This is a genomic window from Streptomyces sp. NPDC005302, assembly GCF_040607345.1.
Taxonomy (GTDB): Bacteria; Actinomycetota; Actinomycetes; order Streptomycetales; family Streptomycetaceae; genus Streptomyces.
The window spans coordinates 56,717-114,387 of sequence record NZ_JBEXGN010000013.1; the positions used below are offsets into that span (position 1 = coordinate 56,717).

The window sequence follows — 57,671 nt, forward strand, 5'->3', positions numbered from 1 at the left end:
CCTCTTCCAGCTCCAGCGCCACTCCGACCACCACGCGAACCCACTGCGCCGCTATCAGACACTCCGCCACTTCGACGAAGCTCCCCAACTGCCCGCCGGCTACGCCACGATGATCGTGCTCGCCTGGCTGACGCCCCTGTGGCGACGCGTCATGGACCCCCGGCTCGTCGCCCACTACGGAGGCGACATCGAACTGGCCCACCTGCACCCGCCGTCTCCCGGACGGGCCGACCGCAGCCGCGCGTGAATCCGGCCGCGGAGCCGGCCGGCTCCGCGGCCGAACCGCGCTCTCGCTCGGCATGTGTCGTGACGGGCGGCCCGCGCCTCTCGCCGGTCGGCCGCCGACAGTCGTCGGGGGCGCCGCCGCAGCAGCCGTGAATGGAGCGTTCGGGGCAGTCCGGGCCGTAGGCGGGACGGGAGCGCGAGGACGGGTACGCGTTCTTCATGGACACACACGCAGCTCCCCTGCCCGACGCCGGAAGCGCCTTCACCCAGGGCGGTCCGTCGGCCGCCTGGCTGTCGACCGTGGCGCGTATCGAACGGTCCTCCGTAGCCGATCCGGCGATTCGCGCCCTTCAGCGAGCAGTCCGCTCCCTTCCCCTGGGCGAGGCGCGCGACCTGCTGCGCGGCAGGCCCCTGGGGCATCCCGTGCATCCCGTTCTGGTGCAGGTGCCGATCGGCTGCTGGTTGTCGGCCGCCGTGCTGGACGTCGTACCGGTCGGCCGGAGCGCGCCCACCGTCCTTACCGCTGCGGGTCTGGTCGGAATCGCCCCGGCGGCCCTTGCCGGCTGGGTCGACTGGGCGGACCTCCCGCCCGAGCAGGCACGGGTGGGGCTGGCCCACGCGGTCGCGAACGTGGCCGCGGTCGCCTTCTACGCCGCGTCCCTCTCCGCGCGGCTGCGCGGCCGTTCCGCGAAGGGCAAGCTGTGGGCGCTGGGCGGTCTCGGGGCGGTCGCCGTCAGTGGCGCCCTGGGCGGGCACGTGGCGTACCGGCGTGCCGTCGGCGGGTACCCGGCCGCATAGCGAAGCGGCTCTCTCGGATGAGACCGCATGGGACCTGGGCGGTGCCGGCCGCCCGGCGTCGTCGGGCGACTCTTCGCCTGGCGGCCGTCGGTCATCGCCGTTCACTACGTGTTACGGCGCCGGGCGCCACCCGTATGGCGGCGGGCGGGACGAACTGTCACGACGGTGCCGCCCTGCTCGTCGGGTTTCCGCTCCACCTGTCCGATCGAGCGTGCCGCGTCTGAGGCGAGGCCGGGAGACGCCCGGCTTCCGGTGGCACGGCTGTTCCTCGTGCCCCTGGCCTGCGAGGCCGGAGGCCGGGTGAGCGCTGGCGGAGCACGGCCGCCCGGGAGAGGCTGCGAGGTGGCACTTTCGACCCGTTCATGAGCGTTTTACGACGTCGATCGCGGGTTACTCGTGCCTCGCTGTCAAAGATGGGGCGGCAGATGCGCGGCCGTGCGGTCGCGCACATGCGGCCCCAGGCGGTGATGTCCCGAGTTCTGAGCCATACAGGTCCACGGCCCGGGCCTACGGTCCGTACCCGCACGCGCCACGAAGGGGAATCGAGAATGACCGACACCACACCCAAGCCGACGACCACAGACGCGGGCATCCCGGTGGAGAGCGACGAGCACTCGCTCACCGTCGGTCCGGGCGGACCCATCCTGCTGCAGGACTCGTACCTGATCGAGCAGATGGCCCAGTTCAACCGGGAGCGCATCCCCGAGCGTCAGCCGCACGCGAAGGGCAGCGGCGCGTTCGGCCGCTTCGAGGTGACCTCGGACGTCAGTGCCTACACCAAGGCCGCCGTCTTCCAGCCCGGCACCACCACCGAGCTGGTCACCCGGTTCTCCACCGTGGCCGGCGAGCGGGGCAGCCCGGACACCTGGCGCGACCCGCGCGGTTTCGCGGTGAAGTTCTACACCAGCGAGGGCAACTACGACATGGTGGGCAACAACACCCCCGTGTTCTTCGTGAAGGACCCGATGAAGTTCCAGCACTTCATCCGGTCCCAGAAGCGCCGCGCGGACAACAACCTGCGCGACCACGACATGCAGTGGGACTTCTGGACCCTCTCCCCCGAGTCCGCCCACCAGGTCACCTGGCTGATGGGCGACCGAGGCATCCCGCGCAGCTGGCGGCACATGAACGGCTACACCTCGCACACCTACATGTGGATCAACGCGCAGGGCGAGCGTTTCTGGGTGAAGTACCACTTCAAGACCGACCAGGGCATCGAGACGTTCACCCAGCACGAGGGCGACCAGATGGCCGCGGCCGACACCGATTACCACACCCGGGACCTCTTCGAGCACATCCGTGACGGCGAGTACCCGAGCTGGACGCTGCACGTCCAGGTCATGCCGTACGAGGATGCCGTCGACTACCGTTTCAACCCGTTCGACCTGACCAAGGTGTGGCCGCACGGCGACTACCCGCTGATCGAGGTGGGTCGGATGACGCTGGACCGCAACCCCACCGACAACCACGCCGAGATCGAGCAGGCGGCCTTCCAGCCGAACAACCTCGTCCCGGGCATCGGCCCGAGCCCCGACCGCATGCTGCTGGCGCGGCTCTTCTCCTACGCGGACGCCCACCGCTACCGCATCGGGGCCAACTACCAGCAGCTGCCGGTCAACGCCCCCGTCAACCCGGTGCACACGTACTCCAAGGACGGGGCGATGGCGTACCGGAAGACCAGCGACCCCGTCTACGCGCCGAACTCGAAGGGCGGCCCGGCGGCCGACACGGCCCGGTTCGGCAATCCGCCGAGCTGGCACGCCGACGGCGACATCACCCGTGCCGCCTACGTATCGCATGCCGAGGACGACGACTGGGGCCAGGCCGGCACCATGGTGCGCGAGGTCCTGGACGACGCGGCGCGGGCCCGGCTCGTGGACAACGTCGTGGGCCACCTGCTCAACGGTGTCACCGAGCCGGTGCTGCGACGGGCGTTCGAGTACTGGTCCAACATCGACAAGTCGATCGGTGAGCGCATCGAGCAGGGCGTGCGCGACAAGGCCGGCGAGATGGACCCCAAGGCCTCCGAGCAGGGCAACCCCGCGCGTCGGAGCATGCAGGGCAAGGCCTGACCCTGAACCCGAGCAGGACCGGGACTCGGATTCCTGCGTACGCACGTCGCCAACGCCTTCGTCACCGGTCGCCCGACCGGTGGCGAAGGCGTTTGCCTTCGGGGGTCGCGTCAAGGGCCACGAAGGTGCGCACCCGACATGCCACGTAGTGGAGCAATGGCCACTCCACCGTGACGGGCAGGCAAGGATGACCTCGTGTCCAATCTGCCCCAGGAGCTCAGCGTCGAGGTGCGGGCCTGCGAGCTGCCCGGCAGGTCACCCGCGGTCTTGATCCTCACGCAAGAGGTCTGTCGCTTCGACGGCTCGTGCGCGGGTGAGGGCCTCGGGTGAACGTCCCCGGTCACTCCTCCGACGAACAGTACGAGCCCCTCCCCGGGTTGAACGGTAGTCAGGTACTTCCGGAACTACCCGCCTGGGTGCGCTGGATGCCGTTGGCGTACGTGGCCGCCATCCTGGCGATCGAACCCATGACTCCCGCGGAGTGGCCCGTCAGCTTCGCCCTCATCGCTCTTCCGCTCGTGGCTGCCTTCGGGCACGGGTTCGTCGCGGTCGCGGTCATCACCGTGCTGGCGATCGCGTTCGAGGGAGTTCTCGCCGGCACCCCGTGCTGCGCGGGCCGTGACGTCGGCTACCTGTGGGACCGTCACTACGTCGCCGCCTACCTGTGTACCGCTCTGGTCGGCACCCTGGGGACCGTCCTGGCCCTGCACCGCACTCGACGCGAACGCACCCTCGCCGACGTGCGTTTTGTGGCCGAGATCGCGCAACGCGTCCTGCTCGGGCCGGTGCCCCGTCAGATCGGACGTGTCCACGTAGAGAGCTTCTACCTTTCCGCCGCCGCCGAGGCACGCATCGGCGGTGACCTCTACGGCGCGGTCGCCACGGAGTACGGCGTGCGCCTGGTGATCGGCGACGTACGAGGCAAGGGGCTGACCGCGGTGGAGACCGCTGCCGCGCTCCTCGGTGCGTTCCGCGAAGCCGCCCATGACGAACCCGATCTGGCGGCCCTGACAGGACGAGTGGAGACCAGCATCGCGCGACGCGCGGCTCAGCTCGCGGGAAGCGACATGGATGAACGGTTCGTCACCGCCGTCTTTGCCGAGATCGAGCCGGACGGCCGCGTTCTGCGCCTCGTCAACTGCGGGCATCCGCCGCCTCTGATCATCCGCGGCGGCGAAGTCAGAGAGCTGGAAGCCCGCAGGACCGCACCTCCCCTCAACCTCGGCGTACTGGTCGACGAGCCGTACCACGTCGAGGAACACAGTTTCCTCCCCGGTGACCAGTTGCTGCTCTACACCGACGGAGTGACCGAGACCCGCGATGCGGCCGGCGACTTCTACCCGCTCGTCGAGCGGGTCCGCTCCTGGGGCACCCTGCCGCCCCAACAGCTCCTCGCACGTCTGCACCGCGATCTCGTCGCCTATAGCGGCAACCAACTGCACGACGACACCGCTGCCCTCGCGGCCGGCCTTGCTGCGGAAGACGCCTGACCGGCCTCAGTCGGCACCTTGGGTGGCTACGCCTTGACCGGGCCGCTACCCGCCTCCTTCACGATGCGATCGCCGACCGTGATCGACTTCCACAGCCTCCGGTCGATGCGCACCTTGGCGACCTGGCCGTCGGGGCGCCTCACCTTGACGAAGTGGTACATGTTCGCGCCGTCGAGCATCCCCCGCGACTTGTCCTCCACGATGCCTTCCCAGGCATCGTCCGGTCCTGGTTTGTGAGATCGGAACATGCCGCAAGCCTACGGACGGGGATCAGTCATCGCGCAGAGTCAAGAGTCACCAACACCGCAGTACGGATGTCACACGGAGAAGGAGGGCGATCCACCGGAGCCCGTCACTTCCACCCGTCGGTCCCTGCTCCGATCGCCGGAAGTTCCACGGTGATGTGGAGCCCTCCGGCGGTACGGGGGGTCAGGGTGAGGGTTCCGTCGTGTGCGTGGGTGATGGTGTCGACGATGGCCAGGCCGAGGCCGACGCCCGCGTGATCGACGTGGGTCCGCTCGGTGCCGCGCTGGAACGGTTCCGTGAGTGTCGAGACCAGTCGCGGAGTGAGCTTCTCACCGGTGTTCTCCACGGTGAGCGTGACGGTCTTGGGGCGGACACGCGTGTTGACCCACACGGTGCCCTGTCCGGGCAGGTTGTGGACGATCGCGTTGTGCACGAGGTTCATGGTCAGTTGCAGCAGGAGCGCCTGCGATCCGGTCGTGGGAGTGATCTCTCCGGTGGTCTCGATCGTGACGCCGTGCTTCTCCGCGAGAGGGAGGAGTGTTTCGGTGGCTTCCTCCGCCATGAGCGACAGGTCGACGTCTTCTCGGGTGAAGGACCGCTGGTTGGCCCGGCTGAGCAGGAGCAGAGCCTCGGTGAGATCGATCGCCCGGGTGTTGACGGCGGAGAGGCGGTCGATGAGCTCGCCGGTGTCGCGGTCCGGATCGGTGCGGGCCACTTCGAGCAGCGCCTTCGAGGTCGCGAGCGGAGTCCGCAACTCGTGCGACGCGTTGGCCGCGAACCTTCTCTGTTCGCCGACGTGCGCTTCGAGTCGCTCCAGCATGCCGTCGAAGACGTCGGCGAGTTCGCGGAACTCGTCCTTGCGGCCCGGTAGTCGGAGCCGGTGGGAGAGCGTTCCGTTCGCGGCGGTGCGTGTGGCATTGGTGATACGGGTCAGCGGGGCGAGCATCCGGCCGGCGAGAAGCCACCCTCCCACCAGGCCGAGCACCAGGAGAAACGCCAGTACCGCGGCTGCCCTCGGCGCGAAGACATGGAGGAGGCTGGACCGGATGGGAAAGACACCGTGGGTGGGGGTGCCGCGGGGGACGATGAGCGCACGCTCGGGCACGTAGCGCAGCAGGAACACCCACACCGCCGCGAGCAGCAGGACACCGGCGACCATGAGGAATCCGGCATAGCTGAGGGTCAGTTTGAGGCGAACGCTCAGCCCGGGCGGCCTATCCACGGGCCCCTCCTGCGCGCCCTGTGTGGGGCGCCGGGTCGATGCGGTAGCCGACGCCGGCCACGGTGGCGATGATCCAGGGTTCGCCCAGGCGTTTGCGTAGTGCGGACACGGTGATCCGCACGGCGTTGGTGAAGGGGTCCGCGTTCTCGTCCCACGCGCGCTGCAGGAGCTCTTCGGCACTGACGACGCCGCCCTCGGCCGCGGCGAGGACTTCCAGCACGGCGAACTGCTTCCTGGTCAGCGCGACGTAGCGGCCGTCGCGGTGGACCTCACGGCGGAACGGGTCCAGCCGCAGCCCGGCGATCTCCCGCACGGGAGGCCTGTTGTGTGCGCGTCTTCGGTCGAGCGCTCTGAGCCTGAGCACCAGCTCCTGGAGCTCGAAGGGTTTCGTGAGGTAGTCGTCGGCGCCGAGGCCGAACCCGGTGGCCTTGTCGTCGAGCCGGTCGGCCGCGGTGAGCATGAGGATCGGCATGCCGCTTCCGGAGGCGACGATGTGCTGGGCGATCTCGTCACCGGATGGGCCGGGGATGTCGCGGTCGAGGACGGCGATGTCGTAGGCGGTGATGTTCAGCAGTTGCAGTGCGGTGTCGCCGTCACCCGCAGTGTCGGCCGCGATCGCTTCCAGGCGGAGGGCGTCGCGGATGGCTTCCGCCATGTAGGGCTCGTCCTCGACGATCAGCACACGCATGCCGTCGATGCTACGAGTCGTCGCATATCGGCGACGTATCGAAAAGCACGTACGTTCCGGCAACATCACCCCGCGTTGACTGGCCGTAGGCGTCGGACCGGTGACGGACCCGGCGAGGCGTATGCATGCCGACCCCACACGAGACCCGAGGACGCGGCAGTGACCGGCAGTGAGCAGGAACAGACGGTGACCCAGGTGGATCCAGCGGAGGCCGGGCAGGGCGGCACCGGGCGTCGCAGGAAGGGGTCCGGTGGCAGTCCTCTGAACATCCGCCGGGGTACCGGCATCGGCGTCTGGCGAGCGTGCGTCCGCCGGACGGCGCACGCCGTCTCCAGGCCGGACCCTTGGAAACGCGGCCTGGTCCTCACTGTGCTGACGTTGCTGCTGGGCCTTTTCATGCTGCTGCACGCGAGGATCCCGAACCGGATCGGGAACCTCGGCAGCCTGGTGGACACCCTCCTGCCGTGGTTCGGCGTGTTCATCCCCGTTCTGCTGGCCGCGGCGCTGTGGCGCCGGTCCGCCTCGGCGGTCGCCGCGCTGCTGCTGCCCGTCCTGGTGTGGCTGAACCTCTTCGGCGGGCTGCTCGGCGACAAGTCCCACCCGGGAGGCGACCTCACGGTGGCCGAGCACAACGTCGGCGCCGGCAATCCGGACCCGGCCGGCACCGCCCGCGCACTGGCGGCCTCCGGGGCGGACGTGCTCGCCCTGGTCGAGCTGACCGAGATGGCCCGGGGCACGTACGAGAAGGAGCTGGGGAAGACCTACAGGTACCACGCGGTGCGGGGCACGGTCGGACTGTGGAGCAAGTGGCCCCTGTCGGACACCCGGCAGGTCGACATCAAGACGGACTACGGGCCGCTCGCGGCGACCAAGCCGGCCGACGTCAGATCGGCCTACGCCCGGGCTCTGCGCAGCACGGTTGCGACGGACCGGGGTCCGCTGGCGGTGTATGTGGCCCACCTGGGATCCGCACGCGTGAATCCCCGGGTGGGTTTTTGGACGGACACGCGGGACCGAAACGCGCAGGCGCTCGGGCAGGCCGTCTCCACCGAGCGAAACGAACGGGTCGTTCTGCTCGGAGACCTGAACGGCACGACGGAGGACCGCGCGTTCGACGGCATCACGTCGCGGATGCGCTCGGCCCAGGACGTGGCCGGGGACGGCTTCGGCTTCAGCTGGCCGGCGACGTTCCCGATGGTGCGGATCGACCAGATCATGGTCCGCGGGGTGACGCCGGAGAGCTCGTGGGTGCTGCCGGCCACCCGAAGCGACCACCTGCCGGTGGCGGCCCGCATCAGTTGGTGAACACGCGCAGGGGCCGGCGTTCACCGGCTGCGGTGGACGCCTGTCCTCGTCGACACGGTGCGGGTCGGGGGCCGCCTCGCCCATGCCGGACCGTCCCAGAGGCGATCTGCCCCTTTGCTGTTCAGGGCCCACGGGGACGGTCCGAAGGGGTCACGGACCCGAACGGCACTCCAAGTCCTTGGGGTTCACCGCGTCGGCCATGGCCTGCATGCCCTTGTCGTTCGGGTGCAGATGGTCGCCGTTGTCGAAGAACGGCAGGACGCGCTCGGGGTCGTACGGACTGCGCAGCGCCTTGTCGAAGTCGGTCACCGCGTCGAACTCGCCACTGTCGCGGACGAACGCGTTCACGGTCTGCCGGACGGTCTCGGCGGCGGGGTCCCACTCCGACCAGCCCTTGAACGGCCCGATGGTCGCTCCGACGACACATGTGCCTGCCGCGTGCGCGCGTTCGATGATCTGCCGGTATCCGGTGATCATGTCCTGTGCCGTCACACCGGTGTGCGCCTTGATGTCGTTGACGCCCTCGAAGAGGAACACGGTGCGTACGCCGGGGTGGGACAGCACGTCCTGGTCCAGGCGGTTCAGGGCGCTCCGGCCGGCGCCGTCGGCCAGGACCTTGTTCCCGGATATCCCCTCGTTCGCCACTCCGCGCACGGTGGTGGCGGTGGAGGTCCGCAGGCGTCGGGCGAGATCGTCGGGCCAGCGGCGGTTGAGGTCGGTGCTGGACTGCCAGCCGTCCGTGATGGAGTCCCCGAGGGCGACCACGGTTCCCGTGGTGGAGGGCGCGCGCACGGTCACGGCATCGAGGTAGAACCACGAGCCGGTGGTTCCGGCCCAGTTCGCGGCGCTCTCCTCGCCCGTGTGGTCGCCTTCCGTGGTGTACGAGGTCTGCATGGCCATGCCGTGACCGGTGGCCGGACCTGCCGCGTCGGGGCTGTGCAGGCTGACGACCAGGTTGCTCTCCGCCGCGACCTTGCCGGGGAGCGGGTCGCTGTACACCGTCGCTCCGGCCGGGACGGTGACCGCCCGCGTCCCGGCGAACGTCAGTCTCCGGTTGCTGGCGCGGACGAGCCCGGCGCCGGAGGACTGCAGTCCCGCGTAGACGCTGTCGAAGGTGACGGGGCGGTCCCCCAAGGCGTTCGAGACGCGCACCCGGAGGTTGTCGCCGCCGACACTCGTGTGGACGACGAGCCGGTAGCCGCGGTCTGCAACGCCGTCGCCGACCCGGTCGGCCGCTGCTGCCCAGGTGACGACATCGTGCGTGCCGTTCGCCGCCTCGGCCGTCGCGGACAGCGGCTGCACCACCGTTGCGGTTCCCAGGACGGCGGCCAGGACGGCCAGCCGCGCCCGCGCTGCGGCCCTCATCGGCTGAAGTCCTTGAGCGTGACGGTCTCGCCCTGTTCGAGCGTCACCGTCCTGGACGTCCCGTCGAAGACCACCGCGGTGGTACGGCCGCCTGTGCTGGTCACGCGCAGGCGGGTGGGGCGGCCCTGTCGCCAGGCCAGGTCCACGACGAATCCGCCGCGTACCGGGACGCCCTCGACGGACCCGGAGGCGGCCCATGCCGACGGCAGCGCCGGAAGGAGTTCCAGGTGTCCGGGGCGGGAGTACAGCAGCATCTCGATCATGGCCGCGGGGGTACCGAAGTTCGCGTCGATCTGGAAGATCCCGCGTCCCGGCCCTGCCTCGTAGATGTCGAACAGGTTGAACGCGGTGCCGTTCGCGCCGCCGACGGAGGGGCGCAGGTTGGTGGCGATGAGACGGTACGCCTTGTCGGCGTTCTTCAGCCGGGCCCAGCACAGTGCGCGCCAGGCGTTGGCCCAGCCGAAGCTGTCCATGCCGCGCGCGGTGAGGAGTGCGGTCGCGCCGGCCACGATGTCCTTGGGGGTGGAGCCGTCGGGGCGGATCCGGTCGCCGGGGAAGAGGCCGACGAGCGGGGAGAGATGGCGGTGGGTGGTCTCGCCGAGGTTCTCGGGGGACATCCACTCCTCGAGCCAGCCGGTCGTGGGGCTGACCTGGGGCAGGTGGAGGCGGTCGCGCAGTGCGCCGATCCTGCGCGCGTGGGCGGAGTCGCGGCCCAACACCGCTGCTGCTTGCGCGTAGTTGCCGAACAGGGCCCACACCAGTTCCTGCGCGTAGGTGATGCCCCGGGCGTCCAGGGGGCCGTGCTCGGGCGACCAGTCGCTGTCGGCGATCAGGACCTCGCGGCCGGTGCCGGGCTCGGTCGTGGTGATCAGCCGGGCCTCCCAGAACTCGCAGGCGCCCTTGAGCAGCGGGTGGATTTTGGCGAGGTACTCCCGCGACCGCGTGTACTCGTAGTGCTCGAACAGGCTGTTGGCGAGCCAGGCGTTGCCGGCGGGGTGCCACCACCAGCCGTTGCCGCCATGGGGGTTGGTGGAGACCGCGATCGTCCAGCCCGCGGTCTTCCCGGTGGAGTTGCGGTACCGGTTGCGCGGGTCGCCGAAGAGGCGCTGTGTCAGTTCGGTCCAGGACGGCAACTGGGCGAGGCAGTAGTCGGCGAAGGCGTCGAAGCACTGCGACAGACCGGCCCGGTCGGCCATCCAGTAGTTCATCTGGAGGTTGATGTCGGTGTGGTAGTCGCCCATCCAGTCGGGGTCGTTGCCGTCGAGCCACAGGCCCTGCAGTCCCATGGGTAGGCTGCCGCGCGAGCCGGAGATCATCAGGTAGCGGCTGTACTGGAGGTAGGCGGCCTCCAGTTCGGGGTCCGGCAGGTCGCTCTCGTACCGGGAACGCAGCCGCGACCAGGTGTCGAGGGAGCGCTGTCCGGTGCTCGACTCCCCCAGGGAGAGCTTCAGTTGCCGGAACAGGGGCTGGTAGTCGGCGACATGGGTGTGCAGGAGCGTGGGAGCCGAGTGTCGTGCGGCGGAGGCGGCCTTGGCGCGGGCGAGCCGCTGCGGGTCCAGTGACGGATCGCGGTAGTGGTGGGCGGCGTCGGGTGCGTAGTTGGTGCCGCCGCTGAGGACGACCGTGAGGTCGGTGCAGCCGGCGAACTCGATGTTCGGGCCGCTGACCCGGACCCGGCCACCGTTGCCGTACGCCTTGATGGCCGCGCCGTAGCGCAGGCCGTTGGGGAACGAGGCGCCGAACGACTCGGCGTCCGTGAGTTTCTCGCCGTGGCTGCCTGCGAGGGTGATGGTCCCGGTGTAGCGGCCCGCACCGCTGCGGGTGAAGTGGAGGACGATCGCGTCGTCCGGGCGGCTGGCGAAGAGCTGACGCCGGTAGGTGACGCCGGCGTGCACGTAGGAGGTGGTGACGACGCCCTGGTCGAGGTCGAGGGTGCGGCGGTAGCCGGTGACGCCCGAGAGGTCGTGGTCGGGGATGTCCACGGTGAGCCGGGCGAGGAGGGTCATGGAGCCGAAGTCGGCGCGTCCGTAGGGGAACTGGCCGTCGGCGTCGAGGGTGTCGTTGAGGCCGCCGGTCCACAGGGTGGCGTCGGTCACGAGGAGCAGCTCGCGGCCCGGGTCGTTGCTCGCGAGGGCACCGAGGCGGCCGTTGCCGACCGGCAGGCCCTGTTCGATCATGGAGTGTTCATCGCCGGGGGCCTGCCACCACAGCTGGTCGGCGACGTTACCGTCGGCCCGTGGGGTGTCGGCGGTGGGACGGATCGGCGCGGCGGAGGCGGTGAAGGCGGGCAGGCCTCCGAGTGCCGCGGTGAGACCGGCGGTCGCGGCCAGGGACAGCGCCGTTCTCCTGCTGGGGTGGTCCGGACGTGCGTTCATGGCGGCTCCAGAAGTCGGTCCGGTGGCCCGGCCCGGCGGGCCGGGCCACCGGGTGGTGTCAGGAGGACTTCGGTACGTCGATCCGGTCGATGTCGGGGGCGTAGCCCGTGCCGCTGTCGAAGGTGACGGTGTTGACCCCGGCCTTGAGCGTCACCGGGACGTAGACGCTGTTCACCGTGGACCAGTCACCGGTGGCAGGGAACTTGTGGCCGGTGGCGCCGCCGCCGTTCGCGGAGACGAGGGCGGAGCGGGCGTCGCCGCTGATGTAGGAGACCTTGAGCTGGTACTGGCCCGCCTTGGGTACGACCACGTCGGCGAAGGTCAACTTGCCTCCCTGGTAGAGGTTTCCGACCTTCTTGGCGCCGGAGCACGCGCCGCAGTCGGCGATGGAGGCGTTGCCGGCGAGGGTGTTGCCGCTTGCTTCGGCCTCGACGCCCGTCCAGGCGAGGGAGCGGCCGTTCGGGGTGACGGTGAAGAGCCGGGAGCCGTGGGCGGGCAGCGCCTCGGTGACGCGGTCGGTGCGCGTGCCGAGGTTCTCGCGGTTCCAGAGGTCGCGGACCTTCGCCTTGCCGGTGAAACCGAGGGTGGAGAAGTCGGCGCTCACGGAGGCGGGACGGTCGGCGAGGTTGAACAGGGCCACGGTGTAGGTGCCGTCGTGGTTCTTGGCGGCCCACACCTGCTGCGGGTCGGAGGGAGTCACCGGCGCGGCGGGCGGGTTGGGTCCCTGGTCGACGGCGAGGACCTCGGGGTTGGTCAGCAGGGAGACGCCGTAGGAGTCGAGCTTGGTCAGGTCGTCGCCGGTGTACAGCGGGGACTTGGCGATGGACCACAGGGTGGCGTAGGTCTGCCGCTCGGCCTTGGACAGACCGTCCATCTCGCCGTTGCCGACATCGAGGGAGTCGAGGTCGTTCCAGCCGCCCGGGCCGGCGTGCCGGGTCCAGGCCGGGGTGTCGTCGAAGCGGTCGTCGACGGAGTTCTCCCAGCTCACCAACGTGTTGCAGTAGCACTCGACGTCGGTGTCGACGCGCCAGCCGTTGGAGTACTTCTTCCAGTCGGCGGCGTGGCCGATGTCCAGCGACCAGGATATTTCCAGGTGGATCGGGCGGCCGGCGGTGGCAATGGCCTGGTGCCAGGCGGCGACATCGGCAACGTTGTCGTAGTTGTCGCCGCTCTTGAAGGAGCCGGGACCGACGCCGTCGAGCTTGAGGAAGTCGTAGCCCCAGTCGGCGAACATCTGCGCCTGGGAGTCGATGTACTTCTGGGCGCACGGATCGGCGAAGTCCAGCTTGTACGCGCTGTCCCAGCCGTTGGTGGTCCGCAGGTCGCTGTAGACGATGTCGGCGGTGGTGCAGCCAGGGGCGTTCCAGACCGGCGCCTTGCCGTCGTCGTACGCCTCCTTCTCCAGCCCGACCGGAAGGTAGATGCCCGCCTTCAGTCCCTTGGCGTGGATGTGGTCGGCGACGGCCTTCATGCCCCGCGGGAAGCGGCCGGGGTCGGCCTTCTGCCGCGCGTACTGGTCGAACTCGGGCTTCCAGGCGTTGTCCCGCCACCAGCCGGCGTCGATGTTGACGTGGTCGTATCCGTACTTCTTCAGCTTGACGGCGAGGGCGTCCGTCTGTTTGAGGACGTTGGCCTCGGTCAGCCAGCTGTAGTCGCCGTCGGTGTTGAGGCCGGGGTACTTGGAGGACTGCATACTCCAGCTCGACCAGCCCATGTAGGGCTTGGCCGCGAGCGGGTCGGTGCTGGTGCCGGGGGTGGTCGTGCCGGGGGCGGTGGGTGCCGCCTCGGCGGTGGTGGCGACGCCGATGGTGCCCGCGCAGAGGGCGAGGGCGGCCAGGGTTCTCAGGACGCGTCGGGGCGTGGCGGAGTACGAGGGTGACCGCATGGGTCGGGCCTCCTGGGTTCTTGGTGGGGGGTGGTGCGGGGCGGCTCAGCTCTTGCCCGAGCCGACGGTGAGTCCGCTGGGGAGCTGGTGGTTCGCGTTGATGAAGGACTGGATGGCGGTCGCGGCGGCGCCGCGTGCCCACTGTTCGAAGGGCAGCGGGCGGGTGTGCACCTCGCACCGGGCGGCGGATCCGAAGGCCGCCGCGGCGAAGGCGTCGCGGATCTGGTCGGCGAACAGGTCGTAGGCGGCGAGGCCCTCGCCGGAGATGATCACGCGGGCGGGTCCGAGCAGGTTGGCGACGGTGGCGATGCCCTTGCCGATCGCGTCGCCCGCCGCGGCGTAGACGGCTCGGACTCGCTCGTCGCCGCTGTGGGCGAGGTCGATGGCCTGCGCGATGTCGGCGACGTCGACGCCGGTGACCTCTCGTACGCGGGTGAGGATCGCGCCGTCCGCCGCGATCGCCTCCACGCAGCCGTGGTTGCCGCAGTGGCAGAGCGGGCCGGCCGGGTCGACGGTGACATGGCCGATCTCGCCGGCGACGCCGTGCGCGCCGGCGACGACCCTGCCGTGCACCACGAGACCGCAGCCGATACCGGCGCCGACCGTGACGACGGCGAAGTCCGAGAGTCCGGCGCCGCCGCCGAACCACTGCTCGGCGACGGTGAGGGCACGCACGTCGTTGTCCAGGGTGACCGGCAACCCACAGGCCACGAAGGCGAGTTCGGAGAGCGGCACGTCGTGCCAGTCCAGGAAGGGCGAGTAGCGCACGGTGCCCTCGGCGCGGTCCACGTCGCCTGAGACGGCGATCCCGAGTCCGAGTACCGGGACCCCGAACTCCGCTGCCTCGGCGAGTAGTTCGCGCACCAGTTCCGCCGCCGAGGCGAGGACCTGCTCCGGGGCGCGGCCGTCGAGCGGAAGGCGCCGGTGGGCCCGTACCCGGCAGCGCAGGTCGGCCAGTACGCCGATGATCTCGTCGCCGGTGACCTTGAGACCGGCGAAGAACGCCCGTCCGCCGTCCACGCTCAGGAGGTTGGCGGGTCGGCCGAGGGCCGGAGGTGCCTCCTCGTTGGCGTCCTCCTGGAGATAGCCGGCCTCCAGCAGGGGCCGGACCGCTTTGGTGACGGCGGCCGGCGACAGGCCGGAACGTCCGGCGGCCTCGAGGCGGGTGAGGGGGCCGTGCACGAGAACCGTGGTGAAGACCTGGGCGGCGGCCGGCGTGTTGGCCGGGAACGTCTCCACAGCGGGGGGCGACTGCATGGCCGGGAACCTATGACTGTTAATTTCCGGTGTCAATGAAAGAAGTCAGATCCGTTGGACACGCCCGGTGAAACACCGTCTCGGCTTCAAATCTCCTTCGAGCGGCAGGGGTTGACAGACAATCCAAGGAGGGGCTTGGCTTCGGTGCGCGTTAGCCACCTTCCGGATCGTGAGGCCCATGTCGTCGCCCATCTCCCAGTCCCCGGCCACCGGCGTCTGGCTGCTGACCACTCCGCGCACGGCGTACGCTCTGCGGATCGATGAGACCGGCGCTCCCTGCCATGTGGCCTGGGGGCCCCGTCTGACGCTCGACGAGGCGGACGCGCTGGTCGAGCCGGCCAAGGAACCGCCCAGCAGTTTCGAGGGCAGGCCCACGGTGGGCGAGGAGCTGCCCGTCGACGGAGGCACCCGGTACGGTCCGCCGTCCCTGCAACTCCGCTACGCCGACGGCTCCCGCGGCTTCGAATGGCTGCCGACGGAACACCGGGTCACACACGACGGCCCCACCGCCGAACTGATCCTGGGCTTCCGTGACCGCCTCCACCCGGTCCACGTCGCCCTGCACTACCGGGTGCACGCCGACACGGACGTGATCGAGCGATGGACCGTGGTGCGCAACGCCGGAGACAGTCCGGTGGAGCTGCTGCGCGCCGACTCCGGGGCGTGGACGCTGCCGCCGCTGGCCGACTACCGCCTCAGCCACGTCACCGGGCAGTGGTCCGCGGAGACCCAGCTGCGCCGGGAACCGGCGCCGTACGGCGAAACGGTACTGACCAGTCGGCGCGGGATCACCAGCCATCACGCCAACCCCTGGGCCATGCTCGACGACGGGAAGGCCGACGAGGACCACGGACGGGTGTGGAGCACGGTCCTCGCCTGGAGCGGGAACTGGCGGCTGACCGTGCAGCGCACCCCGGACGGGCGCGCGGGCCTGACCGGCGGCGCGGGACACGACGGCACGCGCGTGCCGCTGGAGCCGGGCGAGGAGTACACGACGCCCGTCCTCGCCGGGCTGTGCAGCGACGGCGGATTCGGTGCCACGAGCCGCGCCTGGCACGCGTATGTACGCACCCGCGTCCTCCGGCACGCGGACGAGACCGCTCCCGTGCTCTACAACTCGTGGGAGGCCACCGGCTTCGACGTGACCGAGGCCGGCCAGCTCGATCTGGCCGAGCGCGCGGCCCGGCTCGGGGTCGAGCTGTACGTCGTGGACGACGGCTGGTTCGGCGCCCGGCGCAGCGACCGGGCCGGCCTCGGTGACTGGACACCGGCGCCGGACCGCTTCCCCGCCGGGCTCGGCCCGCTGTCGCGCGCCGTGCACGACCTCGGCATGCGCTTCGGCGTCTGGGTCGAACCGGAGATGGTCAACCCCGACAGCGACCTGTACCGCACCCACCCCGACTGGGTCCTGCACATGCCCGGCCGCGCCCGTACGGAGATGCGCAACCAGCTCGTCCTCAACTTCGCCCGGCAGGACGTGGCCGACTGGGCCTACGGCTGGCTGACCCGCCTGGTCGCCGACAACGCCATCGACTTCCTCAAGTGGGACATGAACCGTGCCGTCGGCGAGGCCGGCTGGCCGGGCGAACCGGGTGGCGACGACCGGGTGTGGACCCGGTACGTCACGGGCCTCTACGACGTCCTCGACCGACTCCGCGCCGACCACCCCGGACTGCGCATCGAGGCGTGCAGCGGAGGCGGGGGCCGCGTCGATCCGGGCATCCTCGCGCGCACCGACCAGGCCTGGGTCTCGGACAACACCGACGCCGTGGACCGACTGGCGATCCAGCACGGATTCGGGCAGGTCTACCCGGCCCGGGTGATGTCCGCCTGGGTGACCGACGTCCCGAACCAGCTCACCGGGCACACCGTCCCCCTCAGGTTCCGCTTCCACGTCGCCTGGGCCGGTCTGCTGGGCATCGGTGGCGACCTGGCCCACTGGCCTGACGCGGACCTCGCCGAGGCGGCCGCACTCGTCGCGGAGTACAAGGAGGTACGTCATCTGGTCCAGTGGGGACGCCAGTTCAGGCTCGGCGAACCACTCGGGGACGGCGTCTCGGCCGTGCAGTATCTCGCCGACGACGCGGGCGAACTCCTGCTGCTCGCCTACCGGCGCAGCCCGCGCCACGGCGCCCCCCGGCTGCCCGTCCGGCTGCGGGGCCTGCCACCGGGCACCCGCTACCGGGACGTCGCGACCGGCACGGTGCACCACGCGACCGTCCTCACCGAGTACGGACTGGACATCGACCTGCCCACCGGCGACTGGGCGAGCGCCGCACTGCGCCTGATCCGGGTGCCGGACGGGCAGTGAGAAGGCGTGACCGACCCACCTGGTGTTCCCGGGGACGCCGGAGTGGGTCCGTGACACCGGGCCGTTGTGGCCCGACAGGTGGTTACCGGGCGTCGGAGTGGTCACACGACGGTGAACCGCGGTCTGCGGCCACTGCCCGACGACGCGGTCGCACCGCGCGAGGGCCACACCGGTCCGGTCCCGTCACGCCCGCACACTCGAAGCGCCGGCTCCGTAGAGCCCTTGGAGGGAGCCTGTCGGTCGCCCCTCACCCGAGCCTCCCGTGCTGCCCGACGTCCCCGCGAACCCTCTGGCCACCGACAAACTGACTCACCAGCATGGTGATGATGCCGGACAGGAGAATGCCGGAACCGATCAGCGTCCCGACCGCGCGGACGTCGGAATCGCCGATCACCAGGCCGAAGGCCGCCTGCCAGAACAGCGCGAAGGCCGCCACGAGCTGACCCCAGCCGTAGACGCGTGGGGTGCGAACGCGGCGGCGATTCCAGGGAAACACCCAGCCCCGAGTGACCGCCGCCACCCCGGAGACGACGAGGAGCAGCGCCAGCAGAACCGACGGTATGACGAGATACAGCCTCACGGAGTCCCCCTGACGTGCGAGGGCCTGTGCCCCGAGGCGTGATCATGGCACCCGCCGTCTCGTCCGTCCATCAGCAAGGCTCGATCAGACAACGGCAGCGATGCCACCTGAACCCGTACGCCCCTTCCCTCCCTCGATCCGGACCTGTGCTGCGGGATCAATCGGCGGCCAGCAGGTGGGCCGGGGCGATCTGGGAGAGTTTGCGGATGGGGACCGTCAGGGCGGCGCTGACCAGTGCCGTGGCGGCCAGTGAGGCCAGTAGCGCGGCGCCGGCGATCGCGAGGAGATGTCCCTGCAGCACACCCTGCCCGAGCGCCAGCACGGCCCCCAGGCCCAGGACCGCCCCCGACAGGCCGCCGAGCAGGGCCAGCCCGATCCCCTCGTAGAGGGTCAGCAGCGCGAGTTCGCGGTTGGTCCAGCCGGTTGCCCGCAGTACGGCGAGATCGGCCGCGCGTTCACGCTGGGAGAGGACGAGGACGTCGACGGCTCCCGCGGCGCCGAGCACCAGGGACAGGGCGACGCTGAGGTAGTCGGCGCCGCGTGCGTGTGCCACCACCGCGTTACCGAGGAGCGATCCCGCCACTTCCCCCTGGAAGGCCAGGGTCAGGGAGAGGAGCACCGTGAAGGCGGCCACTCCGAGGGCCAGCCCCGCCGCGCCGAGCAGGGTGCGGCCGCGGACCCGCAGAAGGTTGAGCATGGCCATCCCGGCCACCGAGCGCACGGGGCGGCTTCGCCGGGTCGCCTTCACCGGCGGCAGGACGGCCTGCATGGGGCCCATCCGGGTGGCGAGCCAGGCCGGGATCAGGCCCGCGACTGTCGCCAGGAGCAGCGACACGGGAAGGACGAGGAGTGACTTGGCTCCGGCGTCCGGCTGTCCCAGCAGTGTGCCGAGCCCGTACGTGAGGAGCGATCCCGCTGCACCTGCCGCGAGGCCGATCACGGCCAGCTCGCCCAGGATGAGCCGGAGCACCTCCGTACCGCTCCAGCCCACACAGCGCAGTGTGCCGATCTCGGTGCGCCGGGAGCGCACGGAGGCCAGCGCGGCCTGGCCGAGGAAGAGGGCGCAGACCACCAGGACCAGGGTGAAGAGGATGGCGCTCTTGGTGTCGACCGCCTTGAGGATCCGCAGCGCCACACCCTTGTCCACCCAGCGTTCCGTCACGTGTGCCGTGGCGCTGAGCGCGACGGTCTGCGGCGTGGGCGAGCTGCCCACGGTCACGTCGACCTGAAGCCTGGGGTAGGCGGTACGGATGGCGCCGGCCACGGCGTTGACCCGCGCGCGGGAGGCGGCGTCGACCCCGGTCACGCCGGCCACGCGGAGCCTGATCGCGCTGACCGGCGCCTTGTCCTGGAGGCTCGGGACACGGCGGTTCTTGATGAGCGCGGTGGCGGAGTCCATCGTCGTGAGCATGGTGGGGGGCGGGGTGAGGTAACCGCCCAGGTTGCGGTCGGGCCGCATCGGCTTGTCGTTCAGCGTTGTGCGGGTGGCTTCGTCCTCGCCGGTCACCTGGGGAGGATCGTAGGTCTCCAGGGGGGCCTCGGTCAGCGGGGAGAAGCCGGGCAGCCTGGCCGTGTCGAAGCGGCCGACGACGTGGATGATCGGGTCCGGCACGCGACCGAAGTCGAGCTCCTCGCACTGCCCCAGGGGACCGCAGAAGGTGGACGCGTGGCTGGTCACCTTCCGGTACTGCGGGCCGGTGTTCTCCTCGGGGACGTCCGGGACCGGCTGTTGGTTGAGGTTGGTCACCCACAGGTCGGGCTTCTGGCGCGGCTGGGGCTGTACGGTCAGTTCGCCGCCGGAGGTCCGCCGGTAGGTGACGGGGCCGACCGTCCAGTAGTTGGTGCTGTCGACCCCGAACGTGGGCACCGCTTTACGGAAACCCGTGCTGAGGTCGGCGCCGACCCGCCCGACGGGTGCGCCGCGCAGGTTCTTGACGAAGGTGTTGGCTGTCGGATTGCCCAGCCTGGAAGGCAGCTTGGCCGGGTCTCCGGTGTCGAGTCGCTCGACGGTGGCGCTGATCCTCCCCGAGGTCAGCGGGCGGCTGCTGAGCACCACCGGCACGAACGTCTCCCGCTGCCCGTTGGGGTTCTTCGAGGGCGGCACCACCTTCGGCCTGTCCTGCGAGGTGAGCATCCGACCGGAGGTGACGGTGCGGCGCAGGCCCACGAGTTGGTCCTCGGCCCGCGGATCGACGGCGGACAGCAGGACCGGGTACGCGACGGGGATGTCGACGACGGCTTTCCCCCGCCCGGACCGACAGGTGAGGCGCGAGTGCAGGTCGGGGTCGAAGGCGGACCTGTCGCTGAGGTCCTCCGCGATCATGTTCTCCTTCAAAGGGAGTTCCATGTTGAAGTTGGTCTGCGCCGACTTGTCTCCGTTGAAGTAGAAGCACACGTTGTACTTGCCGTTCATCACGTACCGCCGCGTGCTCTTGTCGATCGCGGCCTTCTCCAGGGTGTCGGACTCGAACAGGTCGTCCTTCCCGGAGGTGATGGGGCTGCGGGTGAGGTAGACGTACTGATCGGCGGCACGATAGGTGTTCAGGCCCGCGGAGAGCGTCGGGACGAGACGCAGCATCTGCCGCGAAGCCTTGCTGTCGAGGAAGCGCGACACATCGACGGAGACCGTGTTGTGGACCATCAGATAGCCGATGTTGGCGACAGGCGCCGCCACTTCGACTCCGGCCATCCCCTGCACGTGCCGGTACTGCTCCATGGTGATGCCGCCGAACGTTCCGGACAGGAAGTTCGACGCGACCAGGCCGCTCTCCCGCTCCACGTCCGTCTGCGAGTTCGGCGGCCTCACCAGGACGTCGTACGCGGACCTCGCGTTCGCGCGCACCGTGCCCACGGTGGCCGCCTGGCTGGTGTGCACGGTCGAGGTGAGCAGGGTGAAGCTGGTCGCCGCGACGAGGATTCCGGCGGCCAGCGCCATCGCACGTCCGCGTCGGCGCCGGAGCTGACCGATGATCATGGCTATCACGGGCGCAGGCCTCCCAGCCGGTCGAGCACGTCGCCGGATGCCGTGATCCGCTGGTCCGAGGTGATCCTGCCGTCCTGGAGGCGCACCACCCGGTCGCCGTTCGCGGCGACCTCGGGGTCGTGGGTGGCGATGAGCATCGTCATCCCGTAGCGCTCCCGCAGGGACATGAGCAGGTCGATGATCTCCCGGCCGATGACGCTGTCGAGATTGCCCGTCGGCTCGTCGGCCAGCAGCAGCCCCGGCCGGTTGATCAACGCGCGTGCCACCGCGACGCGTTGCTGCTGGCCGCCCGACAACTCCGCCGGAAGCGCGTGCGCCCGTCCGCCGAGACCGACCGCCTCCAGCAGTTCCATGCCGCGCTCGCGACGGTCGAAGTCGACTCTGCGCGGGAGCACGGGCGCCAGTACGTTGTCCAGCACGGTGAGTGCGGGCAGTAGATGGAAGCGCTGGAAGACGAAACCGATGCGCCGCCGATGGGCGTCCAGGTCCCGAGGCAGCAGCTTCTTTCCGTCGATCTCCACGCTGCCCTCGTCGGGCAGGTCCATCCCGCCGGTCACGTGCAGCACCGTGGACTTGCCGGCGCCGGACGCGCCGGTCAGCACCACGGCCTCACCGGGCGCGACCTCCAGATCGACGCCGTCCAGGGCGATCAGCCCCGGGTACCGCCGGCTCACCCCTCGCAACGCAACGCTCACCGCCATGAAAACAGCCCCCGCTCCCCTACATTGCCGCAATTCAACGGTACATTGTCACAATGCAGGAGGGATGTATATGCCGCTTCACCACGCCGTGCTCGCGCTCCTGACGCAGCGTCCGAGTCACGGCTACGAACTCAAGGCCCAGTTCGAGGAGACCATCGGCCCCCAGTGGGGAGGCCTCAACATCGGCCACCTGTACCAGATCCTCGACCGGCTCGTCCGGGACGGATACGTCACGCGCTCGCAGGTCTCACAGAGCGACCGGCCCGACAAGAACCTGTACACGCTGACTCCCGCCGGCAGTGCCGAGGTGGGCAGTTGGGCGACCACCGCCTGTGTACGCACCGGCGGCTTTCGCGACGAGGTCTTCCTGAAGCTCCTCGGAGCCGTCTCCCTGGGGACTCGGGCGCTGACCACCCTGGTCGAGAGCCAGCGGCAGACGTACCTCTCCGAACTGGCCGGCCTCGCACAGCAGCGCAGGGCGCACAACGACGACCCGCTGGTCGCCCTTCTGATCGACGCGGCCATCGCGCACACCAAGGCCGACCTGGGGTTGCTGGACAGCGCCGAGCGACACCTGGGCCCGCTGGCCGCGGTACGGAACGAGCAGAACCGGCAGCAGGCGGTGGACCCGGACCGCGGGCGGAACACCGGTACCGGCACGGCCGGGAGCGAGGGTCAGGAGAGCGAGGCGTGGTCGGACTCCGCATGAGGAGTCCGTGGTGACGGACACCTTCGACGGGGGGTGGCCACCGGCGAGGGCGTCAACACGGCAACCACGGGCGGCCGTTCACCCAGCGCCGCGCCGCAGACGGACGATGACGGGAGCGCTGAAGGGGGCGCCGCTCTGGTTCACCTCGACCTGGCCCGCGCCCACCCACGCGTCGGTGCCCGGCACCCGGTGAATCTCCTTGAGCCAGAGCGACTGGTTCGAAGTCTTTCGGGCCCCGGTCGACGTGGGCAGGCGGTGCCGCCCGATCTTCACGCAGCGGCCGTCGTCGGTCAGGTACCAGTTTCCGTCCAGAAACAGTCCGTTGTCGTCACGCCCGAGGGGAGTCCGCCAGTCACAGCCGCCCGGGGCGGGGGGCTGCTCGGCCCACTTCGAGCCGTCCCAGCGGAGTTGGATGAACTCGTCCGCGGGTTCGTTGTCGACCTCGCCGTGGTTGAAGCTGTTGCTGCCGTAGGCACGTACGCCGTCGCCCGCGAAGGCGAAGACATGGAGAAGACTGGCGCCGGGCTCCGGAGGCACCGGATCGTCGAAGCGGGCCTGCGGCGTGTCCACCGACTTCCAGGCCGTGCCGTCCCAGTGGGCGGAGGCGGGTTGGCTGTAGCGCTCGTCGGAGCCCAGCTCGGTCCCCGGGCCCGTGTCACGACTGCCGACCGCCCAGACGTCGTTCGGCCCCGCCACGGCCAGGTCGCCCGCGGCGATCGGCAGTCGCGTCACCGACCACCGGTCGCCGTCCCAGTGCTGGGCGGACTGTCCTCCCACGAGGGTCCAGACGTCGTCCGGTCCTGTCGCCTCGAAGTCCACCACCTTGCCCGGCGGAGGGTTCGGCACGGCGGACCACCGGGTGCCGTCCCACCGTGCCCAGTTCTCGTCTGTACCGTTTCCGTCGTTCTGCGGCCGCAGCCAGATCTCCCCCTCCCCCAATTCCTCGAGCCTGGGCGCATAGAGACTCTCGCCCAGAGCCTCGGGGAACTGCTCCTGCTTCCAGCTCTTGCCGTCGTAGTGCAGCAGGTGGGCCTTGCCCCGACCGTCGAACTCGGTCGCCACCGTCCAGATGTCGTCCGCGGCGAGCACGGCTACATCCTCGAACTTTCCGCTGAAGTCGGCCACGTGCTCGAACTCCCACGTCAGGTTCCCTGTCGAGGTCTTGGAGCCGTTGCTCGCGGAGCCGGAGACGGACGCATGGCCGGAGCTCGGCGCCCCGCGCCCTGGCGATCCGTGGCCGACGGCGCAACCGGAGCCCGTGAGCAGAACAGCCAGAACGACAGCGGACGCCACTCCCCCGCGCTTCCCGAATCCGGTTGATACGAGCATGATCGCGCCCTCTCGCCGCCCTGCTTGTCGGCTCTCATCCTCGCCGACCGCACCGGACGGAGCGCGACCGGTGCGCCCACTGTCGTCGCGAGCGTCGACCGGGGACACCGTGTGCCCGTGCGTCCCGGCCGAACGGGCGGGACGCACGGGCACGCGACGGGCAGAGCCGGTCCGCCCGAAGGGCGCGCTAGCGGTGCCGGCGGTTCACGTCGGCAGTTTCCAGTTCTGGGCACCTGAGCCGTTGCAGGTGTAGATCTGGAGCTGGGTGCCGTTGGTGGTCGAGGAGTTGGGATCGTCCAGACACAGCTTGGACTGGGGGTTGACGAGGGATCCGTTGGCTCCGGTGGTCCATTGCTGGGCGCCGCTGCCGTTGCACGTCCAGAGTTGGATCAGCGTGCCATTGGTGGTCCCGCTGTGGTCGACGTCCAGGCACTTGCCGAGGGTCCGGATCGTCCCGTCGCCGGCGACGATCCAGTCCTGGGCGTAGGTGCTGTTGCAGCCCCAGATCTGCACATGGGTGCCGTCCGTGGTGGTGGAACTCGCGTCGTCCACGCACAGGTTCGCCGCCACCGCCGAAGTGATGGCGCCGATGCGGGGTGAGGCGGGTGCCGTGGTGTCACCGGCGTAGGAGGGCGGCGCCGCGGACGCGGCCGTTGCCCAGGAGGTGTTGGCGCTGGTGCCGAGGGTGTAGTTCAGCGTGCCGCCGGCCGTGATGGCCGTGGTGGGGGCGAAGGCGTTGTTCCACGCGGAGCCGTTCCACGTCGCGGACTGCACATAGGGCGCGTTGTCGGCGGCGCCGTTGCCGTTGATCGTCAGTGTCTTGCCCGACGGAAGCGTGACCACGGCCTGGGTGAACAGGGGTGAGCCGAGGGCGAGGTCGGCGGTGCCGGGGGTCTCCGGGAACATGCCGAGGGCGGACCACACGTACCAGGCGCTCATCGCGCCGAGGTCGTCGTTGCCGTCGGCCAGTCCGGCGGGGGTGTCGGCCCAGATCTGGTCCTGGATCGCCCGTACGGTGCCCTGCGTCTTGTAGGGCTGCCCGGTGTAGTCGTATTCCCAGGGCAGTTCGATGCTGGGCTCGTTGCCGACCCACGCGTAGCCCTTGTCGCCGGTGTAGCTGCGCAGCACGGTGTCCAGGTAGTGGTTCATCGCCGTGTTGCCGCCCTTGGCCCGCGCCAGACCGCCGACGTTGAACGGGACCATCCCGGTGTAGATCCACGAGTCGGCTTCGACCATGTCGGTGCCGCTGGTGGGATCGAAGCCGCCTGTCCAGGAGCCGCCGCCGTTACGCGGCTCGACGAAGCCGGAGGCGGGGTTGAGTACGTTGCGCCAGCCTTGCGCGCGGTTGGCGTAGGTCTTCTGGTGGCCGGTGTCGCCGAGGGCTCCGGCCAGTGCGGAGATGGCGAAGTCGGCGGTGTTGTACTCCAGTGTCGTGGCCACCGGGCCGTAGAAGTTGCAGCAGCCGTAGGTGCCGTCGTGCGGCATGTATCCGGGTGAGTCGAGGTAGTTGAGACCCGGTCTGTCGTTGTTGGCCGTGCTCGCCTGTTTGATCATGTCGGCGAGTGCGGTCGTGGTGTCGAAGTCCTTGGCACCGAAGGCGTAGTAGTCGGCGATGATGGCGTCCGCGGGGTCGCCGACCATGACGTAGGACTCGCCGTTGTTCTCGGACCACTTGGGGAAGACCCCGGTCTGGGCGTAGTCGTCGACCATCGACTGCGCGGTGTCCGAGGCGGCCTGGGGTGCCACGAGGGCTTCGAGTTGGGCCTGCGAGCGGTAGATGTCCCAGCCCGAGTAGTTGGCGTACGCGGCTTTGTGCCCGGCGTCCACGGTGTGGGTCCTGCCGTCGAAACCGTAGTACTGGCCGTTGGTATCGCTGATGACGTTCGGGTACAGCAGCGAGTGGTAGAGCGCGGTGTAGAAGATCTGCTGCTGCGCCGTCGTCCCGCCGGCGATCTGAATCTTGCCGAGGGCGCTGTTCCAGGCGTTCTGCGCGGCGATGCGGGTCGCGTTGAAGTCCCACCCGGAGTTCTCCGCGGCCCGGTTGGCCGCCGCGTTGGCGACGGAGACGTAGGAGACGCCGACTTTGGCCTGCACGACCGGGTTGCTGGTGGTGTTGAAGGTGACGTAGCCGTTCGAGGCGGCGGCGGTCGGGGCCGCGCTGCCCTTGGCCGCCTTCGGAGCCGCCGCCGTGGGGATCTTGCCGTGGAGCACCGGCTTGTTGGGCTTCTCGGCGGCGTTCTTCGATGCCGTGGCGGGCCTCGACGGTGTGGCCGCCGACGTCTTCGCGATCGAGGCGCCCTGTGAGGTGAACGGCTGGTCGAAGACCATGTCGAAGTAGACGCTGTAGGTGTTGCCCGCACCACAGAAGTGGCCGCTGGTGACCTGTCCGCTGACCTCGGTGTTCGAGACCTTGGTGAACTGCGTCGAGGTGGCGCCGTTCTGGCTTCCGGCGAGTTTGAAGATCAGGTTGGCCTGGCTGCTCGCGGGGAAGCTGAAGCGCGCCATACCGCTGCGCGTCGTGGTGGTCAGCTCCGTGGTCACCTGATTGTTGAGGGCGACCTTGTACGAGCCCGCCGACGCCGACTCGTTGGCGTGCGAGAAGGCGTCGGTCGCACCGGTGTTGACCGTGCCGACCGTGGGCAGCACGGGAATGTCACCGGCCGCTCCGCAGCCGGGTCCGGCGATGTGGGTGAGGCTGAAGCCGGTGATGGACGAGTCGTTGTACTCGTACCCACCGCCGGGGGGACGTGAGGGTGTGTCCGGGCTCCACTGGACCATGCCGAACGGGACGTCGGCTCCGGGGAAGTCGTTGGCCTGGTTCGACGTCCCGATGAACGGGTTGACCACCGTGGCCGGCGAGGTGACGAGCGCGGCCTTCCCGGCCGCCGCCGCGGGGGCGCACAGCCCGACCCCGACCAGTGCCGCCGTCGCGAGTAAGCCGATCATGCTGGTGCCGCTGGATCTCAACCGCCGTGTCTTCACGGGGTTTCTCCTCTGGTCGAGAGCGGGAGGCTTGACAACGTTGTCGCGCACGCTGGAGCTAACGCTTGGACATGATCTGAATCTGACAACGTTGTCGCACACGCACATGAGGCGCCGGGCTGCCCGAACGCCCCGAGGGGCCCCCGAAGTCGTGGACCTGGGAGCGCAGATGAGAACTCCCGGTGAAGCTAGCCACAGGGCAGGAACATGTCAACGCATCGCACAGGGCTTGGCAATCCTTGAACATTGGCCGTGAGACCGTCCCCCCTCCGAGCCCGGCCTCGACGGTCCGAGCAGCGCACCGCGCTGCCGACCTCGACACAGCGGCGGCGGGAGCGGGAGTGGCGGGCATACAACAAGCCCCGCCTCCAGTGTTCTGGAGGCGGGGCCGTGAGAGCGCCGGGCAGGCCTTGCACCTGCATCTCCCCGCAGGAAGCGGGACGTCTTTCCTTGGACCACCAACGCACGTCGCTCCTACCCGAGTTCGGGTGGACCGCTCAAGATCGATCGTAGCGCACCGAGGGGACCCGTCCAAACTCGCGTGCGAGGTCGCGTCCATGGACCAGCGACCCGCCGACACCCGCCCGTACCAAGGCGGTGAGCTCCGACTTCCGCCGGTCGGTAGGCGCTCCGAAGGCGCCCCCCGCCCCGGCGCAGAGAACTCTCCGGAGAGGGGGGAGCAAACGGGCATGGCGAGACGAACGCCGCTCAGTGTGTGCCGTAACGGCTGTTCCGGTGGGCAGTGGCCGGTGCCTTCGAGCCCACCGGTGCGGTGCCGCCGGCCGCTACCAGCCGACGGCGACCAGCAGCCACTGCGGGCTGCCGTGGGAGATGAAGGAGGACTGGCCCGCAACGTCGTCGTAGGGGAAACCGTAGGCGAGTCCGTTGATGGCGTTGTCGTGCCAGAACTTGGCGTAGTAGTTCGCGGGCGCCGCCTTGTAGTACTGGGCCGGATCGCCTTGCTGCGAGGCCGGCAGGGTGGCCACGTGACGGTTCAGTGCGGCGCACATGTCGGGGTTGCCGGCCAGGGCGGCGGCGCAGCCGAAGATGTCGGAGGTGGCGGCGTTGACGCCGACGGACTGGGCGTACGCGGTGAAGTAGTTGGCGTTGGTCCCGCCCGCCCGGAAGGTCGGGTCGCTGCCGGGAGCGATGATCCGGTACGGGGCCTGCGTCTGGGCCAGCACCTTGAAGGGGGTGGGAACGGCGTCGGTGAACCGCTGGAACGTCGCGGTGCGGTCTTCGGCGAAGGTCTGACGGTTCTCGCCGACCTCGGCGTCGTACCCGTCCTTACTGTGCAGCCGCATGGCCAGCTTGAGGCCGAAGGCGTCGACCCGGGTGGTGTTGCCGTTGAACACGTTGTTGCCGACGGTGAATTCGATGAAGTCGTAGTAGGCGCTGTTCGGTGAGCCCAGATAGAAGTACATGCGCCCTGCGGAGTTGGCCGGCATGTCGAGGTAGGGCTGCTCGGCGATGGAGTGGACCTGGCCGTTGAAGCTCCAGTACACCTGGCTGTCCGGGTACTTGCCGTTGGTGCGGTTGAGGATCTTCACCTCCACCGCGTTGTTGGCGGCGGGGATGTCGCTCGTGCTGCCCCAGAAGCTGTCGGGCGGCGTCGTGCCGCCGGGGCCGTAGACCTGGAATTCCCAGAGGGAGTAGCCGTAGGGCGTGGCCCGGGTCGTTCCGTTGAGGCGCACGTATCTGCCGCTGCCGGTGATGGTGAGGTTCTGGGTGCCACCGGTGGCGGTCGTCGTGGAGTACACGGTGGACCAGTTGTTGGCGTCGGTGGAGGTCTGGATCTGGAAGGACTTGGCGTAGGCGGCCTCCCAGTTCAGGGTGACGCGCGTGAGCTGCTGGACGGATCCGAGATCGACCTGGAGCCACTGCGGGTCGGCGAAGGCCGAGGACCAGCGGGTTCCGGTGTTGCCGTCGACGGCGGCACCTGCCGGGAAGCTTCCGTTCTCCGTCGACGAGGCGGTGGCGGGCCGCCCCTGGGACAGCAGTTGGTCCACGGCGTGCGCCGGCGAGGGATTCAGGGCGGCGAAGCAGGCGACGATCAGGACGAGGACCAGACCAAGAGCCGCACGTGTGCGGGCAGTTGTTCTCGATGGTCTGAAAATGGGCACGCTGGCGCTGGACTGCATGCGGGTTCTCCTCAGGCCGAGGCGGCGTGGTGGGGGTGGAGCAACAGCAGACTGAGAGCGCTCTCCCGGGTTGTATCTCCGCTCGTTGCGGGCGTCAACAACTGAAGCCGAATTGGGGGAGATTCAGGCTCCGGATTCGGTACGCGTCTGCCGTCGACGCCTGTGGCACGGCTCAAGGGTTGGCTTGTTCGGACCTTGATCGGTCGGGAACCCTCGCGCCACGGCTCGCATTCAACACTTGACGAGCCGGAGTCGACCCGTGAGCTTGGCACACCCAGGTCGACGGCGCTCAGCGGAACGGCCCTGGCAGCTCGGGCAGTTGATCAGGCCGAGCCGGGCTGTTCGGCGTCCTGCCCGCCGGGGCGGGCGGATTCCGGTCCGGAGAGGTCCGCGGCGCCCGAGCCGAGGTCGGCGCGTCGAGGCCCCCTGCCGACGTGAAGGTCTCCTCGCGAGTCCGTCCGGCCCGGTCCCGCCTCCACCTCGGCGGCCGGATCACACCTGCCGTACGGTCACGCCTGCCGCGGCCAGGGCCTCCGTCTGTTCCCGGGGAGCGCGCTCGTCCGTGACGACCGCGTCGAGCGCGGAGACGGGTGCGACGACGGCCAGGGCCGTGCGGGACAACTTGGATCCCTCGGTGACGGCGATGACCCGACGTGAGGCGGCGATGGCCGCGCGTTTGACGGCGGCGTCGTCCAGGTCGTAGGCGGTCAGGCCGTTCACCGCGTCGAGTCCGCAGCAGCCGATGAGGGCGGTGTCGAAGCGGAGTGAGGCCAGCGACGCCTCGGTGAGGGGACCGGTCAGCGCCAGTTCACCCTGCCTCGGCAGGCCGCCCGGCACCAGGAGTGTCAGCTGGGGAGCGTCGGTCAGGGCGTTGACCGCGTGCAGCGACAACGGCATCACCGTGATCCGCCGGCCCTTCAGCGCGCGGGCCACCTCGAGACAGGTCGTACCGCTGTCGAGGACGACCGACTCGCCGTCCGTGACGAGCTTCGCCGCCTCGGCGGCGATGCGCCGCTTGACCTCCAGGCCGTCATGAACGCGCATGGCGAACGGCGGCTCGTCGCCGCGCAGCAGCAGACTGCGTGCGCCGCCGCGGTAGCGCTCCAGCACCCCTTGGGCGGCCAGAGCCTCCAGGTCGCGGCGGATGGTCATCTCCGACGCACCCGTCAGCTCGGCCAGCTCGGCAACGCCCACGCTGCCTGCGGCCTGTACGGCGTCGGTGATCTGCCTCAGTCGGTCGATGCCAGCCATGCCCTCATTAAACACAATAACTGTTCGCACTGCCACCTTTCGAAAGCCGAAATTGTTCGTTACGTTTGAAACGTGGAAAGACATCTGTGGGCCGCTCGGCTGGCCACCTTCGCCTACTTCGTCCTGAACGGCTTCCTCATGGGGATGTGGATCGTTCACATCCCCACCATCGAGCAACGCGTGGGGATCGGTCACGCCACCCTCGGCTGGCTTCTGCTGCTGCTCGGGGCGGGAGCGTTCGCGGGCATGCAGGCAGTCGGGCCGCTGACGGATCGCTTCGGCGCCCGCACGGTCGTTCCGCTCAGCGCGGCGCTGTGCAGCGCGACCGTCGCCCTGCCCGGACTGGCCGGGAACGTGTGGACGCTCGGTGCGGCGCTCCTGGCCCTCGGCGTCGGCAACGGCTGTCTGGACGTGAGCATGAACGCCCACGCCGTGCAGGTGGAACACGCCTACCGGCGTCCCGTGATGTCCGCGTTCCACGCCACCTTCTCCATAGGCGGCGTCTTCGCCGCCCTGGTCGGCGCGGGCACGCTCAGCTGGGGATGGAGTCCCGCGACCACCTTGTCGGCCGTCGCGGCCCTCGGCCTCGCCGCCTCCGCCCTGGCCGCGCCCAGGCTCCTGGCCCCGGAACGGCGGCAGGCCCCGGAGGCCACCGCTCACGTCGCCAAGACCAGGCGCAGGACGCCCCGGCACATCTGGATGCTCGCCGTACTGGCGCTGATGATCATGCTGTGCGAAGGCGTCGCCAACGACTGGAGCACGCTCCACCTGCGCCGGGTCCTGGACGCGCCCCCGGCGACCGCGGCCCTCGCCTACGGAGCCTTCGCCACCGCCATGACCGTCGGCCGCCTGCTCGCCGACCGGTTCGCGGCGCGCTACGGCCCCACGGCCATCCTCCGGTACGGGGCGTCCGTCGCGGCGCTCGGGCTCGCCACGGCCGCGCTGTCCGACTGGATCCCGCTGGCACTGGCCGGCTGGGCCGTATTCGGTGCGGGACTGTCCGGCTGTGTACCGCAGCTCTTCAGCGCCGCCGGGCACGCCGACCAGGACGCCGCGGGTGCCAACGTCTCGCGTGTCGCGGGCCTCGGCTACCTCGGCATGCTCGCCGGCCCGGCCGTGATCGGGCCGTTGACCCGGTTCGTGCCCCTCGACGTCACCTTCTTCCTCCCCGTGGCGTTCTGCGTCGTCGCCGCCTGCTCGGCCGGCATCGTACGGCCGCGGCCGCGCGTGTCCGAGCGGGTCGAACTGGAGACAGCGGGGTGACGCCCCCCCCAAGAAGCGGACCCGCAGGGCAAGTTGAAGGTCGGGTCCCGAGTTCACCGTCCGCGCACCGGCTCCGCGGCGCCGGATGTGGGCAGGGCGTGCACCGCTCCGTGGGAGGCGGTGGCGTAGATAGTCCGGCCGACGGGTGCGTACGTGGTCGCGAGGATCTGGCCACCGAGGTCGAGGCTCTGCAACGAGGAGCCGTCCCGGGTGTCGAGGAGTCGCAGCCGTCCGTTCCAGCCACCGGCGTAGACGGCCGATCCGTCCGTGCACAGCGCGAAGAACTCCTCGCCCTCGGCGTGTTCGACACGCCAGAGCGTCTCTCCGGTGGCGGCGCTCCGGCAGTGCACGACGCCCGCGGTGTCTCCGATGATCAGCGTGTCGCCGATACGGAGCGGCGGGGTCACGACCGGCGCGCCCAGTTCCGTCTCCCACAGCGTGGAGCCGTCGCCCGCCGCCAGGGACCGCAGGCCGCCGTCCGCGTCGGCGACGATTAGCGCGTCCTCCAGGGCGAGGGGCCTGGTGAGGAGGGTGGCGGGGAGTCGTACGGCCCGCTTCCAGCGGACGCTGCCGTTCTCGTCGTCGACCGCGAGGAGTTCGCGGCCCTCCGCGGCGGAGAGGTAGACCTGACGGGCATCGGCGGCGACCGGTTCGGCCGGGCCACCTCCGTCGTCGGTGAGCGGCTCGGTCCGCCACCAGACGCGCCGGGTGACGGCGTCGAAGTGGTGGAGGCAGCCGCTGCTGTCCCCGAGGAACACGCTCTGGCCGCGCAGGAGTACCCGGGCGTCGGTGAGGCTGCCCGCGGGGACGGACCACCAGCGGGTACGGGAGCGGGTGTCCCACGACTCCACCCGGCCGCCGGCGTCGCTGATGAGCAACAGGGCTCCTTCGGCGTGCAGTTGAACAGGCGCGGTGAAGTCGGGCAGGTGGTCCTCCTGCTCCCCCGTCGCCCCGTCCAGCCAGCGCACGCCGCTGTTGTCCGCGACGACCACGCCGCCCTGTTCCGTGGCGACCGCCGAGTGCGGCCACCCCCCCACGTCGGTGCGCCAGCTGCGCCGACCGGGTCGGAACGGGACGGTCAGGTCTGCCGCGTTGCCGACGCCTGCGAGAAACTGGCCCAGTTCGGTGCGGTAGCCGGCCAGAGTGCGGCCGATGCCGTCCGGGAGTCGCAGCGTGCCGGGTTCGCCGAAGCATTCGGCGACCTGGTCGAGGGTGGGACGGTCCGCCGGGTCCTCCGCCAGGCAGGCCCGGATCATCCCGCCCATCGTGTCGTCCGGTAGTCCCGTCAGGTCGGGTGCTGTGCCGGACACGCGGCGCATGAGCATCGCGCGGGCGTTGTTCTCCCCGGTGTAGGGCGGGTGCCCGGTGAGCGCGTAGAGGACGATCCCGCCGATGCCGAAGACGTCGGTCGCGCTGGTCGTCTTCGACAGTCCGAGGATCTGCTCGGGGGCGCAGAAGTGGGGGTGGCCGATCACCGTGTCCAGGGAGACCGTGACCCGCTGGCCGCGGATGCGCGTCAGACCGAAGTCGATGATCCAGGGGCCGTCCGGAGTCAGCAGGACGTTGCCCGGATGCAGGTCGCGGTGCAACAGGCCTTTCCCGTGTGCCGTGTTGAGTGTGTCGACCAGTTCGGCGGCGATGGCGTGCACGGTGTGGCGGGGCAGCGCTCCGTCGTGCGACTCGATGATCTGGTGCAGTGACAGCCCGGGAATGAACCGGGTCGCCAGGGTGGGTCGGCGTCCGCTGCCGAAGTCGAAGACGAGCAGTTCGGGGATGCGGGCGCCCTTGCAGCGGTCGAGGGCCTTGCTTTCCTGGTGGAAGCGCTGCAGGTGCTGGGTGTCGTCGGCGAACTCTGGTTTGAGGAGTTTGACGGCTCCCAGCGTGTCGAGTCCGCGGTGTTCTCCGACGGGCCGGCCGAGGTAGACGGTGCCGAACCCGCCCGCGCCCAACCTGCCCAGGAGGCGGAATCCGCCGGCCTCCGCCGGGTCCACGGCCGGGTCCAACGGCTTCACCATGAAGGGTCCTTTCCTGGGCGGGTGGGGACGTGGTCGCGACTTGGTGCCGTGCCGGCTGTCGGCGACACGGCAGCACAGCGGCCTGCGTCCCGAGGTTCGGGCGGGGCGGATCTCAGTGCAGGGCGACAGCCGGTTGGCTGTGCGTCTCGTGGGAGAAGCCGATCCCGCACAGCACCGTCGACTTGCCGATTTCGCACGTGCCGCTGTCGCGCAGCCGGTCGTCGCCGGGCCTCGGTGCCTCGCGGACGCATTGCAGGGCGAGGACGAGGCGGCCTCCTTCGTGCCGGCCGCGCACGGAGATCCGGGCCCGCACGTTTCCGGCGTCGGTGTCCTTGCTGACCTCCCTGCCGCCGAGCAGGATCGTCTGTCGCTCGCCGGACCGCAGGTCCGTCACGACCAGCGCCCCGGACAGCTTCGGGTTGCGTCGCTTGTACGAGCGCCAGGCGGCGGCCGAGCCGAGCAGGACGACGAGCAGGATCAGCGGGTACAGCCAGCCGGGGGTGCGGGCGGGGACAGTGCCCACCAGGTCGACGTCGGTGACGGTGGGCCGTCCGGTGGTGAACTTCGCGTACCCGATCGAGCTGCGCACGGTCCGTGTCCACGGCGAGGTGACCTCCGCGCGGATCCTCACTCCGGCGCGAAAGTCCCGGGTGCCCGGCAGCAGGCCGAACTCGGCGTCCTGGGGCCAGGTCAGCGTCGCCTCGACGGTCCGGCTCCGTCCGGGTTCGACCGTCACCGGCGCGGCCGGAGCGGCGAGGTGTACCGTCGCGTCCCCGGGAGCGGCGTCGGCCTTGAGGTCGACGCGCAGCGGGACGTGCCGGGCGTGCGAGGTCAGCGTGACCCGCACGGTCGCGGACCGCTTTCCGGTGTCGCCGCCGGCGGCCAGGGTGGCCTTCCCCGCACCGTGCCGTTCGATTCCGTGGCCCTGGACGGAGACCGCGATCTGTTCGCCCTGGTCGGCACGGAGCACGCTCTCGGCCTTCTCGGCGCGCACCCGTTCCTTGGCGTCGTTGAGTTGCGAGCCCAGGGCCGCGGGGTCGACGGGGAGGATGCGCGGAGCACCGAAGGCGCTGCCGAGGACTTGCGACACCTGTGTGCCGTCGGCGAGAGGCAGACCGTAGCCGATGACGTCGCGGTCGGCGCCCAGGGCGTCGTACCGCTGTCTGAGCTGTTTCCAGGCCGGAGTGCCGAGGCGGGCGTAGGGGCTGTCGGGTGCGTTGACGGCGCCGTCGGTGAGCATGAGGACCGCTCCGACGGGCGCCGTGCTGCGGTCGAGCTGATCGGCGGCGACGTTCAGGGCGGCTCCGTGGTCGCTTGCCGTCTCCTCGGCGGAGCGCGGGAGCTCGCTGCTCAGCAGCTTGTCGGTCCGGTTCGCCGGGGACATGGGATGGACGACGCTGGTGGCCCGCCCGAAGGTGACGACGGCGACCTCGTCGGCCGGAGTGAGGGTCTTGAGGAAGGAACCGAGGCGCTTCTTGACCGTTGCGTAGAGCGGCTTTCCGTCGGGTCCCTTGTCCTGCATCGAGCTGGAGGTGTCGACGAGGACGACGTATGCCGCGGGGACGTCGTCGACCTTGAGCGACCGGTAGATGCCGTCGCGGGGCAGGGGCTTGTCGGAGGCGCCGGCCGACGGGGCGCCGGAGGCGGCGAGGGCGCCGGCCGTTGCCAGCAGCAGAGCGAGGCGCGCGGAGGCACGGATGGTGTGCATGATGTGTCCCCCCAAGGACGTGCGAGTACGGGTTCGGAGTCGAGGTCCTGGCGATCTCCGGCGCTCCGGAGCGGCGTTCGAGGAGTGCCGTCGGAGCGGGGTCAGCACCTACGGACGGGCGTGGGAGGCGCCGGCGTCGAGTCTTCGCAGCCGGTCGATCTCCAGGTCCATGTGCTTCTGTTCGCGGGCCAGCTCCTGAATCCGCCGGGCGTTCTCGGCCCGTCGCTTGTTCAGGCAGTCGACGGCGTGGCCGATGTAGGCCTGCCACAGCGCGGGGTCCGGGCCTCGGCCGAGGGCCAGTTCGAGTCGGTGGGTCTCCTGGTCTGCCAGGTGCGGCCCGGCCTGCGACGTCCACGCGTTGCGGTAGGCCGTGAGGATGCCCAGAATCCGTTCGCCGACGGGGCCCTTGGCCGCCCAGGACCGCAGGGGTACGCAGAGTTGCTCGGAGTCTGCGCCCGCACGATGCGCGTCGAGGAGTTGGACGGCGAGTGTGCCGCGGTCCTCGACGGAGTTTCCGGCCACGCGAGCGGTGCGGTACAGCGTGCGCAGAGAGAGGGCAGGCGCCAGTTCCGGCCGATGGCGGGCGATCCGGTCGAGCCAGCGGGTGTCCGGGTCCGTCTCGTTCCACAGGGGATTCCGTGTCAGGCGTGCCACGGCGTCGACCGCGAGGTGGGTGTGCGAGCCGGGCCCCTCCAGCAGCCTCAGGGTGAGTTCGCGGCCGGTGTCCTCGGGGCCCTCGCCGGTTTCCTGGTCGACGGAGAGAATCTCCTCCAGCAGCCCTTCGACGATCTTGGGCACGTGTTCGCGGACGAGGGGCAGCCCGAGTTCGGCCTGCAGGGTCGAGGCGTAGCCCGCGAGCCGGGTGGTGACGCCCGCGGAGCCGGACAGCTCCGGGGTGCGGGTCAGGGCGAAGAAGGCCTCGGGCAGCCGGCCGGTGAGCGCGCACAGCATGTCCCAGCGTGCGGCTGTCTCGGCTCGCACTTGGTACGGCGGACGGTCCAGCGCGCGGTGGAGGAGTGTCGGTGGGGTCTCCTCGGACGGATCGGACAGGTCGGACGGGGTGTTCCGGCACGCGCAGGCTACGAGTCCCTCGAAGAAGCCGCCCCGCAGGAGCTGGTCGGCGCGACCGCATGCCGCGGCTGCCGCCAACAGCCGGGTGGCTGCTTCGGGTTGAGCTTCGGTCCACTTCTTCGAGGGTTCCACCATCGCGTTCTCCGCTGCCAACAGGGAGTACAGCGGGGTGAGTTCCGGGCTGCCGGCCACATCGGGCACCTCGTCGTCGCAGAGCCAGCGCAGCCAGGCGAGGACATGCGGGGCGGGCTCGTGCTGCTGTGCGCACACGGCCTGGACGAGCCGTCCTGCCAGGCCCGGGATGCCGAGCAGTTGGGACTGGGTGAAGGCCATCGTGCCCGGGCTGAACGCGGAGATGGTGGGCAGTAGCCGGTCGACGACGGGGTCCTGCGCGTCCACCGCGGAGCGCTGTCTCACCTCGTCGATCACACAGGCCAGTGCGCGGTCGAGCGGATCGCGGCCGTCGGGCGTGTCGGGAGTCGCTTCGCGCAGGGACTCGAACCGCCCGCGGGCGCTGTCGAGGCGTCCGTCGAGCAGGTCGTCCACGAGCTGATTCCAGAACACCTGGGACACCTCGGGCTGCGGGAGATGACGGGCCATGGCACTCAGGTCGGTGGACCGTCCGGCGAGTTTGGCCGCGGAGAGCACGGCGACGGACTGGGCGTCGAAGACGTCGTGGCGCAGGGCGTCGTCGATCAGCCGGTCGTCCACCGTATGTCCCTGGCGCACCTCCTGTGCGAGCGCCAGCCCCGGGTTGAGCCCGGACAGAATGTGCAGGGCGTCGGCGTGCACGTGGGCCGAGTCGAGGTCGAGGGGCTCGCGGGAGCGCGCGAGGTGCGCGACGACGGTCTCGGCGCCGTGGGCGTGCCATGCCTCGATGAGGAGGTCGAAGTAGGCACGGGCCCCCGGGGACAGCCGGTCGAGGTCGGGGAGGCCGCCGTCCCAGACGAGGCCCGTGACGCCCGGCGACTCGTCGGCGTCTCCCCAGTACAGGCGCATGGGCACCTGGGATCCCGAGGAACTGCCGGTCGCGGCGGACAGTGAGGCGCGGACCCCGAAGGGGAGCATCGCGGCGACGCAGTCCAGGACCTGGAGCAGTTCGAGGGGCTTGTAGTCGCGGGCGCCCGTCACCACGACGGGGCCGTCGAGGAGACAGGCCGCGGCTGCCGCGAGCCAGTGGCTGCCCGCGGTCACCCGGGCGGAGATGCCGCTGCCCACGTGGGCGAGCAGGCTGCCGTCCTCCCCGACGGGCAGGTGGACGGGCCCGACGCCGGATGCCGCGACGAACGGTGCGGCATCGAGTGCGGCCCTGGCCAGACCGCACCAGCCGAGGGAGAGTTCGCCGATCGGGCCGGTGGCGACGGCGAAGTGGTGGATCCGGTGGATCGGCCGGTTCGTCCGGTCCACGCTGTCGGTGCTGTCCAGCACGAAGATGCCCACGGTGTCGGTCCCGTCCGGCATCCGCCCGGGGCCGATGGTGATCCAGGGGAGTTGGTCCCCGCGCGCCGGCGTGCCCGGCGACCAGTGGAGGATCGAGGCGTTGTAGTCGGCGCTCCGCTCGGGCGGATGGGCCGCCAATACCTTGTAGCCGCTGTTGGTCCGGGGCGCTTTGCCCCACAGGGCCCAGTGGGCGGTCAGTCCCGGTGGCATGGCGTGTGGTCTCCTCTGGTGCGGTCGTGCGGTGCCGGGGTCAGGATTGCTGGGGGCCGACGCCCCGCAGGAAGAGGAAGGGCTCGAGGATGTTCACGGGCCGGGGCGGCGCGACGAGCCGTACGTCGTCCTCCACGGGATTGACCAGCGACGGGTTCTCGAAGTCGAAGCCGCGCTCGGGGTCGATCCAGAACCCGACGGCCGAGCACACGAAGTACCCGACCCGCTCGGGGGCGAAGAACAGCTCGATCTGCTGCTGGATCTCGCGCAGACTGCCGTGCGGGAAGGCCTGGCACAGTCCGTCGAACAAGCGCTTGGCGTCCATCACTTCGGGCTGCCCGGTGCGGGGGTTGAGACGGACGTTGCCCTGCTCGCAGGCGAACCGGAACACCCGGTCGTCGTCGAACTTGCCAAGGCAGACGGCGATGCTGTGGGGCAGCTTGTTGCCGTGCCGTTCGCCTCGCATGTTGACCTCGGTGGCCACCCCGCCGAGGACATCGGAGAAGAAGTCCGCGCTCTGGCGGGCGTCCTCGCCGAGCGGTCCCTCCTCGCCGTTGACCTGCCACTCACGTACGGGGTCCACCACGTACACCATGGCCCGGGCCGCCCCCAGGTCCTTGATGAGTTTGCCGCCCAGCGCCGCACCGGTCTGCGACCGCAGGTCGAACGCCTCGCCGGGCACGTCCCGGAGCGTCACCTTGAACTCCGTCAGCTCGCGGCGATCGCCTCCGCGCCACCACCGTCTGCCGCTCCCGCGGGAGAACCGTGTGCCCGTGAGGTCGCCGGCCAGTGTGAAGCGGACCGGCCGCTGCTCGGTCAGCGTGGCGGGCGGGAACGTCCGGTCGCGGTAGAGGGTGTGCGCCAGGTCGCTGAGGAACTTCTGCGAGGCGTGGTCCTCCGGCCACATGCTCCACTTTCCGTACATGGGGTCCTGTACGGCTCGGGACAGGGCCGCGAGCAGCGTCGATTTGCCGCTTCCCATGCCGCCCCAGAGGGTGATCGTCGATTCGGGTACGGATCCGGCGTTCTCCGCCCCCTGCTGGGCCACCTCTTTCCGGGAGGTCTTTTCCGTGGGCGTCCTGGCCCCGGCCTTGGCCCGTTTCTCGTTCGGCTCATCGAGTTTCTCCACGAAGACGGGCGGCGGGGCCTCGGCCCGGTGCCCGGGGTCGGTGGGGGGTGCGCCGGGTGCCCTGGCCTTGTCGTCGTGCGGCGGGGTGGGCGCGGGTACGGGCGGGGCGGGAGTCGCCCCGTTGAGCGGCGCGCTACCGGGGGCGGTACGGGGGGATCCGACCGGGGCCTGGACGGGGGCCGGTGGGAGTGCCGCCCGGCCACCGACCAGGGTGGAGGGGTCGAAGACCGCGAACGGCCCCTCACCCGCCCTGTCACGTCTCTTCCGTTCCGGCCGCTCGTCGCCGTTGCGCTCGGCTCGTTCCTCGTCCATGACCATGGTGGTCTCCCCCAGGTGTCGGCGGCGGTACGGTCCCGCCGCGCGGTTGCGGTGCCGCGCACCCCCCGGTGCGCGCTTACGTCGCGGAGTCGTCAGCCCGCGGCCGCGGGCAGCCAGTCGCCCCCTGCTCCGTCGGACACGACCAGCCTGATCGGTGTGCCGTCCTCGGGCAGGCCGAGGGCCGGCGCGGCTACGGCGGAGGCGATGGAACGGGGGTCGTGCCCCGCCGCGAAACGGCCGTCGGCGCCGAACAGGTCCCAGGCGTGGTCCGCCCACTGCGCGAGATGCGGCTCGCCCGCGAGCCGGTCCATCCAGGTCGGCTCGTCGACGACCGCGACGCAGGCCACGCCGTCGTAGTGGCGCACCGACCGCAGCGCGGCCTCCCATTCGACCCGGTCCGGACAGATGCGTACCGCCGCACCGCGCCGGAGGACCTGCGGTGGCCGGCTCCGCGGATGCGGTGGCCTGGAACCGACGACCAGGAGGACCCGGTGGCTGTCCGGGCGCCAGGCGTCGCGCCAGGAGGACAGTTCGTGCGGCACGTGTTCGAGGCCCGTGGCGAAGTCGTGCCGCAGCGCGCTGCGCTGCCAGCCTCCGAGTACCTGTTCGGCGACCTGCGGATTCGACAGGGCCACCCGGTGCACGACGGGATCGCTGTGGTGGGGCCGGTCGAGGGGAGCGTGGTCGCGGTACCCGATCAGTCCGACCCGGAGTGTGGCCTCGTCCCCCACGGCGTCCCGTACGGCCGCGACGACGGCCACGGCCTCCTGAAGCCGCTCCTCCACGGCCACACCTCCGTCGGCCTGGGGCCCCGCGATCTCGACGGCGAGCACCAGGTCGACCGGGCGGGGCCGGGATAGCCGGCGCGGAGTGTGGAACGCGAGGGCGGCCCACGGCGACGTCTCGGCCTCGTGGCGACCGTCGTACCGCAGGTCGACCCGGTCCGGTCCGACGAGCCGGTAGCGCAGTACGGCCCGTGCGCCCGGCGGCAGTTCGAGGCGGTCGGCCCGCAGGGGCCGCCAGTGCGACGGCGATTCGTCCCGCCCGGCCGAGACGACCGCCGCGACGCTCTGTCCGACGGCGGCGCCGCCGGGCGGAGCCGCCACGGACACCCGGACCACGGGACCGCTACCGGTGTCCGTCGGATCGCTCAGCCGGCTGCCCGCCGGGAACAGCACCCGTCGCACCAGCCCGACCGTGCCGGACCCGCCGTCGACGTGGGCGCCCGCCAGCCAGACGGAGAGTCGCAGGGGCAGCCCCGCGAACAGGTCGACCGGTGTCTCGGGCCAGTGCACGGGCAGCCGCAGACGGAGTACCGGCTCGTCGTCGGAGCGCAACGACTCGGCCGCCTGCTCGACCAGCGGCCAGCCGGCACCCCGTACGACGAGCACGAGCGGCCCGGGGAGGGCCGGAGCCTGGCGGGCGACGGCGCGGAGGCGCCGTCCCAGTGAAGCGACGAGGTCAACTGATTCACCGCCCGGACCGGAGTTCGCCCCGTCCGGTGCAGAGGCTGTTCCCTCGTCCGCAGTGTGAAGTCCTGTGCCGGTTACGGATGTTCCTCCCGCGAGAAGAAACAGTCGGAGGCGCCGCGCCGGAGGAAATCCCTCCGCGGCGGATACGCCATTGAGCCAGTCCGTTTCGGCGAGTCGCCGGAAATCCAGCCCTGGGCGATCCGCGTTGCAGGACACGCGAGAGAGGCGAAGTCGTTCGCAGCCGACCTCCAGAACGCGCAGCGCCGGATAACGTCCGGATGCCAAGGACGTGAGAATCCAGCCGAGCCCCGACCGCGTGACGCGAGCCCGCTCCGAGACCTGGAGGTCGTGCCAGGCGCGCCGCCAGTTCTGAGGATCCGGCGGCGATCCTGCCAACAGGTCTGCCACACATCCCTGTTCAGGCGCCTGCGGCTCCGATCCGGTCTCCACACGCGCCGCGTCCAGTACGTCCGCGACGCGCAGCGCGGCACGCAGATTCCCGTCCGCGCTGCCTCTCCCGGTCTCCGCCCGCACGAATTCCCCCGTCCCGCCGCAATCGCCGGTGCGTCAACGGCACTGTCGACAACCGTTGTTCACCGAGCTCCAGACATGGCTGTGCCCTGGTGAAGAGCACGCAGGTCTGATCACATGGTCCCCCGGAGTCCCCACTCCGCTTACGCGTCACACTAATAGTCACGCGAGGGCCATCGCAGCATTTTCGGCAGCATCTCGACGACATTCGGCCAGGACGATTCAACGCTCTTAATGCGGAGCGAACATATTACCTAACCATTCGAACGCGCCCTATTTCTTGCGCCTTTTCGGCAGGGGACCTGCATCGGCTGCTACTTGATGGCGGCGGTCCCGACACGGAGGGGACGATGCCGGGTAGGACCATGCGAAGAGCGCGCAGCTGCCGGCACGGTCGGCCGAAGGCCGGGACATGGGGACACGACCTTCGCCTGCCGGACGCGGCGGGAGACACCGGCTTCCCTCAGGGCTGTGGCAGCCACGAGCGTTGGTTCCCTTTCCGTCCACTGAAGTTGAATGCGTGATGTCGGTGCCCAACGCTGGCGCTGTCGGCGTGCACGGTGGTGGCCGATGAGGCCGGCGTCGTCAGTAGATGATGGACACGATCTGGCATGCGGCTTCGGCGAGCCGACGATCTCCTTGCATGTGGGCGCGGGACAGGGCATCCGCAGGATCGAGGTTCCGCGTAGACAATCGCCAGACGGTCTCTGTATCCAGCGACACGGCTGCGGTTGGTCGGCCGCTCGGCGCTTCTGCCAACGACCATCGGTCCGCAGTGGCAGTTGCCGTCCAAGTGCCGCCGGCGGGGCCCTTGGCGATCATCTGGACCTGCGCCCCGATTGGTGCTGACGTGCGCCGGAGCGTGTGGGGCAGGGCCCGCATGAAGGTATCGAGGACCACGGTCAGGGCACGCGGCTCCGGGTCGGTGTTGCGGCCGATGGCGTGGCGGATCTGCTGGCGGTGAGTCCAGTGCTCGGTGAACTCCCTGGCTATGTCCAGCCAGGCCGGCGCGGGGTCGACGCCTGCCCACGACACGCCCAGGGCTGCCGCGTATGGGTTGGCCGTGGCGAATCGCTGAGCGAGGAGAGTGCCTGCCGCCGCCAGGGCGTCGATGAGTGAAGCAGGGCTGTCGTCCGAGTGCAGGTCGACCCATTCCTGGTTCGTGCGGTGGATGAATGCCTCGACGGTCTCGCCGTCGGCGAAGCCGTCCCGGTAGTCGTGGCCGAGACGGCCGTAGTAGTCGCCCAGGAGGTGGGCGGCAACGGCGTGCACCGTCCAGTGCCCGGTTGCCGTCCGGCTCCAGTCGGAGGGAGTCAGACCACGCAGGGTATCGAGCAGCGACCTGAGTTCCGGACCGAACAGTGCACGCGCGTCGATCGGGCTACCCAGCCAAGAAGTGCCGGACAGGCCGTTGGACTCAGGACTCATGGCCACAGCCTGCCAGCCAGGAGCCGTGGCCTGCCGGGGATTGCTCCCGCATGAGGTCGCGGGGCAACCCACTGCGTCAGTGCCCTATCCGGTTGCGGTGCCTTTTCCTGTCCAAGATCACGCAATGCGGGCGCAGCCTGGACCGGCTGCGGCTTCTACAGCCTGCGGTCAGACCCCCACCCTGCGGATACCTCCTACCTCCGGCATACCGCGAAGACCACCAACCATCAGCCTCTACGCCAAAACGACTTCAAGGTCAGTATCCGAGTTGACCGCCGGGTCGGAGGGCGTCCCTTATCTCGCTGAGCTTCATGGTCGTCGCCGGGGTCGGTTCCTGCGCCTGTTCGGCCTGCCGGAGAGCATCGTCAATCTCGTTGAGCTTCACGGAGGACAAGATGCCTGCCCGCTCGATCAGATCGTCCCGGGACACAGTGGTCAGCCACGTGCAGGGGGTAAAGCCTGGACGCGGGAACGCGAACCGCAGCACGCCTTCGAAGGGCATTCCTTCCCCGACGCCCACCATCACTTCGGTGCCCAGACCGCTGATGTCGACGCCCGCCGGAGCGACGACCTGCATCACCCGGATCCCGGAGGCGTCGTCTGCCGACAGCAGTACGACCAACCTCCGCTCGTCGAACTCGGCCCACCAGACTTCGCCACGTCGCACAAGTCCTCCAGACATAGGACGGCAGGCAGACCCCGCGATCCTGACGCGCTGTGGAGACGGGTGCGGCCACCGTTGATGATCAGTGTGTGAAGACTGAAGATCGTACGGTGGCCGGTAGGTCACATCGTAGACCCCTGGCCGCCGGCAGGAGCCGTTCGAGGCCCTGATGAGCGGGATAGCGGGCCGGTCCAAGGCCAGCCACTACCGGCGACGGGCCGCACAGCCATAGAGACCACGATCCACGGCTGGAGTACTAGACCGCGGCCGGGACGGCCGCAGCCAAGACCGGAACGGTCGATTCCATGGTCGTGGCTCCGCACGTCGGAGTCAGCCATGCCGAGACGGCCTCGTCGATGTGCTCCACTTCGCCGACCGTCTCCGCCGACCAGGCGACGTAGCCGTCCGGGCGCAGAAGCACGGCGACAGACGGGAGGCCCGCAACCGGCGTCGCCCGGACCACCCGCAGCGCACCGCGCAGCCACGGCGGCGGAGCCCAGTCCGATGCCGTGGACCCGAAGCGCAACAAGGTCATACGGCCGTTCGTCAAAAGCCTGATCGCATCGACGGACCCCTCGTCCGTCGCCAGTTCGAGGTTGTGGAGGAACCGTCCCTCCCAGGGGGACGGCGGCCCCGATCGCGTCGGCAGCACCGCGTCCTGCCCGCTGATCATCAGGGCCAGTCGTTCCACTTCGGCACCGACGTCCGCCGCCGCTCCCGTGGATGCGGCCAACTCCGCCAGTGAGACAGGGGTGTTGCCCGGTCTCATCAGGTCCACCTGCCTCCGCACCTGCTCCAGCAGACGCGCGGCAGCCGGCCTGCGCTCCTCGTCGTAGGAGTCCAACAGCCCTGCGGCGGCCACCCCTCGTACGGTGAAGGCAAGCTTCCACCCGAGGTTCAGGGCGTCGAGCAGGCCTGTGCTCAACCCCTGCGCGCCGATGGGGAAATGAACGTGGGCGGCGTCCCCGACCAGCAGGATCCGGCCCGACCGGTAGGAGCGGGCCAGCCGGGAGAAGTCACTGAAGCGGCTCAGCGAGCGGGGCTCGTCCATCTCGATGTCCCGGCCCATGACCCTGGACGTCTCGCGCCGGAACTCCTCCAGCCCCAAGGGAAGCCGGTGATCCGCAGGGGGGCGAAGGCAGTCGACCACCCGCAGGTGCCACCGGCCCTCCGTCGTCTCCTTGGCGACCGCCCAGCCACGCGGCGTGCGATGCCATCCCGACTCGGGGACCTCCTCCCCCGTGCACCGCACGACCCCCACCATCGCCGCCACGGTGGGCGCGGTCGCATCGGAGGAGATCCCGCCGAGAGTGCGCACAGCACTACGGGCGCCGTCGGCCCCCACGACGTAGGCGGCCTCGAACTCGTCTCGCCCTGCGGGGTGTTCGGCCGTCACCACGATCGATTGCTCGCCGCGTTCAAGGCCGACCATGCGATGCCGGCGCAGCACCTGAGCGCCTGCGGCCCGAGCCCGCTCCCCGAAGTACCGTTCGAGAGAGGCCTGCGGCCGCTTCAACAGCGGCTCCGGTTCACCGGCCGGCACGGTCAGCTCAAGACCCCACATCCCCGCGAAATGGAACGGAGTGGAAAGGGACCCCTCGCTCAACGGAAGCGCGGGAGCGGGCAGATACCCCCGGCGAGCCAGTACCTGGGCCGTACGAGCGTGCAGGGTGGTTGCCCTTGGGCGCTCGGACACCTGGGCCCGCTCCTCCAGCACCACCGTCCGCACCCCGTAGCCGGCAAGTTCGGCCGCGAGCAGCAGGCCCACCGGGCCGCCACCCACGATCACCACATCCGTGCGGACACACGTCATCCCCGTCGCCCCCCAGCGGTCACACAACACCGACGTCTTCATCACCGGACTCACAAAAATATACCGGTCGCCTGGTTGTTTTTTCGTGGGCCCACAGGGGCCTGTTTCGGCCAACTCCGGAACGGCAGCCGCCCCGCAGCGCTTCACGACGAGCCATGGGACCCGTGCCGGCCGTACCGCTCAGGCGGCACCGGCGAGGCCCGGCGCGGCGGCGCTGCTGCGCCAGTGCCCCGGCGGTGCGGTCTCCACGGGTTCGAGGACCTTCGTTCCGTTCAGGTCCGGTTGATACCGAGACCGAGGGCGGCGGAGCCCAGAGCGATGCCCTCGTCGGCTCCCGTCGGCTCCCGTCGGCCGGCCGAGCACACGGGCGATGGCCGCGTCCCTCATCATGTGCGAGACGGTGGGGTCGTGGAAGAGCGCCGGCGTCGGACCTTACGCCCCACACCCGCGCTCGGCCGTCGTCGACTCCGATTCCCCCTCGCGACAGGTGGCCGGTACCGGCCGGGGTGGTGGTCCGTTCAGCTCTCCAGTACCCAGTGCGGCACCCATGTGCCGGCGGCGCCGTGCCCGGCGTCCGAGGCGTCGAGGTGGGCGCGAAGGGTGGCCAACGCGGGGTGAGGGTTGTCGCGGTGCCACAGCAGCGAGTGCGGGTAGACCGGCATCGGGTCGGTCACCGGGATCATGCGCAGCCCGTACCCCGCGGGCCAGACATGGCGGGTGTGCTCGCCCATGAAAGTGGCCAGGGCCGGAGTGTCGGCGATGGTGTCCAGAAGCGCGTCCGAGCCGAAGTTGGGGCCGGTCGCCTCGATGGTGAGACCGAACTCGGCGACAAGGTCGTCGTAGAAGACGGCCCACTCGGTACCAGGGACGATGCCCGGCATCCAGATCCGGTGTCCGACGAGCTGTGCGACGGTGACGGACCGGGCGCCCGCCAGCGCGTGAGCGGGTCCGGTCATGAGCTGGAGCGGCTCGTCCAGGACCCGGACGGATTCGATGTCCGGGGGGAGGGGCCGGTCCGGCACGGCGACGGCGCGAAAGGACGCGTCGATGGTGCCGGAGCGGATGGCGGCGACCGCGGTCTCGATGTCGAACAGCATCACGACGTCGAGGTCGATCTCGGGATGCGCGCGATGGAAGCCGCGCAGCAGCCCCGCCGCCGCTCCACGCGAGGCGATCACGTCGACGCGCAGCGCACGGCGACCAGTGTGGACCGACGCGAGCGCGCGTTCGGCGACGCGCAGGAGTTCGCGCGCGTGGGGCAGGAACGCCTGGCCGTCGATGGTGAGCTCGGCACCGCGCGGGGTGCGGGTGAACAGCCGTACCCCGAGGTTCCGCTCCAGTACCGCGATGCGCTTCGAGACGGCCTGCTGCGTGATCGACAGCTCCGCGGCGGCCTCCTGGAACTGCCCCGCGTCCGCGGCGGCGACGAAGGTCCGAACGGTGTCGAGGTCCATGCCACCACCCTACTTTCACAACCATTGGTTGTGCCTGAGCGGCCCTGCGGTTGTTTGATCCCGGGGAAGCCGCCCGCTTTGATGCTTGCGATCGCGCAATGGTTGTACGGGTGGGAAGCGAGGGGCTCGGGGCATGAAGAGTGGGCGGCAGCCCCGAAGGCCGTTCGGACGTCTGCTCGGGCATGGGCCGGGGCGGCAGTTCGGCTGGCTCTGGGCAGCGTACGGAACCAGCGCACTCGGCACGTGGCTCGCCTTCGGCGCGTTCCCTTTGATCGCCATCCAGGTGCTGCACGCCGGCCCTGCCCGGGTGGCCGCGCTGTCCTCCGTGGGAGCGGCGGTGGGCGCGGCCGTGGCGGTGCCGCTCGGGCCGTGGGTGGAGTTCCGCCGCAAGCGGCCCGTACTGATCACCATGGATCTGCTGCGGTTCGCGGCGCTGCTGACGATCCCGGCGGCCTTCGCGTTCGGCGTGCTCAGTTTCGTTCAGCTGTTGCTGGTGTCGGTGGTGGTCGCGGCGGGCGACATCAGCTTCCGCGCCGCCTCGGGCGCCTATCTGAAGTCACTGCTGCCTTCGGAGGACCTGCTCGTCGCCAACGCGCGATTCGAGTCCACGGCCTGGACGACCACGATCATCGGACCGCCGTTGGGCGGGGCCGCCATCGGACTCCTCGGCCCGGTGGCCACCGTGATGGCCGACGCGGTCACCTACCTGCTCTCAGCCCTGGGGATCCGCGCGACGGGCGGTCGCGAGCCCCAGCCCGCACGGCGGGAGGCGCAGCGCATGCGGGGCCGCGACCTGCTCGACGGGTGGCGTTACATCCTCGCCGACGCGACCCTGCGCCCGCTGTTCTTCAACACCGCCCTGTTCAACGGCTTGGTGATGGCCACGGAACCGCTGCTCGCCGTCCTCATGCTCGGCCGGCTCGGCTACGAGCCCTGGCAGTACGGTCTCGCCTTCGCCGCCCCCGCGGTCGGCGGCCTGCTCGGCTCACGCCTGGCCCGGCCGCTCGCCGCCCGGTTCGGGCCGCACCGGATCCTGCGCGTGGCCGGAACGCTGCGTGCGGTCTGGCCCATCGGCCTGGCCTTCATCGGGCCCGGAACGGCCGGACTGCTGCTGGTGATGGGCGTCGAACTGGGGCTGATCCTCTGCTGCGGGATCTTCAACCCCGTCTACGCCACCTGTCGTCTCCAGCGCACGGCGCCCGACCGAGTGACCCGGACCCTGACAGCCTGGACCGTGACGACCAAGGCGACGACCGCGGTCCTCACAGCCCTCTGGGGAGTACTCGCCGCCCTGCTCGGCCCACGCACCGCCCTCGCCCTGGCCGGCGTGCTCCTCCTGGCGACCCCGCTGCTGCTCCCCCACCGCGCGGCCGCACGGGTCGACGAACGAGTGCCGACACCGGCGCGTCCCTGACGGCCGACCACCGTAGGTACGGCCGCCAGGGAGACGGTGCACGTCCGTCCGTACCTCGCGTCGACGAGGTCATGGCCACAAGCGAGGCCCCACCGAGACCGGCCCGAGCTGTGTCCGATCCGCAATCAGGGAAGCCGTCGGCGGGCTCAGATCGAGCCGACCACCTTGCGCGGGGTCACGCGGACGACGACGCGCTCGGCGTCGTCCTTCGAGCCGGGGTTGAAGTCCGCGTAGTCCTTTCCGGTGTACTTCCGCGACAGTTCATCGATGAGTTCCTGACCGCCCTCAGTGCTCAGGGTGGCCGTGCCGCGGATCTCGGCGTAGGTGTAGGGCGCGTTCGGCGGGTTGATCATGACGGTGATCCGAGGGTCGCCGCGCAGGTTCTTCTCCTTGCGGCGGCCCACGGTGGTGGAGACCAACAGGTCGTCTCCGTCCCGGCCGAGCCAGGTGATCGTCAGCTGCGGACTGCCGTCTGGCTGGATCGTGGCCACGTTGGCGAAGACAGGGTTGTCGTCGATGAGCTTCTTCAGGTCGTCGGAGAGTTCGGCAGACACGGAACAGGTTCCTTCCCTCGGCTGGTTGCTGTCCCCAGGCCAACTGCCCTCGGAAGAGATCAGCAACGCACAGCCTCCAAAATCCCGCACGCGCCGAGCACATCCCAACGACGCGCCGCGCGCGGTTCACCCGTCCGACCCAATCCGTGCCCGGTCTCACTGAACCCGCGAGCGCAAGAGAACGCGGCAAGCCAGCCGGGCACACCGGCGTCGCGACGGCGCTCCTCAATTCCCCTGTTCCTTCAAGGCCATTGCCAGGCCCGTGGCGAGGTGGAGGAAGACCGACGGATCCGGGACATCTTCAGGGGTGGACGCGGCGTGGGCTGTGGCTCGGGTCTGGGAAGAGGGGAACGTCGCGGTGTAGGCATCGGGGTCGGCTGTGGCGTAGGCGTAGGCGTGGGCCAGGGCCCAGGTGAGGGCGTCGGCGTGGGTGGTCGCGAACGCCTCGGCGTTCGTGGTCGTGCTGAGGCGGGCGTACTTGTGGCCGTACTCGTCTGCCTCCGTGCAGGTCCGGCCGTTGGCCAGGGCGTAGTCCCGGGCATTGACGTGCGCCTCGGCGTAGGCGGTCACGTGCGGATAGGCCCTGCGGTAGGTGGTCAGGAGTACCGGGTGGAGGGCGGTGGCCCAGGCGGCTGTCGGGGCCAGGGTGCCGTCGGCGGCGCGCAGGTGGAGGTCGATCAGTGGTTTGACCGGTGTGAGAGGCCGTGTGGACTCCTCGCCGTCAGTCGGATCGGTGGCGGCCAGCAGAGGCAGGGTCGTTCGGGCGTGCCAGTGGTGGAGTACTCGCATGCCTCCGCCCCGGAGGGCGTCCGCGGTGGGGACGAGGGTCTCATCCGTCGTGAGTCCCTCCCGCAGGGTCGAGGTCAGTTGTTCGGTCCAGTGCGGTGGGGTCGCGGGAGCGGGCGCCTCCCCGGAGCCGGTGGCGGCCGGGGCCGCCGCTGTCGTCCCGGATGGTTCGGTGGCGGGCGTCGTGTTCATGGACGGTGTCCCTCGGTCCGGGGAGGCGTGCACGGCCGATCGGTCCTCGGGTGACGTCAGGCCTGGGGGCGAGTGCCGTTGATGGCGACGCGGCGGCCGTGGCGGCTGTGCGGGAAGTAGTCCCAGACCGCGTGGTGCTGCACGCAGCGGTTGTCCCAGAACACGAGGGTGCGCGGCTGCCAGCGGACGCGGCACTGCAGCAGCGGGGTGCGCGCGATGTGTGCGTAGAGCATGTCCAGGAGGGCCGTGCTCTCGGGCCGCGACAACTGGGTGACGTGCGACGTGTAGGGGCCGTTGACGAAGAGCAACTTACGGCCGGTGTCGGCGTGACGGACGACGACGGGGTGCTCGGTGCGCGGCACGTCGTACTCGGGCGGTATGGGCTGTCCCATCCAGGGCAGCGCGCCGTCGTGCACGGCGGTCAGTCCGTCGAGGAAGGTGCGCATGGCCGGGGACAGCAGCTCGTAGGCGAGGTGCATGTTCGCGAACAGGGTGTCGCCGCCACTGCCGCCCTCCGGGACCGTTGTGATGTGCAGCATGGATCCGAGGGACGGCTCGGCGTCGGCGGTACCGTCCGCGTGCCATCCATTGCCGGCGACCGCGCGGGACTCCTTCGTGGCGCTGATCTCCAGCACGTGGGGGTCGCTGCCCTCCTCCGGGAGCTCGACCGGATGGAGTTCGCCGAAAAGGGCGGCGAAGCGTTTGTGCTGTTCCGTGGTGAGGTCCTGGTCGCGGAAGACAAGGACGTGATGGTCGAGGAACGCGGCACGAATCTCCTTCTCCTGCTGCGGGGTGAGTTCCTCACTCAGGTCGACACCGGACACCTCCGCGCCGATGAGAGGCGTGATCGTGTCTACGGTGATCGTCTCGTAGGGCTCGGCGGCGCGAGTGGTGATGCGCTCGACGGCTTCGAGTGCGTACGGGTCCATGGTGTCCTCACTGGTGGTAGGGGGTGAGAGGGGTGGGAGGCGCGGTCACAGGCCCCGGTCGAGCAGCGCCGCGACGATCAGGCGGCCGAAGGCGAGGCTGCCGTGGATGGTGTCGTCGGGTTCGCAGAACGGGGCGCGTTGCAGGCCGTCGGCGGCGGTGACGTGGGCACGGAGATCGACGGTCTCGATTCCGCGGGCGCGTAGTTCCTCGTGGAGGACGTCCTGTGCCGCGAAGAAGACCTGGGGGTCCGCCATGCCGGGGACGCGTTGCGGGGGCAGCAGGGCGAGCGTACGCAGGCCGAGGGCGACGGCACGGTCGTAGAACGCCAACGCGCCGCCGGCTGTGGCGCGTACGAGGTCGCCGAAGTGCTCGCTCCTGAGGAACCCGGGTGTGTAGGCGTCTCGGACGTCGCGGTGCACGGACCAGTTGGCCGCCGTGGCGACGGTGTGGACGCTCAGGCCGAAGGTGCACACCAGCGGCACGGTGAGCCGTCCGAGTCCCCGGGTGTCGAGCTGGTCGAGGAAACCTCGGTACAGGTGTTCGGACTCGGCGTCGCGGAAGGTGATGTCGTCCTCGCCGCTCGGGTCGAAGAACGGTCCAAGGAGATCCCGTCCGGAGCCGATCGGACCGCCGGCGAAGGGCAAGCCGGCCTCGCGCGCCGCCCGGCCGACGGCTCCGGCATGGGAGTCACCGAGCAGGAGGAACCGCGCCCGGTCCGTAGTAGTCGAGTACCGCGTCGTCACACCATTGCTCCTCTCCGCCGTGGTTGACCGGGGCAGGCGCCGCGGCCGGACCGTCGCGGAACTGCCTCTCGTCGGACGGACGTCCGGAGGTTCCCGCGAAGAAGTGGCGCATCACGAAGTCGACCCCGTCGGGGGTGACCGTGCGCAGGTTGGGTCCGTAGAACATCGCCCGGTAGGGGAAGCCCGTGATGATCTCGTACGAGGGGAAGTAGTCGACGTGGTCGTAGGCGTCGGCGAGTTGGCCGGCGGCAGCCCGCAGGACGGACTTGGAGTGGGTGGTGGCGACCAGGGCGTGCCGTCCCGTCGCGGTCGCGGTGAGCGGGACCGGCGACACTGTGAGGAGCGTCTGAAGGCCCGAGTTGACGCTGCGCGCCATGTCCAGCGTGGCGCTCAGGTCGTCGGAGACCTCCGCCACCGTGTGGTTGCGCAGGACGTGCCGAGCGGGGTCGAAGGTGCCGCCGACGGTTCCGGGGCACATCGGCAGGACGGTGTTGTGCCGGGTGTCCCACCATGCCTCGGTGAGTCCGAGGGTGAAGACGAGGACGCGGGCCTTCGTCAGCGCGGCTCGGATCGCTGCGAGGGTCACCGAGCGGGCCGCGAGGGCTTCCTCCTGGGAGGTGAAGCCGTCCGGCTGAAGTGCCGGGCGGTAGGGGTCGATCAGTCCCTTCTCTGATGTCCACCAGTCTTCGGGAGGCTTCTCCTCGTCCAGTGCCCAGGCGATCCATTGGCGCAGGGCTGCGGCGGTGTAGATGTTGCCGGTGCGGAAGGAGAACCGGCGGTAGCCTCGTTGGTCGTGGTCGGCCGGGGTCAGGCCCGGAGGCGGGAGTTCGGCGTCGTACCAGTGCATGCCCTCGGCAAGCAGGGCCGGCCCGATGTGCCGGGCGAAGCAGGAGCCGGCGGTGACCACCGGATCGTCCTGCCTGATCGGGAACTTGGGGCTCCACAGGTCGGCGATGTCCTGCGGGGCGGGTTCTGCGACGGCGGTCCGCCAGAACGAGCGGGCCGGCAGTCGGGTGTAGGGGTGTGCCACGGGGGGTCTCCTCGGCTGCCGTGGTCAGGAACGGGCGGCAGGGGCTCGGTGGTCGGGGGCTCCTGGCGTTGGACCGGGTACCGGAGCGGAGGCGGTGAGATCGCCCGCGATCACTTCGGCCACCGCACGCACGTGGGGCTCGGCGACAAGTTCGTAGTGCGTGACGGGAACGTGGTGGGTTCGGAACGCGGCGGGCAGGCGGGACTCCCACTCGGAAGCGGTCGACGGCGCCGCCATCACCACCGGCATTTCCGCGACGGGCTGTTGGGCCAGCCACAGGCAGCCGGGCGTCCTCGTCCGGCGGGGCAGACGGTGCGCGCGCATGGCGGCGAGGTTGGCCCGGCAGCACTGGGCGAGCCGTTCGGCATAGGCCCTGCCCTGTTCGGTGAGGGAGGGGTCGGTGCGGTTGCCGCGGAGTTCGAGAGCGAACACGGCCGCTACCTGTTCCTCGTCGACCATGGGATGCGCGGCCGGATCGGGGGACGGCGGATCGAGCAGGTAGAGGGCGGCCACCTCTTCACCGGCCTCCTCCGCGAGAGCCGCCATGGTGAGCGCGGTCCAGGCCCCGAACGACCATCCCGCCAGCCGGAGTTGCCGTCCCGCCGCTGGGAACTCCCGCCGGACGGCGGCGAGGTAATGATCGGCGCGTTCGGTGAGGGACCAGTTGGGCACGTCCGGGGCGGACAATGCCGGGTCGGCGATCAGACAGACCGTCAGGTGGTCGGGCAGGGAGGAGACGAGGGCCCGGTACGCCTGGATGTCACCCCCGACGGGGTGGACGAGGCAGAGCACTTCCGGCCCCGTTCCGCGCTGCCAGACGTCGACCGCGACCGCGTGGGTACGGGGTGTCGGCCGGGCGGCAGTGAGGTGGCCCAGGATCTCGTTCAAGGTGACCCGGTGGGTGAGCCGGGACAGGTCCAGATCGGTGCCGTAGAGCCGTTTCACCTCGTCCAGGAGCTCCAGCAGGGTCAGGGAGTCGGCGCCGAGGTCGTACAGCGGCGCGGCCGCGTCCAGGTTGTCCAGGCCGAGCAGGGAACGGGTCGCTTCCCGCAGCGCGGCGGCCGGGCTGCCGTCCGGGGACTCGGCTCGGGTGTGGGTGATCGGGGTGCCGGGCTCCGGGCCGGGTTCGAGCCGCGCGTCCGCAACGGTGGCAGGGTCGGGCGCGGCCTCGTAGAAACGGAAGGCCTCGGCCAGGTCCGTGGTACAGACGAGGAGTTGGGGCAGCTGCAGCTCCATCACCCGGTCGAACACCTCCACGCCCTCCCCCGGGGTCAGCGCTACGTCCAGGTGCGCCCGGTGGCGTGCGTCTCGCACCCGCGCGGTGTGCGCCATGCCGACCTCACGCCAGGCGTCCCAGGCGACGGCGGTGCGTGCGGTGCTGTCGTCGCCGCTCGCGTGGTGGGCGAAGCCGTCGAGGAGGGCATTGGCCCCGGCGTAGTCGAACTGTCCGACGCCACCCAGCTCGGCTGCCATGGACGAGCAGTACAGGACCGTGTCGGGCCGGTGCGTGGCGATGAGCCGCTCGGTCAGCAGGGCGCCTCGGAGTTTGGCCGCGATGCCCCGGCGAGCGGCTGCCCTGTCCCGGCGCACGAGGAGCGCTCCGTGTCCGGTGCCCGCCGCATGGATGACGCCGGTCAGACCGTCGAGGTGGGGGCCGAGGCGGGTGGCGATGTCGTCCAGGGACTCCTCGGCGAGGTCGGCTCGCACGCAGGTGACGCGGTCGCGCCACGCGGCGAGGGCCACGGGCCGTTCTCCGGTGCGTGACAGGAGCACGACCCGGGTGTCCGGCTCCCGCAGGATGCGGGAGGCGAGCGTGCTGCCGATACCCCCGGTGCCGCCGAGGATGAGATGAGTGCCGGGACGGGGCCGGGTCAATTCGTGCGCCGGCCCACCGACGAGTGACGCCTCGGACACGGGCCGGCGTACCGGCCGCCACCAGTGCCCGTCGCGCAGCGCGAGCCGGGGCCCGGTGTTCCCGGGGTCGTCGAGGAGCGCGGTCAACCGGTCCGCCCAATGGGCAGGGTCAGCGTCCGGCAGGTCCACCCACCGTACGGTCAGGCCGAGTTCCTGGCGCGACACTTCGCTCGCCGCCGCCGTCAGGGCGAGTTCGGGTCGCGCGACGGGGCCTGTCACGGGCTGGGCGGCATGGGTCAACACCCATGGCCGGGGGCGTACGTCCGAGGGGACGTCCGCCAGGGCCGCACACAGGGCGGCGACCGTGTCCAGGCACGCTCGAACGCCGGCCTCGACGGTGGACTCGTCGACCGGACCGCGCACGGCGAGGGGCAGGGTGTGCAGCCAGTCGGTGTGCGCGCCCGGCCTGAGGTCCAGGTCGTGCAGGATGCGGCGAAGTTGTGCGGCGTCGCAGGGATCGGCACGGTATGTGTCCGGCCCGAGGCGGGCGAAACGGGATCCCGTCTCGATGCGCACCACGCGTGCTCCGCCCTGGTTCGGAGCCGCCCAGGCGCTCCACTCCGTCGCCGCGTCGCCGACCACGACCACGGTGCGTCCGGCGGCGGGAACGGGCCTGGTGCGGGCCCGGCGCACGCGGACCCAGTGGTTCTGGTGCAGCCACCGGTCGGCCGGCAGCCGTTGCGGGAACGGGGGTCCCCCGGGCTTCGCGGAGCGGCGCAGGTCGTAGTCGGTGAGGTCGAAGGAGGGGGGTGGGAAGTCCCAGGGGGCCGGGGCGGGGTGCTCCCGCCAGTTCACGGGACGGCCCGTGTACCAGGCGTCCGCCAGTTCCTCCGGGGCCGCCCGACGGGCGTCCACGGGGTCGCCTGGACTCTTCGGCACGGCGACGGGCTCCAAGGCGCGCAGCCAGGCAATGGCCGCGTGCGCGTCGGGGAGCAGGCAGGCAGCACGGTGGCCGAGCGCGGGGCGTCCGGTACGCAGGTGGCGTACGACCTGCTCGTAGCGGTCGGGGTGGGCGGCCAGGTGGTCGGCCGCACGGCGGGCGTCCGCTCGGAGCGCCGAGGCACTGTGCGCGGACAGCGCCAGGAGCGGCAGGAACGGACGCCCTTCGGGGGCGCCGGCCGGGAAGGGCTCGGTGCCCCCGGAGGCCGTCCTCACCGCGTCGTCGAAGGATTCAAGGCGCCCAGCGTCAGCAGGGGTTACGGGTCCCTGCGCCTGTGGGTCCGTCTCGGCGGGCTCCGCCCCGTTCCTGAGGTCTCCGGTCCCGGCGCTGTCAGCCACGTCCGTGGATGCCTTCGCCTTGACGGGCGGGGCCTCCTCGACGAGGACATGGGCGTTGGTCCCGCCGATGCCGAAGCTGCTGACGGCGGCGAGCCGCGGCCCGGCCGGCCGCCAGGGCTCCGCGGTCACCGGGACGCGGAAGGCTGCGGCGTCGATCTCAGGGTTCAGCCGGTCGAAGTCGGCGGTCGGGGGGATCGTCGCGTGGTGTACGGCGAGCACCGCCCGGACGAGACCGGTCACGCCCGCGGCGGCGCCCAAATGACCGATCTGGCTCTTCACCGAGGACAGCGCGATCCGATGGCCCGGCGGCACGTCGTACGCGTCCTGCAGGGCGCCCGCCTCGACGGGGTCGCCGAGACGGGTGCCCGTGCCGTGGGCCTCGACGTAGCCGACGTCGGTGCCCCGACGGCCCGCTCGGCGCAGTGCGGTCCGGACGGCCGCGCGCTGCCCGGACAGGGACGGTGCGCTGTAACCGAGCTTGTCCGCGCCGTCGTTGTTCACGGCGGAGCCGGTGACGAGGGCGTAGACGGTGTCGCCGTCGTGGCGGGCCAGGCTCAGCGGTTTGAGGACGACGACCGCCGCCCCGCTCCCGCCGATGGTGCCGCCCGCGTCGGCGCTGAAGGCGCGGCAGTGGCCGTCCGGGGAGAAGATGTGCTGGGGGCGGTAGGTGTAGCCGTCGGTGAGTTCGGCGTCGACGAGCACTCCCCCGGCGAGCATGACCTCGGCGTCACCCTGACGGAGCAGCTGGGCGGCGAGGTGGACGCCGACCAGGGAGCTGGAGCAGGCCGTCTGGACGCTGAATGCGGGCCCGGTCAGGCCGAGATGGTAGGCGGCCTTGGTCGCGAGGAAGTCCTTCTCGTGGTGCAGGGCGAGCCGGAAACTGTCGGGAAGGTCGTCGGGCTCGGCTTCGCGGATCAGACGCTGGAAGTAGGTGTTCTCGCCGCAGGCCGCGATCAGCCCGACCTGTCGCCCGGCGGGTTCGGCGAGGCCCGCGTGGGCGAGGGCCTCCACGCAGACCATCAGCATCAGGCGCTGTTGCGGGTCCATCAACCGTGCTTCGTGGGGACTGATGACGAAGCGTGCGGGGTCAAAGCCCAGCGGCCGGTCGGACTGGCTGCGTGCGCCGACCCGGCCGTTCGGGGCGACGAAGTGTTCCACACCACGTCGGCCGGTGGTGACCAGATCCCAGAAGGCGGCGAGGTCGGGGGCGCCGGGCAGCCGCACGGCCATGCCGACGACGGCGACGGGCTCCACGGCCGGGTCCGTGTCGCCGATCCCCCGGGACGCGCGTCCGGCGGCGCGTGGTCCGGCGGCGGTGGCGTCCCGGAAGGGAACCCCGGAGCCGGGTGCGGTGGGGGTGACCGGCGTCGGGTCCGCGGGAAGAGGTGTTCCCGCCGACTCGGCGGGCGCGGAGACGGGTCGGGTCAGAGCCGCGGCCAGGGCCCGGACGGTGACGTGCTCGAACAGGTCGGCCATGCGGAAGGACATCCCGGCCTCCGTGGCGCAGTGGAGGTGGAACCGCATGAGGTCGAGGCTGGTGGCGCCTGCGTCGAAGTAGTGCTGGTCCGGCGCGGGCCGCCGGCCGGTGACGGTGGCGAACAGCTCGGTGAGCCGGTCCTCCAGGGGCGACAACGCCCCGTGTTCCGATGGGCCGTTGGCGCCGAGGTCGGCTCCGTCCGCGGTGAGGGCGGCGGCCCGGTCGAGCTTGCCGCTGGGGGTACGGGGCAGTGCGGGAAGCCTGCGGACGCGCCCCAACCGGACGTGAGCGGGCAGCAGTTCACCGAGGTGCCGGTCCAGGTCGGCCGGGTCGGGGTCGGGGCCGCGGCACTCCAGGCAGGCGACGAGCCGGCCGTGCTCGGCGACGGCGACCGCGTTCGTGACGCCCGGGAACTGGAGCAACGCCGCCTCGACCTGGCCCAGTTCGAGCCGGTGGCCGCTGAGTTTGATCTGTGTGTCCTCGCGTCCGGCGTAGTGCAGCAGGCCTTGTGCGTCGAAGTGGGCCAGGTCGCCGGTGCGGTAGAGGGTGCCGCCGTCGGGGCCGGTGGTGAAGCGGTCGCGGTTGAGTCCGGGATCGCCGAGGTAGCAGGGGGCGGCCATGGGGCCGCCTATGAGGAGACGGCCCGTGGCGCCGGGCGGGACGGGGTGGTCCTCCGCGTCGACGACGTGCAGTTCGGCGTGGGCGACGGGGCGGCCGATTGCGGGCGTGGACGGCCACGCGGCCGGGTCGCCGCTCAGGCACAGTCCGCTCACCACATGGGTCTCGGTGGGACCGTAGTGGTTGAACAGGCGGGCGTTGTCGAGCCCCGCGAACCACCGGCGGATGGTGTCGGTGCAGACCAGTTGCTCCCCCGCGGTGACGACCTCGCGCAGGCGTGCGGGGAACCGACCGCTGCGGACGG

39 protein-coding genes (2 of these 39 running past the window's edge) are annotated in these 57,671 nt (G+C 70.5%); 10 read left to right on the forward strand and 29 right to left on the reverse strand.

The genetic code is table 11. The annotated features are described in order from the left end of the window. From ABZT74_RS20640 to ABZT74_RS20660, 5 genes are all read left to right on the forward strand, one after another. Positions 1-247 carry the end of an alkane 1-monooxygenase gene (locus ABZT74_RS20640; protein ID WP_356436802.1) on the forward strand. 905 nt of this gene lie to the left of the window's left edge, so 247 of the gene's 1,152 nt are visible here — the last part of the coding sequence; its start codon lies beyond the left edge, outside the window; it ends in the stop codon at positions 245-247. A gap of 197 nt (positions 248-444) precedes the next feature. Beyond that, entirely contained in the window at positions 445-1,023 is a 579-nt protein-coding gene (locus ABZT74_RS20645; RefSeq protein ID WP_356436805.1) for a DUF2231 domain-containing protein, read from the forward strand. A 548-nt stretch (positions 1,024-1,571) separates the two neighbouring features. Next, positions 1,572-3,095 carry a catalase gene (locus ABZT74_RS20650; protein WP_356436808.1) on the forward strand — a complete coding sequence of 508 codons (1,524 nt, stop codon included), beginning with the start codon at positions 1,572-1,574 and terminating at the stop codon, positions 3,093-3,095. A gap of 195 nt (positions 3,096-3,290) precedes the next feature. Beyond that, positions 3,291-3,425 carry a hypothetical protein gene (locus tag ABZT74_RS20655; RefSeq protein WP_356436811.1) on the forward strand — a complete coding sequence of 45 codons (135 nt, stop codon included), beginning with the start codon at positions 3,291-3,293 and terminating at the stop codon, positions 3,423-3,425. A gap of 95 nt (positions 3,426-3,520) precedes the next feature. Continuing rightward, entirely contained in the window at positions 3,521-4,585 is a 1,065-nt protein-coding gene (locus ABZT74_RS20660; RefSeq protein WP_356436814.1) for a PP2C family protein-serine/threonine phosphatase, read from the forward strand. Between the two features lie 26 nt (positions 4,586-4,611). Here the strand turns inward: ABZT74_RS20660 and ABZT74_RS20665 are convergent, their stop codons facing one another. From ABZT74_RS20665 to ABZT74_RS20675, 3 genes are all read right to left on the reverse strand, one after another. Beyond that, positions 4,612-4,833 carry a hypothetical protein gene (locus tag ABZT74_RS20665; RefSeq protein WP_356172450.1) on the reverse strand — a complete coding sequence of 74 codons (222 nt, stop codon included), beginning with the start codon at positions 4,831-4,833 and terminating at the stop codon, positions 4,612-4,614. A 104-nt stretch (positions 4,834-4,937) separates the two neighbouring features. Next, positions 4,938-6,053: a HAMP domain-containing sensor histidine kinase gene (locus tag ABZT74_RS20670; RefSeq protein WP_356436817.1), complete on the reverse strand. Its 1,116-nt coding sequence runs from the start codon at positions 6,051-6,053 to the stop codon at positions 4,938-4,940. After that, positions 6,046-6,741 carry a response regulator transcription factor gene (locus ABZT74_RS20675; RefSeq protein WP_356436820.1) on the reverse strand — a complete coding sequence of 232 codons (696 nt, stop codon included), beginning with the start codon at positions 6,739-6,741 and terminating at the stop codon, positions 6,046-6,048. Before ABZT74_RS20675 ends, ABZT74_RS20670 begins: the two co-directional genes overlap by 8 nt. A gap of 285 nt (positions 6,742-7,026) precedes the next feature. Here ABZT74_RS20675 and ABZT74_RS20680 point away from each other — a divergent pair, with 285 nt between their 5' ends. Then, complete coding sequence (locus ABZT74_RS20680; protein WP_356437089.1) at positions 7,027-8,046, forward strand: endonuclease/exonuclease/phosphatase family protein; 1,020 nt, start codon at positions 7,027-7,029, stop codon at positions 8,044-8,046. A gap of 150 nt (positions 8,047-8,196) precedes the next feature. Here the strand turns inward: ABZT74_RS20680 and ABZT74_RS20685 are convergent, their stop codons facing one another. Genes ABZT74_RS20685 through ABZT74_RS20700 form a run of 4 tightly spaced genes read right to left on the reverse strand, consistent with a single transcriptional unit; the run spans position 8,197 to position 14,928 of the window. Continuing rightward, the gene (locus ABZT74_RS20685; RefSeq protein ID WP_356436823.1) at positions 8,197-9,411 is read right to left on the reverse strand and encodes an SGNH/GDSL hydrolase family protein; all 1,215 of its coding nucleotides are present in this window, start codon (positions 9,409-9,411) and stop codon (positions 8,197-8,199) included. Beyond that, complete coding sequence (locus tag ABZT74_RS20690) at positions 9,408-11,786, reverse strand: glycoside hydrolase N-terminal domain-containing protein (RefSeq protein ID WP_356436826.1); 2,379 nt, start codon at positions 11,784-11,786, stop codon at positions 9,408-9,410. The genes ABZT74_RS20685 and ABZT74_RS20690 overlap by 4 nt, the downstream gene beginning before the upstream one ends. Before the next feature lie 58 nt (positions 11,787-11,844). Continuing rightward, complete coding sequence (locus ABZT74_RS20695; RefSeq protein WP_356436829.1) at positions 11,845-13,671, reverse strand: CBM35 domain-containing protein; 1,827 nt, start codon at positions 13,669-13,671, stop codon at positions 11,845-11,847. A 45-nt stretch (positions 13,672-13,716) separates the two neighbouring features. Further along, positions 13,717-14,928: an ROK family transcriptional regulator gene (locus ABZT74_RS20700; RefSeq protein WP_356436832.1), complete on the reverse strand. Its 1,212-nt coding sequence runs from the start codon at positions 14,926-14,928 to the stop codon at positions 13,717-13,719. Between the two features lie 178 nt (positions 14,929-15,106). Here ABZT74_RS20700 and ABZT74_RS20705 point away from each other — a divergent pair, with 178 nt between their 5' ends. Continuing rightward, complete coding sequence (locus ABZT74_RS20705; RefSeq protein WP_356436836.1) at positions 15,107-17,239, forward strand: alpha-galactosidase; 2,133 nt, start codon at positions 15,107-15,109, stop codon at positions 17,237-17,239. A gap of 247 nt (positions 17,240-17,486) precedes the next feature. Here the strand turns inward: ABZT74_RS20705 and ABZT74_RS20710 are convergent, their stop codons facing one another. The 3 genes from ABZT74_RS20710 to ABZT74_RS20720 form a co-directional block, all read right to left on the reverse strand. Further along, a complete protein-coding gene (locus ABZT74_RS20710; RefSeq protein ID WP_356436839.1) occupies positions 17,487-17,819 on the reverse strand; it encodes a hypothetical protein in 333 nt (110 codons plus the stop codon). A gap of 157 nt (positions 17,820-17,976) precedes the next feature. Beyond that, positions 17,977-20,793 carry an FtsX-like permease family protein gene (locus ABZT74_RS20715; RefSeq protein ID WP_356437092.1) on the reverse strand — a complete coding sequence of 939 codons (2,817 nt, stop codon included), beginning with the start codon at positions 20,791-20,793 and terminating at the stop codon, positions 17,977-17,979. 5 nt (positions 20,794-20,798) lie between these two features. Next, a complete protein-coding gene (locus ABZT74_RS20720; protein WP_356436842.1) occupies positions 20,799-21,503 on the reverse strand; it encodes an ABC transporter ATP-binding protein in 705 nt (234 codons plus the stop codon). Positions 21,504-21,573: 70 nt separating this feature from the next. Between ABZT74_RS20720 and ABZT74_RS20725 the strand changes: the two genes are divergently transcribed. Then, positions 21,574-22,212 (forward strand): PadR family transcriptional regulator, encoded by a 639-nt coding sequence (locus ABZT74_RS20725; protein ID WP_356436845.1) that lies wholly within the window; start codon positions 21,574-21,576, stop codon positions 22,210-22,212. A gap of 78 nt (positions 22,213-22,290) precedes the next feature. Here the strand turns inward: ABZT74_RS20725 and ABZT74_RS20730 are convergent, their stop codons facing one another. The 4 genes from ABZT74_RS20730 to ABZT74_RS20745 form a co-directional block, all read right to left on the reverse strand. After that, positions 22,291-23,337 carry a hypothetical protein gene (locus tag ABZT74_RS20730; protein ID WP_356436847.1) on the reverse strand — a complete coding sequence of 349 codons (1,047 nt, stop codon included), beginning with the start codon at positions 23,335-23,337 and terminating at the stop codon, positions 22,291-22,293. A 408-nt stretch (positions 23,338-23,745) separates the two neighbouring features. After that, a complete protein-coding gene (locus tag ABZT74_RS20735) occupies positions 23,746-26,523 on the reverse strand; it encodes a lectin (RefSeq protein WP_356436849.1) in 2,778 nt (925 codons plus the stop codon). A 785-nt stretch (positions 26,524-27,308) separates the two neighbouring features. Further along, complete coding sequence (locus tag ABZT74_RS20740) at positions 27,309-28,664, reverse strand: beta-1,3-glucanase family protein (RefSeq protein ID WP_356436851.1); 1,356 nt, start codon at positions 28,662-28,664, stop codon at positions 27,309-27,311. A 492-nt stretch (positions 28,665-29,156) separates the two neighbouring features. Beyond that, positions 29,157-29,915, reverse strand: coding sequence for a DeoR/GlpR family DNA-binding transcription regulator (locus tag ABZT74_RS20745; protein ID WP_356436854.1), 759 nt, complete (start codon positions 29,913-29,915; stop codon positions 29,157-29,159). 72 nt (positions 29,916-29,987) lie between these two features. On the opposite strand from ABZT74_RS20745, the gene ABZT74_RS20750 reads away from it, so the two are divergent. Next, positions 29,988-31,178: an MFS transporter gene (locus ABZT74_RS20750; protein WP_356436857.1), complete on the forward strand. Its 1,191-nt coding sequence runs from the start codon at positions 29,988-29,990 to the stop codon at positions 31,176-31,178. 53 nt (positions 31,179-31,231) lie between these two features. Here ABZT74_RS20750 and ABZT74_RS20755 read toward each other — a convergent pair whose 3' ends face one another. The 9 genes from ABZT74_RS20755 to ABZT74_RS20795 all read right to left on the reverse strand — a co-directional run bounded on the left by ABZT74_RS20755 (position 31,232) and on the right by ABZT74_RS20795 (position 46,431). Beyond that, positions 31,232-33,193, reverse strand: a complete 1,962-nt coding sequence (locus tag ABZT74_RS20755) for a serine/threonine-protein kinase (protein WP_356436860.1) — start codon at positions 33,191-33,193, stop codon at positions 31,232-31,234. A gap of 112 nt (positions 33,194-33,305) precedes the next feature. Further along, entirely contained in the window at positions 33,306-34,901 is a 1,596-nt protein-coding gene (locus ABZT74_RS20760; protein WP_356436863.1) for a vWA domain-containing protein, read from the reverse strand. Between the two features lie 108 nt (positions 34,902-35,009). Further along, a complete protein-coding gene (locus tag ABZT74_RS20765) occupies positions 35,010-37,622 on the reverse strand; it encodes a hypothetical protein (protein WP_356436866.1) in 2,613 nt (870 codons plus the stop codon). A gap of 40 nt (positions 37,623-37,662) precedes the next feature. Beyond that, on the reverse strand, positions 37,663-39,063 hold the full coding sequence (locus tag ABZT74_RS20770; protein ID WP_356436868.1) for a hypothetical protein: 1,401 nt from the start codon (positions 39,061-39,063) through the stop codon (positions 37,663-37,665). A gap of 98 nt (positions 39,064-39,161) precedes the next feature. Then, positions 39,162-40,460 carry a hypothetical protein gene (locus tag ABZT74_RS20775; RefSeq protein WP_356436871.1) on the reverse strand — a complete coding sequence of 433 codons (1,299 nt, stop codon included), beginning with the start codon at positions 40,458-40,460 and terminating at the stop codon, positions 39,162-39,164. 1,197 nt (positions 40,461-41,657) lie between these two features. Then, entirely contained in the window at positions 41,658-42,500 is an 843-nt protein-coding gene (locus ABZT74_RS20780; protein ID WP_356436874.1) for a maleylpyruvate isomerase family mycothiol-dependent enzyme, read from the reverse strand. A 256-nt stretch (positions 42,501-42,756) separates the two neighbouring features. After that, on the reverse strand, positions 42,757-43,167 hold the full coding sequence (locus tag ABZT74_RS20785) for a type II toxin-antitoxin system PemK/MazF family toxin (RefSeq protein WP_356436876.1): 411 nt from the start codon (positions 43,165-43,167) through the stop codon (positions 42,757-42,759). 253 nt (positions 43,168-43,420) lie between these two features. Further along, on the reverse strand, positions 43,421-44,977 hold the full coding sequence (locus ABZT74_RS20790) for an FAD-dependent monooxygenase (protein ID WP_356436879.1): 1,557 nt from the start codon (positions 44,975-44,977) through the stop codon (positions 43,421-43,423). Between the two features lie 518 nt (positions 44,978-45,495). Further along, positions 45,496-46,431 (reverse strand): LysR family transcriptional regulator, encoded by a 936-nt coding sequence (locus ABZT74_RS20795; protein WP_356436881.1) that lies wholly within the window; start codon positions 46,429-46,431, stop codon positions 45,496-45,498. 133 nt (positions 46,432-46,564) lie between these two features. Between ABZT74_RS20795 and ABZT74_RS20800 the strand changes: the two genes are divergently transcribed. Then, positions 46,565-47,845, forward strand: coding sequence for an MFS transporter (locus tag ABZT74_RS20800; protein ID WP_356436883.1), 1,281 nt, complete (start codon positions 46,565-46,567; stop codon positions 47,843-47,845). Between the two features lie 146 nt (positions 47,846-47,991). Here the strand turns inward: ABZT74_RS20800 and ABZT74_RS20805 are convergent, their stop codons facing one another. The 6 genes from ABZT74_RS20805 to ABZT74_RS20830 form a co-directional block, all read right to left on the reverse strand. After that, positions 47,992-48,399 (reverse strand): PPOX class F420-dependent oxidoreductase, encoded by a 408-nt coding sequence (locus ABZT74_RS20805; protein ID WP_356436885.1) that lies wholly within the window; start codon positions 48,397-48,399, stop codon positions 47,992-47,994. Between the two features lie 225 nt (positions 48,400-48,624). Next, a complete protein-coding gene (locus ABZT74_RS20810; RefSeq protein WP_356436888.1) occupies positions 48,625-49,377 on the reverse strand; it encodes a hypothetical protein in 753 nt (250 codons plus the stop codon). Between the two features lie 56 nt (positions 49,378-49,433). After that, positions 49,434-50,306, reverse strand: a complete 873-nt coding sequence (locus ABZT74_RS20815) for a TauD/TfdA family dioxygenase (protein WP_356436892.1) — start codon at positions 50,304-50,306, stop codon at positions 49,434-49,436. A 45-nt stretch (positions 50,307-50,351) separates the two neighbouring features. Further along, positions 50,352-50,951, reverse strand: a complete 600-nt coding sequence (locus ABZT74_RS20820) for a hypothetical protein (RefSeq protein ID WP_356436894.1) — start codon at positions 50,949-50,951, stop codon at positions 50,352-50,354. A 43-nt stretch (positions 50,952-50,994) separates the two neighbouring features. After that, the gene (locus tag ABZT74_RS20825; protein WP_356436896.1) at positions 50,995-52,080 is read right to left on the reverse strand and encodes a GSCFA domain-containing protein; all 1,086 of its coding nucleotides are present in this window, start codon (positions 52,078-52,080) and stop codon (positions 50,995-50,997) included. 24 nt (positions 52,081-52,104) lie between these two features. Next, positions 52,105-57,671 carry the 3' portion of an amino acid adenylation domain-containing protein gene (locus ABZT74_RS20830; protein ID WP_356436899.1) on the reverse strand. Its footprint extends 3,976 nt past the window's final position, so the window shows 5,567 of its 9,543 coding nt (coding positions 3,977-9,543); its start codon lies off the right edge, out of view; it ends in the stop codon at positions 52,105-52,107.

What these genes read in the sequence shown, in the direction of transcription:
- ABZT74_RS20700 (WP_356436832.1), bottom strand. Translation starts at nt 14,928, where the DNA reads ATGCAGTCGCCCCCCGCTGTGGAGACGTTCCCGGCCAACACGCCGGCC.
- ABZT74_RS20685 (WP_356436823.1), bottom strand. Translation starts at nt 9,411, where the DNA reads ATGAGGGCCGCAGCGCGGGCGCGGCTGGCCGTCCTGGCCGCCGTCCTG.
- ABZT74_RS20675 (WP_356436820.1), bottom strand. Translation starts at nt 6,741, where the DNA reads ATGCGTGTGCTGATCGTCGAGGACGAGCCCTACATGGCGGAAGCCATC.
- ABZT74_RS20815 (WP_356436892.1), bottom strand. Translation starts at nt 50,306, where the DNA reads ATGGACCCGTACGCACTCGAAGCCGTCGAGCGCATCACCACTCGCGCC.
- ABZT74_RS20740 (WP_356436851.1), bottom strand. Translation starts at nt 28,664, where the DNA reads ATGCAGTCCAGCGCCAGCGTGCCCATTTTCAGACCATCGAGAACAACT.
- ABZT74_RS20695 (WP_356436829.1), bottom strand. Translation starts at nt 13,671, where the DNA reads ATGCGGTCACCCTCGTACTCCGCCACGCCCCGACGCGTCCTGAGAACC.
- ABZT74_RS20765 (WP_356436866.1), bottom strand. Translation starts at nt 37,622, where the DNA reads ATGCCACCGGGACTGACCGCCCACTGGGCCCTGTGGGGCAAAGCGCCC.
- ABZT74_RS20705 (WP_356436836.1), top strand. Translation starts at nt 15,107, where the DNA reads ATGTCGTCGCCCATCTCCCAGTCCCCGGCCACCGGCGTCTGGCTGCTG.
- ABZT74_RS20665 (WP_356172450.1), bottom strand. Translation starts at nt 4,833, where the DNA reads ATGTTCCGATCTCACAAACCAGGACCGGACGATGCCTGGGAAGGCATC.
- ABZT74_RS20780 (WP_356436874.1), bottom strand. Translation starts at nt 42,500, where the DNA reads ATGAGTCCTGAGTCCAACGGCCTGTCCGGCACTTCTTGGCTGGGTAGC.
- ABZT74_RS20645 (WP_356436805.1), top strand. Translation starts at nt 445, where the DNA reads ATGGACACACACGCAGCTCCCCTGCCCGACGCCGGAAGCGCCTTCACC.
- ABZT74_RS20800 (WP_356436883.1), top strand. Translation starts at nt 46,565, where the DNA reads ATGAAGAGTGGGCGGCAGCCCCGAAGGCCGTTCGGACGTCTGCTCGGG.
- ABZT74_RS20650 (WP_356436808.1), top strand. Translation starts at nt 1,572, where the DNA reads ATGACCGACACCACACCCAAGCCGACGACCACAGACGCGGGCATCCCG.
- ABZT74_RS20795 (WP_356436881.1), bottom strand. Translation starts at nt 46,431, where the DNA reads ATGGACCTCGACACCGTTCGGACCTTCGTCGCCGCCGCGGACGCGGGG.
- ABZT74_RS20690 (WP_356436826.1), bottom strand. Translation starts at nt 11,786, where the DNA reads ATGAACGCACGTCCGGACCACCCCAGCAGGAGAACGGCGCTGTCCCTG.
- ABZT74_RS20715 (WP_356437092.1), bottom strand. Translation starts at nt 20,793, where the DNA reads ATGATCATCGGTCAGCTCCGGCGCCGACGCGGACGTGCGATGGCGCTG.
- ABZT74_RS20725 (WP_356436845.1), top strand. Translation starts at nt 21,574, where the DNA reads ATGCCGCTTCACCACGCCGTGCTCGCGCTCCTGACGCAGCGTCCGAGT.
- ABZT74_RS20770 (WP_356436868.1), bottom strand. Translation starts at nt 39,063, where the DNA reads ATGGACGAGGAACGAGCCGAGCGCAACGGCGACGAGCGGCCGGAACGG.
- ABZT74_RS20720 (WP_356436842.1), bottom strand. Translation starts at nt 21,503, where the DNA reads ATGGCGGTGAGCGTTGCGTTGCGAGGGGTGAGCCGGCGGTACCCGGGG.
- ABZT74_RS20755 (WP_356436860.1), bottom strand. Translation starts at nt 33,193, where the DNA reads ATGGTGAAGCCGTTGGACCCGGCCGTGGACCCGGCGGAGGCCGGCGGA.
- ABZT74_RS20810 (WP_356436888.1), bottom strand. Translation starts at nt 49,377, where the DNA reads ATGAACACGACGCCCGCCACCGAACCATCCGGGACGACAGCGGCGGCC.
- ABZT74_RS20760 (WP_356436863.1), bottom strand. Translation starts at nt 34,901, where the DNA reads ATGCACACCATCCGTGCCTCCGCGCGCCTCGCTCTGCTGCTGGCAACG.
- ABZT74_RS20660 (WP_356436814.1), top strand. Translation starts at nt 3,521, where the DNA reads ATGCCGTTGGCGTACGTGGCCGCCATCCTGGCGATCGAACCCATGACT.
- ABZT74_RS20790 (WP_356436879.1), bottom strand. Translation starts at nt 44,977, where the DNA reads ATGACGTGTGTCCGCACGGATGTGGTGATCGTGGGTGGCGGCCCGGTG.
- ABZT74_RS20745 (WP_356436854.1), bottom strand. Translation starts at nt 29,915, where the DNA reads ATGGCTGGCATCGACCGACTGAGGCAGATCACCGACGCCGTACAGGCC.